Source organism: Spirillospora sp. NPDC052242 (assembly GCF_040679555.1).
Lineage (GTDB): Bacteria > Actinomycetota > Actinomycetes > Streptosporangiales > Streptosporangiaceae > Spirillospora.
The window spans coordinates 1-55,640 of the sequence record NZ_JBFAUZ010000047.1 but is presented as its reverse complement, the minus strand read 5'-3'; the positions used below and the strand labels follow the sequence as shown (position 1 = coordinate 55,640).

Here is a 55,640-nt window from a genome sequence, read left to right as displayed (position 1 = left end):
GCGGGCTGTACGCGGTGGACGCCGCCCACGCGCGCCGCACCGCCGTGACGTCACTGGACATGACCCGCCGCCTCGCCGACGTCGCCTTCGCCGGCGCCCCGGCCCGGCAGGTCGCCGAGGGGCCGGACGCGGTCCGCGCCGCGCTGCTGACCGGCGCCGCGCTGCTCGCCTCCGAGCAGCTCGGCATCGCCGAACGCTGCCTGGACGACACCGTCGCCTACGTCAAGACCCGCTACCAGTTCGGCCGGCAGATCGGCTCCTACCAGGCCCTCAAGCACCGCCTCGCGGACCTGTGGACGTCGATCACGCAGGCCCGCGCCGCCGCCCGCTACGCCGCGTCCTGCGCGGCCGCCGGGGACCCCGACCTGCCGGTCGCCGCCGCCGTCGCGCAGGCGCACTGCTCGGCCGTCGCGGTCAAGGCCGCCGAGGAGTGTGTGCAGATGCACGGCGGCATCGGGTTCACGTGGGAGCACTCGGCGCACCTGTACCTGAAGCGGGCCAAGGCCGACTCGATCGCGCTCGGGTCGCCCGACCGGCACCGCGCCGCGCTCGCCGTGCTGGCGGACCTGCCGTCCGCCTGACGCCCGGCCCGCCGTCCGCGCGACGGGCCACCGGTGGGACCGGCCGAGCCGGTCCTACCGGTCGAGCCCGAGGCGGCGGCCCAGCCGCCGGAACCGGGACTCGTCCGGGACGTGCTCCGGGCTCGCGTCCCCGGCCGCGAGCCGCTCGAGCAGCGAGTCGAACGCGGGCGGGCCGACGCACACCAGCGTCGCCCGGGAGCGGCGGGCGCAGTGCAGCCGCACCGAGGGGCGCACCAGCCGCGACAGCAGTCCCCGGCGGCCGTGCCCGACGACGAGGATGTCGTCCTCGCCCGCGAGCCGCACCAGGGTCGCGCCCGGCTCGCCGACCAGCGCCAGCGCCGTCATGTCCACGCCGTCCGGCGGGCCGTCGCACACGTCCGACAGCAGCCGGGCGATGAGATCCGCGCCGGAGCCGCGCAGCGCGTCGGTGACGCCGCAGCCGAGCTGCCCGGCCGCCGACACGTGCGGGGGGAGCGGGGCGGCGTGCGCCACCAGCAGGGGGAGCCGCCGCAGCCGCGCCTCGCCGATCGCCCAGGAGAGCGCACAGCGCGCGCCGGCGGAGTCGTCGACCCCCACCACGACACGGGGGCCGCCCTCCGGCCTCACGATCACGATCCCTCCTGAAGCCTGCGGGGTGAGGTGGTTCACCTTACATTGAAGGAATACCCGCCTCCGGGGAAGTGTTTCGCCTCGGTCCGCACCCGGTTCTCGGCGAATTCACCGTTCGCGGCGGCGGAGCGCGTCCGCTGGACCACCGGACGGCGGCCCGGCAGACTTCGGCCATGGGCACACCCACGCCGGCCGGTCCCGGCGCCTTCGGCGAGCGCACGACCGGCGAGCACGCGACCGGCGGATACGGCGGCGCGGACGACGGCACCGCGTGCGCCGTCGCGCACGGCGACGTCCGTCCCGAGACCGGCGACCGCACGCTCGTCGCCGTCTTCGCCACCCCGGTCGCCGAGCACCTGCTGAAGTACGGCGCCGACCTCGGGTACCGCACCTTCCTCGTGGACCCCGACGAGGGACGGGACGGCTCGGCCGCGCTCCCGCCGCTGGACGCCTCGGCCGACGTCGTCGTCACCGACCACCACCGCCCCGAGCTCGGGCGCGTGCTGGCCGCCGTGCTCACCCAGCCCGTCCGCTGGGTCGGCGTGATGGGCAACCCGCGCCACCCCGCCCCGCACATCCCGGCGCTCACCGAACTCGGCGTCCCGTCCGGCGACATCGCCCGGGTGCACCGGCCCATCGGCCTCAACATCGGGTCCCGGACGCCCGCCGAGATCGCCGTCGCGACCCTCGCCGGGCTGATCGCCGACCGCAACGGGCGCCCCGGCGGCTTCGAGTTCTGACCCGTCCACTGACCCGTCCACCGGCGACGCCGCAGGTCAACCGCGTAGGATGGGGCGGCGCACGGGTTCTGTCGGTGGGGCGGTCTACGGTCGGGACGAACGGGCGGCCGCCGGCCCGCGCCGCCGCGAGGTAAACCGCCGAGCGAAGGTGACGACGACCATGCCAGCCGACCGCACGCAACAGAAGAACGCCGCCGCGACCGTCGACGACCGCGATCCCGCGGGCGACCGTCCCGTCGCGGACGACCGCGCGTTCCTCGACCAGGCCGACCCGTACCGGCGCGAGCTGCTCGCGCACTGCTACCGGATGCTCGGGTCCATCCACGACGCCGAGGACCTCGTGCAGGAGACCTACCTGCGGGCCTGGAAGTCCTACGAGCGCTTCGAGGGCCGGTCCTCGCTGCGGACGTGGCTGTACCGCATCGCCACGAACGCCTGCCTCACCGCGATCGACCAGCGCGGCAACCGGCCCATGCCGTCCGGGCTGGGCGCCCCGAGCGACGAGCCCGAACGGCCCGTCGTCGCGTCCCCCGAGGTGCCGTGGCTCGAACCGGCCCCCGACGCCGTCGTCGCCGCGGACGCCGCCGACCCGGCCGCCATCGTCGCCGCCCGCGAGAGCACCCGGCTCGCGTTCGTCGCGGCGCTGCAGCACCTGCCCGCCAAGCAGCGGGTCGTGCTGATCCTGCGGGACGTGCTGAAGTGGCGGGCCGCCGAGGTCGCCGAGCTGCTCGGCACCAGCACCGCCGCCGTCAACAGCGCCCTGCAGCGGGCCCGGGAACGCCTGGAACAGGACGGTCCCGCCCGCGACGAGCTCGTCGAGCCCACCGACCCGTCCGTCCGGGACCTGCTCGACCGCTACGCCAAGGCGTTCGAGGACGCCGACATCACCGCCCTCCTCGAACTGTTCAAGCAGGACGCCGTCTGGGAGATGCCGCCGTTCCCCGAGTGGTTCGTCGGCGCCGAGACCATCGTGCGGCTCATCGTCGCCCAGTGCGCCCCCGAGCCCGGGGAGCTGCGCATGGTCCCCGCCGCCGCGAACGGCCAGCCCGCGTTCGGCCTCTACCGGCGGGACGAGGAGGGCGTGCACCGGCCGTACCAGCTGCAGGTCCTCGCGATCACCTCCGCGGGGGTCGCGCAGGTCTCCGCGTTCTTCGACACGTCCCTGTTCCCGCTGTTCGGCCTTCCGCAAAGCGCCTGACCGGAGGGTTGATTTTCCGTTCAGCGGAAAATGATGTTCACGGCCTCCGCCGCCGGCTGCCACTGTGGTGACCGGCGGCTCCGGCGGCATGACCGGGCGCCGCCGGAGCGGAATGGGAGGCACATGGACAAGGTCGTGCCCTCGGCGGCCGACGCGGTCGCCGGCATCGACGACGGGGCCTCGCTGGCCGTCGGCGGATTCGGGCTGTGCGGGGTGCCCGCGGTCCTGATCTCCGCGCTGCACGAGCGGGGCGCCGGGAACCTGACGGTCGTGTCGAACAACTGCGGGCTGGACGGCCGGGGCCTCGGGCAGCTCCTCGCGGCCGGGCGGATCGTGCGGGCGATGGGCTCCTACGTCGGGGAGAACAAGGAGTTCGCCCGCCAGTACCTCGCCGGCGAGATCGAGGTCGAGCTGATGCCGCAGGGCACGCTCGCCGAACGGCTCCGCGCGGGCGGCTCGGGCATCCCCGCGTTCTACACCCCCGCGGGGGTCGGCACGATGGTCGCCGAGGGCGGCATGCCGTGGCGGTACGCGCCGGACGGCACCGTCGCGATCGCGTCGCCGCCCAAGGAGGTCCGCGAGTTCGGCGGCCGCCGGTACGTGCTCGAGGAGAGCATCACCACCGACTTCGCGCTGGTGCGCGCCGCCGTCGGCGACCGGCACGGCAACCTGGTGTTCGACAAGGCCGCCCGGAACTTCAACCCGCTCGCCGCGATGGCCGGGCGGATCACGATCGCGGAGGTCGAGCGGCTCGTCGAACCCGGCGAGCTCGACCCCGACGCCGTCCACCTGCCCGGCGTGTTCGTCCAGCGGGTGCTGGAGCTGACGCCCGCGCAGGCGGCGGACAAGCCCATCGAGAAGCGGACGGTGCGCCCGGCCGCGGAGAACGGGGAGGGCGCCTGATGGCCTGGTCCAGGAACGAGATCGCCGCCCGCGCGGCGGCCGAACTGCCCGACGGCGCGTACGTCAACCTCGGCATCGGCCTGCCCACGCTGATCCCCGGGTACGTTCCCGCGGGCCGGCACGTGACGCTGCACGCCGAGAACGGCGTCCTCGGCGTCGGCCCGTACCCCGCCGAGGACGAGGTCGACCCCGACCTGATCAACGCCGGCAAGGAGACGGTCACGGCCCTGCCCGGCGCGGCCTGCTTCGACTCCGCCCTGTCGTTCGGCATGATCCGCGGCGGCCACATCGACATCGCCGTGCTGGGCGCCATGCAGGTCTCCGCCCGCGGCGACCTCGCCAACTGGTCCGTCCCCGGCAAAATGATCAAGGGCATGGGCGGGGCCATGGACCTCGTGCACGGCGCCCGCAAGGTGATCGTCGTGATGAGCCACACCACCCGCGACGGCGAACCCAAGATCGTCGAGGAGTGCGCGCTGCCGCTGACCGGCGCCGGCTGCGTCGACCGGATCATCACCGACCTCGGCGTCGTCGACGTCACCCCGGACGGCCTGACGCTCGTCGAGACGGCGCCCGGCGTCACCGCCGACGAGATCCGCGCCGCGACCGGACCGCGGCTCCTCGAGCCCGCCGCAGCAGAAGGGACCCCGGCATGAGCCACCCCCCGTACCTCCACCCCGGGTACAAGAGCACCGTCCTGCGCGCCCCCGGGCGCGAGCTCGTGATGCCCAAGCTCGGCCCCGACAGCGTCGAGCTGACCTCGCCCGTCTTCGGGCACCAGGAGCTCGGCCGCCTCGACTGGGACCTCACCAGGCAGCACCCGGGCGAGCCGCTCGGCGAGCGCATCATCGTCACCGGCCGGCTGCTGGACACCGCCGGACGCCCGATCCGCGGCGCCCTCGTCGAGGTCTGGCAGGCCAACGCGGCCGGACGGTACCTGCACGCCGGCGACCAGCACCCCGCGCCGCTCGACCCCAACTTCACCGGGGCGGGCCGCTGCCTCACCGACGACGACGGCCGCTACCGGTTCGTCACGATCAAGCCGGGCGCCTACCCGTGGCGCAACCACCACAACGCGTGGCGGCCCGCGCACATCCACTTCTCGGTGTTCGGCACGGCGTTCACCCAGCGCCTGGTCACCCAGATGTACTTCCCGGGCGACCCGCTGTTCCCCTTCGACCCGATCTTCCAGTCGATCCCCGACGAGCGGGACCGGGAGAACCTGATCGCCCGCTTCGACATGGACACCACCGAGCCGGAGTGGGCACTGGGCTACCAGTGGGACATCGTGCTCGGCGACACCCCGATGGAGGACTGATGACCGAGTCGACTCCGCTCCGCCCGTCCCCGGTCACCCCGTCGCAGACGGTCGGCCCGTTCTTCGGGTACGCGCTGCCCTACGAGGAGGGCCCCCGCGTCGTCCCCGACTGGCGGCCGGACGCCGTCCGGGTCCGCGGCACCGTGTACGACGGGGCCGGCGAGCCGATCCCGGACGCGCTCGTCGAGATCTGGCAGGCGGACGAGAACGGCGTGATCCCGACCCGGCCCGGCGGCCGGGTCCGCGACGGCCACGACTTCTCCGGCTTCGGCCGGTGCGCCACCGACCCCGCGGGCCGCTACTGGTTCAGCACCGTCAAGCCCGGCGCCGTCGGCGGCGACGCCCCCTACATCGCCGTGCTGGTGTTCGCGCGGGGCCTGCTCAAGCCGGTGTTCACCCGCCTGTACTTCCCCGAGGACGAGGCCGCGCACGCGTCCGACCCGCTGCTCTGCGACGTCCCGGACGAGCGCCGCGGCACGCTGATCGCCGAGCGGACGGCCGAACGCGAGTACCGGTTCGACGTCCGCATGCAGGGCGACGGGGAGACGGTCTTCCTTGCCTTCTGACCACCGGCCGGACCCGGGGACGGCGCCCGGCATCGTGTCGCCCGATGCGGGGCTGCTGTCCCCGGTCCGCGCCGCCACCCGGACCGAGGCCGCCACCGGCGACCACGCCTACCTGGCGGCCATGCTGGACGCCGAGGCCGCGCTCGCCCGCGCGCAGGCGGGCCTCGGGATCGTCCCGGCGGCCGCGGCCGCGGCGGGCGCCGCGGCCGCCGACCCGGCCCGGTTCGATCTCGCCGGCATCGCCCGCCGCGCGCGCGGCGCCGGCAACCCGGTCGTCCCGCTGGTCGCCGACCTGCGCGCCCTCGCCGGGGCCGCGGGCGCGCACGTCCACCGGGGCGCCACCAGCCAGGACATCGTCGACACCGGCGCGATGCTCGTCGCGTCCCGCGCCCGCCGCGTGATCCTCGCGGCGCTCGACGACGCCCTCGCCGCCCTGGCGGACCTCGCCGGGCGGCACCGCGACACCCCGATGGCCGCCCGCACCCTCGGCCGGCACGCGCTGCCGACCACGTTCGGCGCGAAGGCCGCGAACTGGCTGCTGGGCTGCCTGGAGGCCCGCGAGCGGCTCGCCGCGGCGGCGCTGCCCGTCCAGCTCGGCGGCGCCGCCGGGACGCTCGACGCGTTCGGCGACCGCGGCGACGAGCTCGTGGCCGCGTTCGCCGCCGAGACCGGCCTCGACCGGCCGGTCCTGCCCTGGCACACCCGCCGCACCCCGGTCGCGGACCTCGGCGCCGCGCTCGCGGTCACCGCCGGGGCCCTCGGCAAGATCGCCACCGACGTGTGGCTGCTCGCGCAGAGCGAGGTCGACGAGGCGGCCGAGGCCGCCGGACCCGGCCGCGGCGGCTCGTCGGCGATGCCGCACAAGCGCAACCCCGCCCTGTCCACGCTGATCCGGTCGGCGGCGCTGCAGGTCCCCGCGCACGTCCAGATCCTGCACGCGGCGCAGGCCGCGCCGCACGAGCGTCCGGCGGGGGAGTGGCACGCCGAGTGGCAGCCGCTGCGCGAGGCGCTGCGGCTCACCGGCGGCGCCGCCGAGACCGCCGCCGAGCTGCTCGGCGGCCTCGAGGTCGCGCCGGAGCGGATGCGCGCCGACCTCGACGCCCTCCTGGCGGTCCTCGGTCGTGACCCCGGGCCCGGCGCCGCCCCCGCCCTCGTCGACCGGGCCCTCGACGCGTACCGCAGGAGCCGCGCATGACGCCCACCGACCCCGCCCCGTACGTCCCGCACCACCGCGTGGAGGGGCCGCCCGGCGCGCCCGTCCTCGTCCTCGGGCCGTCGCTCGGCACCACCATGGACCTGTGGCAGCCGCAGCTGCCCGAACTGACCCGGTCCTGGCGGGTGCTGCGCTACGACCTGCCGGGCCACGGCGGCTCGCCCGTGCCCGCCGGGCCGTTCACCGTCGCCGACCTCGCCGACGGCGTCGCCGCCCTGCTCGACCGGATCGGCGCCGCCGAGGCCGCCTACGCCGGGGTGTCGCTCGGCGGCGCCGTCGGCACGACGCTCGCGCTGCGCGCCCCCGGACGGGTCGCCAGCCTCGTCCTCGTCTGCACCTCCCCGCGGTTCGGCGACCCGGGCCCCTGGCGGGACCGCGCCGCGCTCGTCCGCCGCGACGGGGTCGAGCCGATCGCGCGGACGGCGGCGGACCGCTGGTTCACCCCGTCGTTCACCGGCGCGGAGCCGTACGTGGCGATGCTGCGCGGCACCGACCCCGAGGGGTACGCGGGCTGCTGCGACGCCCTCGCGGAGTTCGACGTCACGGCGCGGCTGCCGGAGGTGTCCGCGCCCACCCTGGTGATCGCCGGGGCGCAGGACGGGCCGACGCCGCCCGCCGGGCACGCCGACCGGCTCGCCGAGGGCATCCCGGACGCCGGGCTGGTCGTCGTCGAGGGCGCCGCGCACCTCGCCGGGGCCGAACGGCCGGGTCCGGTCACCGAGGCGATCACCGCGCATCTGGACCGCACGTGGAAGGGACTGGGACGATGAGCGACTCCATGACCGGGGCGACGAACGACGCGGAACGGCGCGCGGACGGCATGCGGGTGCGCCGCGCGGTGCTCGGCGACGCCCACGTGGACCGCGCCGAGGCCCGCAAGGACGGCTTCACCGCCGACTTCCAGGACATGATCACCCGCTACGCGTGGGGCGAGATCTGGACCCGGCCGGGCCTGGACCGCAAGACCCGCAGCTGCATCACCCTCACCGCCCTGGTCGCGCACGGGCACCTGGACGAGCTGGCGATGCACGTGCGGGCCGCGCTGCGCAACGGGCTCACCCCGGACGAGATCAAGGAGGTGCTCCTGCAGACCGCGATCTACTGCGGGGTGCCCGCCGCGAACTCGGCGTTCGCGGTCGCCCAGCGGGTACTGGCCGAGCAGGAGTGACGGGAGTGACCGGATGACCGGGGCGACCGGCCGCGGCGGACCGATCCGGGCGGTCGGCGGGAAGGGCGGGGGCATGGCCGAGGGGGCGCGCCCGGTGAGCGTGGCCGGCAAGGTGATGGCCATCCTCAACGCGTTCGCCCAGGGCGAGGTCCGCCTCAACCTCACCGAGATCTGCCGCCGCGCCGGGCTGCCCCCGGCGACCGGCCACCGCCTCGTCGGCGAGCTGGTCGCGGGCGGGTTCCTGGAGCGGGTGCCGGACGGCACGTACCGCATCGGCACCCGGCTGTGGCGGATCGGCAGCCAGGCGCCCGCCGTGACCGGCCTGCGCGAGCTGGCGCTGCCGCACATGGAGGACCTGTACGAGGCCACCCACGACAACGTGCAGCTCGCCGTGCTGCGCGACGATCACGTGCTGGTCGTCGAACGGCTGCGCGGCACCCGGTCGGTGCCCGTCCTCACGCAGGTCGGCGCGTCCCTGCCGCTGCACACCACCGGGGTCGGGAAGGTGCTGCTGGCGTTCGCGCCGCCGGAGGTGCGGGAGGCGGTGCTGGCCGCGCCGCTGTCGCGCCGCACGGCCCGCTCCATCACCGACCCCGAGGAGCTGCGGCGCTGCATCGAGCAGGTCCGCCGCTCCGGCTACGCGCTGACCCGCGACGAGATGACGCTCGGCGCGTCCTCCGTCGGCGCGCCCGTGCGGGACGCGTCCGGGCAGGTCGTCGCGGCGCTGTCGCTGGTGTCGCGGACCCGCAGCGCGGACCTGCGGCGGCTGCTGCCGCCGCTCACCACGGCGGCGCGCGCCCTTTCGCGGGACGTCGCCGTCCACTGGCGCGGGCACCCCGAGTCGTTCTCCGCCGAGCGGAAGACCGGCGCCTGAGCCGCCCCCTCGCGCCCGCCGGCACGGCGGGGGCTCCATTGAACGCACGTACGAACAGGAGACATGATGCGCACCCAGGTCGCGATCATCGGCGGAGGGCCCGCCGGGCTGCTGCTGTCCCATCTGCTCCACCTGCAGGGGATCGACTCGGTGGTCCTGGAGAGCCGTGATCGCGGCTACGTGGAGCGGCGGCAGCGCGCCGGGATGCTGGAGCAGGGCACGACGGACGTGCTGCGCGAGACCGGAGCCGGGGAGCGGCTCGACCGCGAGGGGCTCGTCCACCACGGGCTGGAGCTGCGGTTCGACGGCGCCGGGCACCGGATCCCGCTCACCGACCTCACCGGCCGCACGGTCACCGTCTACGCGCAGACCGAGATCGTCAAGGACCTCATCGCCAAGCGGCTGGAGGACGGCGGCGACGTCCGGTTCGAGGCGGAGGTCGTGGAGCTGGACGCGTCCGCGCCCGGCGTCACGTTCCGCGGGGCGGACGGCGTCGTCCGCACGCTGGAGTGCGACTACATCGCGGGCTGCGACGGGTTCCACGGCGTCAGCCGCCCGGCCGTCCCGGGCCTGCGGACGTTCTCCCGCGAGTACCCGTTCGCGTGGCTCGGCGTCCTCGCCGACGTCCCGCCGTCCACCGACGAGCTGATCTACGCCAACCACGAGCGCGGGTTCGCGCTGCACAGCCTCCGCTCGCCCAAGGTCAGCCGCCTGTACCTGCAGGTCGCCCCGGACGAGGACATCGCCGCCTGGTCCGACGCCCGGATCTGGGACGAACTCGCGGCGCGGTTCGCCACCGACGACGGCTGGGAACTGCGCGAGGGCCCCATCACCGACAAGTCGATCACGCCGATGCGCAGCTTCGTGGCCGAGCCGATGCGCCACGACCGGCTGTTCCTCGCGGGCGACGCGGCACACATCGTCCCGCCGACCGGCGCGAAGGGCCTCAACCTGGCCGTCTCGGACGTCATCGTGCTGGCGCGCGCGCTCACCGAGCGGTACGCGAACGGCTCCGAGACGCTGCTGGACGGGTACTCCGACGCGTGCCTGCGGCGCGTCTGGCGCGCCGAGCACTTCTCGTACTGGATGACCACCCTGCTGCACGTCGACCCGGCGGCCGACCCGTTCGACCGCCGCCTCCAGCAGTCGCACCTCGCGTACGTGGCGTCCTCCGAGGCCGCGAAGACGTCGCTGGCCGAGAACTACGTCGGCCTGCCCCTCGCCTGACGCGCCCGCCCGGTCCGCGCCGGGGGAGGCCCGGCCCGCGCGGTCAGGCCTCCTCCGGCTCGGCCCCCAGCGTCTCCAGCAGTTCCAGGACCGGCTGCAGCTTCTCGTACAGCAGCAGGACGGGCTCGCCGGGCTCGGCCATGTCGAGCGCCGACGTCAGCGCCCCCTTCAGGTCGCCCGCCGGATGGTGCCGCACGTCCGGGCGGGCCTCCCGCAGCCCCCGGACGATCAGCCGGGTCATCTCGCCGGAGCGGCGGCCCCGCAGGTCCTCGTCCTCGTAGACGACGACGCGCCCGAACGAGCGCCCGAGGATCCGCGCGGTCTCGACGACCAGCTCGTCGGAGCGGTCGCCCGGCAGCGTCACCGCCGCGACGCCCGAACCGGCGCCCGCGGCGATGCCCGAACCGGCGCCCGCGGCGATGCCCGAACCGGCGCCCGCGGCGATGCCCGAACCGGCGCCCGCGGCGATGCCGGGACGGTCCGGCCCGCCCCAGCGCGCCGCCGTGAACGCGCCCATCGCCGCGACGGCCGCCGGGTTGTGCGCGTAGTCCACCAGCACCGGGTTCTCCCCGACCCGGTACACGCAGCCCCGCCCCGGATTGCGGGTGTGCGGCTCGAACGTGCGCAGCGCGCGCGCCACCACGTCCAGCGACACGCCCAGGCCCCGGGCCGCCGCGACGGCCGCCAGCGCGTTCGCCACCACGTGCGCCGCCCGCCCCCCGAACGCCCCGGCGATCTCCTCGACCGGCAGCACCCGGGTGCGGCGGTCGCCGCTCGCCTCCGTCACCCAGCCGTGCTCGACGCAGTACCCGACCCCGCCGGCCCGCAGGTGCGCGGCCAGCACCGGAGCGTCCGGAGCCAGCGCGAAGAACCGCACCGACGGGTCCCGGTCGCGGACCGCCGGCCGCTCCGCCAGCCCGGCCGACGCGGGGTCCTCGGCGTTCAGCACGACCCGGCCGCCGCGCCGCACCTCCTCGGCGACCAGCGCCTTGATGTCCACCAGGTCGTCCAGCGACTCGGTGTCGTCCACCCCGAGATGGTCGCGGGTGATGTTGGTGACGACCGCGACGTCGGCCCGCTCGTAGCCCAGGCCGCGCCGCACGATCCCGCCGCGCGCCGTCTCGAGCACCGCGGCCTCGACCGTCCGGTCGCCGAGGACCATCTCCGCCGACCGGGGGCCCGACGCGTCCGACATGTGCACCAGCCGCCGCCCGACGTACACGCCCTCGGTGCTCGTCATGCCGGTGCGGCGGCCGTCCAGTTCCAGCATGTGCGCGATCATCCGCACCGTCGTGGTCTTGCCGTTGGTGCCCGTCACCGACACGATCGGCACCCGCGACGGCGCGCCGTCCGGGTACAGCAGGTCGATGATGTCGCCCGCGACGTCCCGTCCCTCGCCCTCGCTCGGCGCCAGGTGCATGCGCAGGCCCGGGGCGGCGTTCACCTCCAGGATCCCGGCGGCGCCCGGCTCGGGCGGGAGCGGCGCCGCGATGTCGGGCAGCCGCAGGTCGATGCCGCACACGTCCATCCCGACCGTCCCGGCCGCCCGCACGCACAGCGCGGCCACCTCCGGATGCACGTCCCCGGTCACGTCCCGGCTGGTGCCGCCGGTGGACAGGTTCGCGTTCCGGCGCAGCCACACCGTCTCCCCGGCGGCCGGGATCGCGGCGGGGCCGTGCCCCTGCCGCGCCAGCAGCCCCAGCTCCGCCGGGCCGAGCACCAGCCGGGTCAGCGGCCGGTCGTGGCCCTCGCCGCGCGCCGGGTCGGCGTTGACCCGCTCCACCAGTTCCGCCACGGTCGCGGCGCCGTCGCCGACGACCCGCGCCGCGGTCAGCTCCGCGGCCGCCGCCACCCGGCCGCCCACCACGAGGACCCGGTAGTCGCGGCCCGGGACGTACGACTCGACGATCACCGCGGCCCCGTCGGCGTCGGCGGCCGTGCCCGCACCCGCACCCGTGCCCGCGCCTCCGGCGGCCGCCGCGAACGCCGCGACCACCTCCGGCGGCTCCGTCAGCTCGATGTGGACGCCCTCGCCCTGGTGCCCGGCGACCGGCTTGACGACCACGGGCCCGCCGATCTCCCGCAGCGCCGCGAGCGCCTCCGCGGGGGACGACGCCACCCGCCCGTCCGGCACCGGCAGGCCCGCGTCGGCGAGCAGCCGGTGCGCCAGCCGCTTGTCGCCCGCGACCTCCATACCGATCGCCGACGTCGCGTCCGTCATCGCCGCCCACACCGTCCGGCGGTGCCGCCCGTACCCGAGGCGCAGCAGGTTGAGGTCCCCGACCCGGCGGACCGGGACGCCCCGGCGCCGCGCCGCCGCGGCCAGCGCGGCGGTGCTCACCCCGAGCCGCTCCGCCTCGTGCTCGGCGGCGATCTCCGCGAGCTCGTCCGCCGTGTCCGGCACCCGCCCGGCCAGCGCGCCCTGCACCACCCGCAGCGCGACGCCGACCAGCCGCTCCACGACCCGGCTGTCCGCCGGCTCGTCCCGCGGGCACTCCAGCACCACGTCGTAGCGGCCCGGCGGGCCCGCCAGGACCGTCCGGCCGAAGAACGCGTCCCGGCCGATCAGCCCGGACAGCTCCAGCGCGACGTGCTCGGTGACGTGCCCGAAGTAGGTGCCGCGCGCCATCGCGTCCAGCAGCCCGCCGGGACGGCCCGCCGCGCAGTGGTGCGACGCCAGGCCGGGCAGCGCCTCCACCAGCCGCGCGGCGAACCCCGGATGGTCGGTGGTCTCGTGGCCGGTCAGCCCCTGCAGGTCCAGGTGCGCGATCGCGACCGGACGGGACAGGTAGACGTTCGGGCCGCTCAGGCGGCGCACGTGATCGAGCCGCACGGTCAGTCCCCCTTCGGGCCGCGCATCATGCCGATGGCCGGCAGCCTGTCGTTCATCTGGAAGGTGCACCCCGCCGGGAGGAGGTGCAGCGAGACGTCGAGCATCGCCATCGGCTCGTCGTCGGACGCGGCGTAGGCGACCGTGCACTGGCTCGCGTCCACGACCGTCACCACGCCCGTCCCCACCACCGTGAACTGGCCGTCGCCCACGCAGATCGCGGTGTCCTCGTCGATGCCGACGCCCAGCAGCCGCGTCTCCAGCGCTATCCCGCTCAGCAGCCGCGGCAGCCGGCCCCGCTCGTTGAAGTGCATGTCGATCAGGACGTTGTCCAGCAGCGACAGGCCCGGACCCACCTTGACGCTCGACGCCGCGACCTCGTGGCCGCCGCCGCCGAGGATCATCCAGTGCCCCATCGCGGTCGCGCCCGCGCTCGTCCCGGCGATGACCAGGCCCTCCTGCTCGAGCCGCCGCTTGAGCAGCTCGTTCGTCCGCGACCCCACCAGCGTCCGCAGCCGCGACTGGTCCCCGCCGCTGAACAGCACGCCGGTCGCGGTCTCGAGGGCCCGCAGCGTCGCCGGATCGTCCGCCGCCCGCCGGCCCAGCAGCCGCAGCTCCCGCACCGACGGCACCCCGAGCCGCCCGAACACCGCCGTGTACTCCTCGGCGACCTCGTCCGGGACCTCCGTCGCCGTCGTGATCACCACGATCCGCGCGTCCTCGCCGCCCGCCAGCTCCGCGAACGTCTCGAGCGGCCCGGCCCCGCACGTCCGGTTCTCGGCCCCACCGATGATCAGCAACCGGCCCTTGCGTCCGGCATCCGTCTCGTTCACACCAGCCAACTACCCCCCATCACACTGGGTAGTCCATCGGGCGCGTCATGTCATATCCACCCGTGCCGGGTACGTTCCGTCGCGCCCCGGGGAATCTTCGGGCCCGCGCGGACGCTGAACCTTTGCGGGCGGACGACCGTTCCATGGCGTCCGACGCCCGTGAGAAGCTGTCATTGGACGTAGCGTCGAACGAGGGACGACCGGCCGTGAGCGACATTCCCCGCCGCGCGGTGACGCGCACCGCCAAGCTCGCCACCCTGCCGCTCGGCTTCGCCGGGCGCACCGCCGTGGGGTTCGGCAAGCGCACCTTCGGCAGGCCCGCCGAGGCCGTGGCCCTCGAGGTGCAGCGCCGCACCGCCGAGCAGCTGTTCGCCGTCCTCGGCGAGCTCAAGGGCGGCGCGATGAAGGTCGGGCAGCTGCTGTCGATCTTCGAGGCCGGGCTCCCCGAGGAGGTCGCCGGACCGTTCCGCGCCAGCCTCACCCGGCTGCAGGAGGCGGCGCCGCCGATGCCCGCCGCGACCACGCACCGCGTCCTAGCCGAGGGGCTCGGGGACGGCTGGCGCGAGAAGTTCGCCGAGTTCGACGACCGTCCCGCCGCCGCCGCGTCCATCGGCCAGGTCCACAAGGCCGTGTGGCACGACGGCCGCACCGTCGCCGTCAAGGTGCAGTACCCGGGCGCCGCGCAGGCCGTGATGAGCGACTTCGCGCAGATTTCGCGGCTCAGCCGCCTGTTCACGCCGCTGTTCCCCGGCGTCGAGGTCAAGCCCCTGATCGCCGACCTGAAGCGGCTGCTGGAGAAGGAGCTCGACTACGTCGACGAGGCGCGCGCGCAGACCGCCTTCCACGACGCCTACGCCGGCGACCCCGACTTCCTGGTCCCCGCCGTCGTCGCCCAGTCGGGCAACGTGCTGGTCACCGAATGGCTGGACGGCACCCCGCTCGCGCGCGTCATCGCCGAGGGCGACCAGGACGACCGCGACCGCGCCGGGCTGCTGCTGTTCCGCTTCCTGCTGTCGGGCCCCGCCCGCTGCGAGATGATCCACATCGACCCGCACCCGGGCAACTTCCGGCTGCTCGACGACGGCCGCCTCGGCGTCATGGACTTCGGCGGCGCCGCGCGCGTCCCCGCCGAGCTGCAGTGGTCCATCGGACGGCTGCTGCGCATCGGCACCCTCGGCGACCCCGACGCTATCGTCGACGCCCTCTGGGAGGAGGGCTGGCTCGCCGAGGACGCCGAGGTCGACCCCGACGAGGTCGCCGACCTCGTCGCCCCGCACGCCGCCCCGTTCGCCGTGGAGCGCTTCCGCTACAACCGGGAGTGGATGCGCGAGCAGACGGCCCGCGGGCTCGGCCTGGCCTCCGACATGCGGCCCGGCGCGCTCGCCCGCCAGTTCCGGCTGCCGCCCCAGTACCTCGCCGTCAGCCGCGCCCTCGCCGGGGGCGGCGGCGTCCTGTGCCAGCTCGAGGCCGAGGGCGCCTACCGCGCCGAGGCCGAACGGTGGCTCCCCGGCTTCGCCGACGACGATCCCGGCACCGGCGCCCCCGAGGAGATCACGGCCTGACGGCCGCTCGCGAAAGAACACGACGGCCCGTCACACGCCTTTGCGCGCGTGACGGGCCGTCGTGCGCAGATCTCCGAACCGGGCCTCGCGGAACCGGGGCCGGGCGTCAGGAGAGCGCCTTGGCCTCTTCCTCCTCGACCTGCCGGTTCCACTCGCGCTTGGACGACTGCCAGCCGTCCTCGTCGCGGCCCAGCCGCCAGTAGCCCGAGATCGACAGCCGGTCCATCGGGAGCTGCCGGTCGACCCGCAGGTACCGCCGGAGCGTCTTGACGAAGTTCGCCTCGCCGTGGACGAACGCGTGCACCTCGCCGTCCGGCCAGTCGAGCTTCTGCACCGCGTCCACCAGCAGGTCGCCGACCTTCTCGCCGCCCCGGTACAGCCACGTCACCTCGACGTCGCCGGGGAGGTCCTGCCGCTCCTCCGGCCCGGCGACCTCGACGAACACGCGGGCGGGGACGCCGGCGGGCAGCCGCTCCAGCGAGGCCGCGATGGCCGGCAGCGCGCTCTCGTCGCCGGCCAGCAGGTGCCAGCCCGCGTCCGCGCTCGGCGCGTACGCCCCGCCCGGCCCGAGGAACGCCAGCTCGTCGCCCGGCTTCGCGTTCGCCGCCCACGGCCCCGCGACGCCCTGGTCGCCGTGGTAGACGAAGTCGATCGTCAGCTCGCCCGCCTCGGCGTCCCACTCCCGGACCGTGTAGGTGCGGGTCATCGGCCACTGCTCGCGGGGGAATTCGGCGCGGATCCGTTCCATGTCGAACGGCTCCGGATACGCGACCCCCGGGCGCGGGAACTGCAGCTTCACGTAATGGTCGGTGAACTCGCCCGCGGCGAAGTTCGCGAGCCCGCCGCCGCCGAGGACGACCCGGATCATGTGCGGGGTGAGCCGCTCGGTGCGCAGCACCGTGCCCCGGTGGAGCTTCGCCTTCCTGCGCTCGGGCCCCCGGTTGAGCTCCGGCTTTCCGCGCACCGGTTCCGTCGCCATGCATCCTCCGCTGTCATCGGCCAAACCCGTTAGGTAAGCCTAACTTGCAGAAGATCCTGATTGTTCCCGCGGTTCGGGATACCGTCGCCCGGACGGCGTTCCGGCGACCCGGCGGGTGGGGACCATGGCGGTCGGCAGGCACACGATGACGGACGAGCAGCGCAAGTCGGTGGCGCTCGAGTACCTCAAGGGGTTCGACAACGGCGGCGTGACCTCCGACGGCTCGCCGATCCTCGACCTGTTCGACGACGACGCGCAGGTGTACTTCCCGAAGTGGGGCCTCGCCACCGGCAAGGACGAGATCGCCCGGCTGTTCGGCGACGTCGGCGGGACCATCACGTCGATCCGGCACCACTACGCCATGTTCAACTGGATCTTCTCCGGCGGGGACACGCTCGTGTGCGAGGGCACCAGCCACGGCGAGCACCGCGACGGCCCCTGGCGCGCGGGCGTCCCCGAGTGGGGCGCCGGACGCTGGTGCGACGTCTTCGAGATCCGCGACTGGAAGATCCAGCGCGTCTTCATCTACCTCGATCCCGACTACGCGGGCGGCGACACCGCCCGCTACCCCTGGCTCGCGGGGGAGACCACGCCGGAGTGACGGCGCCGGCCCCGAGGACGCCGGTCAGCGTGCGGCGGCGCGGGCGGCGCGGGTGCGGACCACCTCGGCGGCGACGGCCTCGAACGCCGCCTCCGTCTCGTCCTCGCCCGCCAGGGTGTAGAGCGTCGACTTCACGATCACGACGCCGTGCTCGGGCGACACCCAGATGCGCTGCCCGCCGAGGCCGTTCGCGGAGAAGTCGCCGTCGTCGTCCAGCCACCACTGGAACCCGTACCCCTGGTTGAAGGACGCGGACGGGCTCGTCGACTGCTCCACCCAGGACGCGGGCACGACCTGCCGCCCGTTCGCCCGGCCGCCGTTCAGGTACAGCAGCCCGAACCGGGCGAAGTCGCGGTCGGTCGCGTAGACGCAGCAGTAGCCCATGCTGTTGCCGCTCGAGTCGTTGCCGAGGAACGCCTTGGCCCCCATCCCCGCCGGGCCCCAGATCTTCTCCTGCACGTAGGTGTGGAACGGGACGCCCGTCGCCTCGGCGACCGTCCAGGCCAGCACGAACGAGTTCATGCTCGTGTACTCGAAGCGCGTGCCGGGCTCCCAGCCGCGCTTCTGCTGCTTCGCCAGTTCGGGCAGCGGGTAGCCGAGGCTGGCGGCGACGTGCACGAACGGGACGTCCTGCGCCTCCTCCCAGTCGATGCCCGACGACATCCGCAGCAGGTCGCGCAGGGAGACGCCGGCGAAGCCGGAGCCCGCGAGCTCCGGCAGGTACTTCGTGACCGGATCGTCGATCGAGTCGATGGCGCCCTCGCCGAGCGCGATGCCGACCGCCGCGGAGGTGAACGACTTGGCGACCGACCACGACTGGAACAGCGAGCCCCGGTCCGCCGCCGTGTACCGCTCGAAGACGACGTCCCGCCCGTCCAGGACGACGAAGCCCTGCGTGCCCGTGCGGGCCAGGTAGTCGTCGAGCGTGCGCTCCTCGCCGTCGTGGGCGTAGGTCACCGAGAGCGGCCGGTGCGCCTCGCGCAGTTCCACCGGGTCGGACGACGGCAGCAGCGGGTCGAAGCCGCGCGCCGGTGCGGCGGCCGCCGAGGACGGCACCGGGCCGGACGGGTGGAGCGCGGACGGCGCGGGACCGGGCGGGGCCGGGTCGGCGGCGGCCGGCGCGGCGGTCAGCGTGAGGGCGACCGTCACGGCGGCGGGGGCGAGCGCGAACGTCCAAGGCGTGCGGCGCATCGGGGCTCCCTGGGGGTGCGGGATCGGCGGGCTGTTCTGATCATGATGGACATTGGACGATGCGTCGATATATCCGGCGACGAATTTCCGTTTCCGGACGTGCGCGCCGCCGCATGCCCGGTGTAGCGGCGGCGCGCCGGGGAATGCCCGTCTCGCGGACGATCTTCGTTCGCGGCGCGGGCGGCCGGTGCGGCGGATCGGTGCGGGGAACCGGTTCGGCGAACCGGTGCGACGAAATCGTTCGTCCGCGACGGTTGACCATGTCCGTGAGGATTATTTACGTTCGCGTCAGCTGTGTTCTACGTCACACTCCGAGGAGGCGCGGATGACGAAACGGCCGAAGGTCCCCGAACTGGCCCGGGAACTGGCCGCGGAATTCGCCGGAACACTGATCCTCATCCTGTTCGGCCTCGCGGTCGTCGCGCAGGTCGTGGCGGCCGGGATCGGCGACCACGACAGCATCTCGTGGGCCTGGGGGATCGCCGTCACCCTGGGCGTCTACGTCTCGGCCCGGATCAGCGGCGGCCACATCAACCCGGCCGTGACGGTCGCGCTCGCGGTCTTCAAGGGCTTCCCCTGGCGGAAGGTCCTGCCGTTCATCGCCGCGCAGACGCTCGGCGCGTTCGTCGCCGCGCTGCTCGTCCGCTGGAACTACACCGAGGTCCTGCACGCGTTCGACCCCGGCCTGACGCAGAAGTCGCAGGCCGTCTTCTCCACGATGCCCGGCAACGGCGAGCTGCCCGTCGGGATGTGGGGCGGGTTCCGCGACCAGGTCATCGGCACCGCGATCCTGCTCTTCCTGGTGCTGGCCCTCACCGACCTGCGCAACTCGCCGCCGCTGGCGAACATGACGCCGTTCATCATCGGGCTCGTGGTCGTGGCGATCGGGATGGCGTGGGGCACCAACGCCGGGTACGCGATCAACCCGGCGCGCGACTTCGGCCCGCGCCTCGCCCAGTTCCTCACCGGCTACGGCGAGGCGTGGCGAGATCAGTACGGTGATCTCTACTTCTGGGTGCCGATCGCCGGTCCGCTCATCGGCGGGATCATCGGCGCCGGGCTCTACATCCTGCTCATCGGGCGCAACCTCCCCGCCGAGGAGCCCGGCGGCGACGAGCCCCGCCCCGAGTACGACGTGGAGTGAGCGAGACGCGACCCGGGCAAGATGCGACCCGTGCAAGACGCGACCTGACACGGCACCGCGAGGTGGACGGACGCGAGGTGGCGAGGGCCTCCGCCCTCCAGCAGAAAGGCAGGCACCGATGGCCGACTTCGTCGGAGCGCTCGACCAGGGGACGACCAGCACCCGCTTCATGATCTTCGACCACGGCGGGAACGAGGTCGCCCGCCACCAGCTCGAGCACGAGCAGATCCTGCCCCGGGCCGGCTGGGTCGAGCACAACCCCACCGAGATCTGGGAGCGCACCCGCGCGGTCGTCCAGACGACGCTGAACAAGGCCCACCTCGACTACGGCGACCTGGCCGCGTTCGGGATCACCAACCAGCGGGAGACCACCCTGGTGTGGAACCGCCGCACCGGACGGCCCTACCACAACGCGATCGTGTGGCAGGACACCCGCACCGACCGGATCGCCTCCGCCCTGGAGCGGGACGGGCGCGGCGACGTCATCCGGCACCGTGCGGGGCTGCCGCCCGCGACGTACTTCTCCGGCGGCAAGATCCAGTGGATCCTGGAGAACGTCGACGGGGTCCGCGAGGCCGCCGAGAAGGGCGAGGCCGTCTTCGGGAACATGGACACCTGGGTGCTGTGGAACCTGACGGGCGGGCGGGACGGCGGCGTGCACGTCACCGACGTCACCAACGCCAGCCGCACCATGCTCATGGACCTGGAGACCCTCGACTGGGACGAGGAGCTCCTGTCCTTCTTCGGCGTGCCCAGGGCGATGCTGCCCGAGATCCGCCCCTCGTCCTCGCCGGAGCCCTACGGCGTCACGCGGGCGGCCTCGCTGGGCGGCGAGGTGCCGCTCACCGGCATCCTCGGCGACCAGCAGGCGGCCACCGTCGGGCAGGTGTGCTTCGCGCCCGGCGAGGCCAAGAACACCTACGGCACCGGCAACTTCCTGCTCCTCAACACCGGCGAGGACCTGGTCAGGTCGGAGGCGGGGATGCTGACGACGGTCTGTTACCAGTTCGGGGACGCCAAGCCGGTGTTCGCGCTGGAGGGGTCGATCGCGGTGACGGGGTCGGCGGTGCAGTGGCTGCGCGACCAGCTCGGCATCATCTCGGGCGCCGCGCAGTCCGAGGCCCTCGCCCGCCAGGTCGACGACAACGGCGGTGTCTACTTCGTGCCCGCCTTCTCCGGCCTGTTCGCCCCCTACTGGCGTTCCGACGCCCGCGGCGCCATCGTCGGCCTCTCCCGGTTCAACACCAACGCGCACCTCGCCCGCGCCACCCTGGAGTCCATCTGCTACCAGAGCCGCGACGTCGTCGAGGCCATGCACGCCGACTCCGGCGTCTCCCTGGACGTCCTCAAGGTCGACGGCGGCGTCACCGCAAACGAGCTGTGCATGCAGATGCAGGCCGACATCCTCGGCGTCCCCGTCTCCCGTCCCGTCGTCGCCGAGACGACCGCGCTCGGCGCCGCCTACGCGGCGGGCCTCGCCACCGGCTTCTGGTCCACCACCGACGAGCTGCGCCGGAACTGGAACGAGGACAAGCGCTGGGAGCCGACCTGGAGCGAGGAGCGCCGCGCCGAGGGCTACGCCGGCTGGAAGAAGGCCGTGGAGCGCACCTACGGCTGGGTCGACGTGGACTGAGCGCCGCCCGCCGGCCGGTCCGCGAACCGCTCGGTGAACCGCGCGGCGATCTCGTCGAGGGTCCGCAGGATCGCGACGGTCTCGTCCAGCGGCATCAGCGGCGACTCGGTGAGGCCCGCGCGCAGGCAGCGCGCGACCTCCTCGGCCTCGTAGGTGAACCCGTGCCCGGGGACGTCCGCGGTGATCTCCTCGGGCGCGGTGCCGGCCCGCATCAGGGTCATGGCGGACGGCCGGTAGAACGGGGCCGCGACGTCGACGCGGCCGCGCGTGCCCACGACGGTGGCGGTGTGCGGGGAGAAGCCGGTGAGCCCGCAGTGCAGCAGCGCGATCGCGCCGGACTCGTAGCCGAACATGATCCCGGTGTTTGCGTCCACGCCGGTGGGCGCGGGGCTCGCGGCGACCTGGACGGTCGCGGGCGGGCCGAGCAGCGGCCAGGTGAACGACACGGGGTAGCAGCCGAGGTCGAGCAGCGCGCCGCCGCCGAGCTCGGGCGACCACTGCCGGTGCGAGGCGTCGAACTCGGCCGCGACGGAGAAGTCCGCGTACACGGACGTCACCTCGCCGATCGCGCCGTCCGCGACGAGCTCGCGGAGGCGGCGGACCAGCGGGTTGAACCGCGTCCACATGCCCTCCATGGCGAACACGCCGTGCTCGCGGGCGATCGCCGCGAGCTTCTCGGCGTCGTCGGCGCCCGTGGTGAGGGGCTTCTCCACCAGCACGGCCCGCCCGGCCTCCATGCACAGCCGCGCGGGCTCGAAGTGCATGGGATGCGGGGTGGCGACGTACACGACGTCGACGCCGTCGTCGGCGGCGAGATCGGCGTAGGACGCGTGCGCGCGCGGGATCCCGTACCGCTCGGCGAACGCCGAGGCGGACGCGGCCGACCGCGAGCCGACGGCGACGACCTCGTGGTCGGGGAGGAGCCCCAAGTCCTCGGTGAACGTCGCGGCGATCCCGCCCGTACCCAATATGCCCCAGCGCACCGATGATCCCGCCATGGGGCGATCGTAACGGCGATCAAGCCTTTTCGAGACGCCGCGGCCGATTTAACATCAAGTCACGGACTGTAGTGAAACGACTGCGGAGGGAAATTACATGCTCGGACGTCTCGGCACGATCGGCCTCGTCTGCACGGCCCTGCTCGCCGTCCCGCCCGCCGCGGCGGCCGGGACGGCGCCGGAGACGGGGGGACCGGCCGGGAACGCCCGGCACGCGGCGGTCGACTTCACGGGCATCGTGGCCCTGAACAACTGCTCGGGCTCGCTGGTGCGCGGCCCGCGGTCCCGCGACGACGACCCCGCCCTGGTGATGACGAACGGGCACTGCCTGCGCACCGGGACGCCCGCGGCCGGCGAGGTGATCGTCGACCGGCCGTCCACGCGGACGTTCACGCTGCTCGACCGGACGGGCCGCGGGAACCTCGGCACGCTGCGCGCCGACAACCTCGAGTACGCGACGATGACCGGCACCGACGTCGCCGTGTACCGGCTGGACGCCACCTACGCCGAGATCGAGCGGCGGTACGGCGTCCCGGCCCTGCGGCTGTCGACGGACCGGCCGCCGGACGGCACCGGGATCCGGGTCGTGTCGGGGTACTGGCGCGAGATCTACGCGTGCTCGATCGACGGGACCGTCCATCGGCTCCGCGAGGCCGAGTGGACCTGGGAGGACTCGATCCGCTACACCTCCGCCTGCCGGACGATCGGCGGCACGTCCGGCTCCCCGGTGATCGACGCGTCGACGGGCGCGGTCGTCGCCGTCAACAACACCGGGAACGAGGACGGCGAGCGCTGCACCCTGAACAACCCGTGCGAGGTGGACCGGAACGGCGAGGTCACCGTGCGGCCGGGCGCGTCGTACGGGCAGCAGACCTACCCGCTCGCCCGCTGCCTGGCCCCGGGCGGCGACGTCGCGGTCGGCGGGAGCTGCGCGCTGCCCGAGCCCGCGGGCACCTGAGCGGGCGCCGCGCCGGACCGCCCGCCGGGCCGTTCACTGCTCGGCGAGCAGTCCGGCGCGGAGCTTGTCCAGGGTGCTGCGCAGCAGCCGCGAGACGTGCATCTGCGACAGGCCGATGTGCTCGGCGATCTGCGTCTGGGTCTTGTTGCCGAAGAACCGCAGCAGCAGGATCGTCCGCTCCCGCTCGGGCAGCTGGTCGATGAGCGGGCGCAGCGCGTGCCCGTCGATGAAGGCGTCCAGCTCAGGGTCCTCCGAGCCGAGGTACTCGCCGACCGTGCCGCCGCCGTCGCCGCTCTGCCCGCCGTCCGCCGGGGCCTCCAGGGACAGCGGGCGGTAGGCGTCGCAGGCCACCAGGACCTCGACGGTCTCCTCCTCGCTGATCTCCATGAGCCCGGCGATCTCCCGGGTCGTGGGGGAGCGGCCGTGCTCGCGGGTGAAGTCCTGGACGGTGCGCTGCAGCACGGGGCGCAGCTCCTGGAGGCGGCGCGACACCCGCAGCCCCCAGGTCTTGTCCCGGAAGTGCCGCTTCACCTCGCCGGTGACCACCGGGTAGGCGTAGGTGACGAACCGGTCGCCGACCTCGGGGTCGAACCGGTTGATGGCCTTGACGAGGCCGAGGTAGGCGACCTGCACCAGGTCGTCCATCGGCTCGCCGCGGTTGGCGTACCGCCGCGCCACCCCGCGGACGAGCGCGGCGTGCAGGTCGACGAGGCGGGCGCGCAGCCGCTCGCGGCGCGGGTCGTCATCGGCGAGCCGGTTCATCTCGGCGAGCAGGGCCTCGGCCTGCCCGTCGTCCGCGCGGCGGGACGCGTCGGGCCGTCCGGGCGGTTCGGGATCCGCGGCCGGGCGGGCGGGGCCGGGGGCGGTCGCGGCGGTCTTTCCGGCCGCCGGGACGGGAGGCGGTGCGGCGCGCCGCGGGCGCGGGGCCGCGGGGCGTTCGGGGGCGGGGGACCGGTTCGGGAGCTCGGTGTCCGTGGAGTGCTCCTCCGAGGTGCCGGAACGGTGGCGTCGGGTGCGGCGGTCGAGGGGCGCCGACGTGATCAAAATTTCTCCTTCGCGCACGAGTGCGGCCAGCGGGGGGATGCGGTGCTCCGCCACCTCTACCCGGCAGAGTCGGCCTCACACTGGATGCCGCCTTCCGCGGGGCGGGGCGCGAATCGACGCGGAACGGCGGGGAAGAGGGGGTGCATGGCGCTTGAGGTGGTCACGGAACTGGAGCGGCTGGCGGAACTGCTGGAGGCGCGGCCGGAGCTGTACGTGCGCTGGTCGCCCGACCCGGAGGCCGATCGTGACCGGCCGCACAGCGTGGACGGGCTGTCCGGCGCGCGGCTGCCGGGCCTGTCGGCGAACCCGCTCGCCGTGGAGCCGTGGTGGGGCGGCCGGTCGACCGTGCTGTGGGTGGCCCGGCGCCTGCACGACTACTCGCACCTGCGGAACGCGCGGGCGCACGGCGCCCGGCCGTGGGTGCTGGAGGGCGAGGAGGTGGGCCGGGGCCCCGACAACGAGCCGCTCGTCGCGCACCCGGAGCCGGTCGCGCTGATCGACCGGCGCGTCCTCGACCAGGCGGCGGACGTGCTGGAGCGGGACCGGCGCGGCTCGTGGGGGCCGCTGGACCGGGGCGGCGGGGGAGGGGGGCGGTGAGCCGTGGGCACGATCACCGAGTCGGTCAACGTCACCGTCCCCGTGGCCGTCGCGTACGGGCAGTGGACGCGGTCGGAGACGTTCCCGCGGTTCATGGCGGGGGTGCGGGAGGTCCGCCGGATCGACGACGTCACGACGCGCTGGGCGGCGCGCGGCGGCGGCGTCGTCCGGGAGTTCGACGTGACGGTGGTGGAGCGGCTCCCGGAGGAGCGCATCGCGTGGACGTCGCCGGACGGCCCGCTGCACTCCGGCGTCGTGACGTTCCGCCGCCTGGACGAGACCACCACGCGGGTCACGGTGCGGCTGGAGTTCGACCCGGAGCGGATCGCGGCGCGCACGGGTGACCGGGCGGGCGCGCTCACGCGCCGGCTGAAGGGGGACCTGCAGCGCTTCAAGCGGCTCGTCGAGGGCCGTGCCCGGGACGTGGACGGCGCCACCGTCTGAGCGTCCGCATAGTCGGCCGGAGCGCGGGAACCGGAGGGAGGAGTGGTGCGGCCCAGGCTCACGGCTCCGAGCACGTGGCTCCGAGGTCGCGACTGGGCCGCTCACTGACTCTGCCCGCGCGGCGTACTCGGTAAACCGGCAGGTTTTTCAACCGTCACCGCGGCGTCACCCGCACTGGAGAGCCCCATGACGCGCACCCGTCCGCCCGCCCGCGCGCCCGTGCCGCCGCGGGTCCTGGTGACCGGGTGGCCGAGCTTCCTGCACGGCGAGGCCACCGCGGGCGACGTCCTGGCGATGGAGGCGGTCCGGCGGGCGCTGACCGGCGCGGGGCTGGAGTGCGACCTCGCCTGGAGTCCCGTCTTCCGCCCGGGCGGGCTCGACCTCGACGGGGCCGACCCGGGCGACTACACCGATGTCGTGTTCGTGTGCGGGCCCGCGCACGGCGAGCAGGTCCGCGACCTGCACCGCCGGTACGCGCGGTGCCGCCGCGTCGCCGTCGGCGTGTCGGTGATCGACCCGGACGACCCGGCGGTCACCGGGTTCGACGCCGTCCTCGCCCGGGACGCCCCCGCGGCGGGCCCGCGGCAGGACCTGGCCGCGCTGCCGCCGACCGGGTCCGTGCCCGTGGTCGGCGTGGTGCTGGCGCCGGGGCAGCGCGAGTACGGCGACCGGCGGCGGCACGGCGCCGTCGAGGACGAGCTGACCGGGTGGCTCGGGGAGCGGTCCTGCGCCCGGCTGGTCCTGGACACCCGGCTCGACCCGCGCGACTGGCGGCTGTTCACCACGGCGGCGGAGCTGGAGTCGGCGTTCCGGCGGCTCGACCTCGTCGTGACGACCCGGCTGCACGGCCTCGTCCTCGCGCTGAAGAACGGCGTGCCCGCGCTGGCCGTGGACCCCGTGGCGGGCGGCGCGAAGGTCGCCGCGCAGGCGCGGGCGTGGGGGTGGCCGGCGGTCGTGACCGTCCCGCACGGCGCCGCCCCGCCGGAGGACGGCGCGCCGCTGCTGGACCGGGCGGAGCTGGACCGGTGGTGGGACTGGGCGCTGTCGGCCGAGGGGGCCGGGCGGGCGTCCGCGGAACCGCCGTCCGGGACCATGATCGGCGAGCTGCTGGACGTCCTCGGCGCACGTTAACGGCCCGACATAACGGGAAGTTTCTGCATTTCAGGCACATCACTGCAGGCAGGACAGGAAGGAGTCCGCCATGCGGCACGAGGAGTTCATAGGCCAGGTGCAGGACCGCGCCCGCCTCCCCGGCTGGAGCCAGGCGGAGCGTGCGACGCGCGCCGTCCTGGAGACGCTCGGCGAACGGGTCCCGGAGGGCCTCGCCGACAACCTCGCCGCGCAGCTGCCACACGAGATCGGCGAGCACCTGCGCCGGACCGAGGTCTACGGCGGCGGAGGCAGCGGGGAGCGGTTCGACCGGCACGACTTCGTCGAACGGATCGCCGCCCGCGCCGGCACCGACGATCCGCGCGCCGCGTACCTGGCGCGGGTGGTGCTCGAGGTCACCGACGAGGCCACCGAGGGCGCCACCATGCGGAAGGTCGGGGACGCGCTCCCCGCCGACATCAGGGACCTGATGACCGCCGGCCACTCCGGCTGAGAGGGAAGGACGGACCGGCCGGCCGGGGACGGGCGGACGGTCCGGCAGACGGAACGGCCGCGACGGGGAGGAACCCGCCGCGGCCGTCCGCTTGTGTCCTGTTCCCCGCCCGGGGGCGCCGTCCCGGACGGGCGCGGCCGATCAGGCCGGGCGCGCCACCGGCAGCTCGCGGGCGAACCACTCGATCGTGGTGCGCAGCCCTTCCTCGACGCCGATGCGCGGCCGCCAGCCGAGGACCTCCTCGGCCAGCGTCGTGTCGGGCCGCCGCACGCGCGGGTCGTCCTCCGGCCGGTCCACGAACCGCAGCGTCGACGACGACCCGGTCAGCTCGATGATCAGCCGGGCCAGCTCCGCCATCGACACCTCGTACGGGCTCCCGATGTTCACCGGCCCCGGGTGGTCCGACAGCGCCAGCGCGACGATGCCGCGGACGGTGTCGTCGACGTGGCAGATCGAGCGGGTCTGCGAGCCGTCCCCGGTGACGGTCAGCGGCTCGCCGGTCAGCGCCTGTCGCAGGAACGTCGGGATGGCGCGGCCGTCGTCGGGCCGCATCCGCGGGCCGTAGGTGTTGAAGATCCGCACGATCGCGGCGTCCAGGCCCCGGGCGTGCCGGAACGCCGACGTCAGCGCCTCCCCGAACCGCTTCGCCTCGTCGTACACGCTGCGCGGCCCCACCGGGTTGACGTTCCCCCAGTACGACTCGGGCTGCGGGTGGACGAGCGGGTCCCCGTAGACCTCGGAGGTGGACGCCAGCACGAACCGGGCGCCCTTGCTCTCGGCGAGGTCCAGCGCGTGGCGGGTGCCCTGGCTGCCGACCTCCATCGTCTGGACCGGCAGCCGCAGGTAGTCCGCGGGGGACGCCGCCGACGCCAGGTGGAACACGTAGCCGACGTCGCCGGGCACGTGCACCGGCTCGGTGAGGTCGCGCTTGACGAACCTGAAGTCGCCGCGCTCGGTCAGGTGCGCGATGTTGCGGGACGTCCCGGTCAGCAGGTTGTCCATGCACACCACGGAGATCCCGCGGGCCAGCAGCGCCTCGCACAGGTGCGAGCCGAGGAAGCCCGAGCCCCCGGTCACGACGGCGCGTGGATGTCTCATCATGTCCCCCTCAGCAGTGTTGCGGTGCTCGTGCCCGGCGGTCGTGCGCCGCCAGGGCCCGGACGGACGCGCGGGCGGCGTCGTCCGCGGTGATCTCCAGCAGGCCGGGGTCCGGCGCCGCGCCGTGCGGGTCGCCGCGCCGCCCGGCCCACAGCACCGTGTGCTCGGGCCGGTCCGGAGGCGGGCCCCACAGGTCCGGCGGCGTCGGGCCGAACAGGACGACCGACGGCGTGCGGTACGCCGTCGCCAGGTGCGCCACGCCCGTGTCGCCGCACACCACCAGGCGCGCGCCGGCGACCAGCGCGGCGAGCGCCGGGAGCGGGGTGCGGCCGGAGAGATCGGCCGCGGCGCCGAGCCCGGCCAGGTCCGCGACGCGCCCGGCGAGGGCCGTCTCGCCGGGGCCGCCGGTGACGACGACCCGCTCGCCGGCGTCCCGCAGCGCCGCCGCGACGGCCGCGAACCGCTCCGCGGGCCAGCGGCGGGCCGGGTACGCGGCGCCGGGGTGGACGACGACGGCGCCGGGCGCCGGGGACGCCGTCCGCGGGCGCGGCAGGTCCAGGTCGCCGGGATCGGGGTCGAACCCGTACGCCGCGACGAGCCTGCACCAGCGCGCCGTCTCGTGCTCGCCGGCGTCCCATTCCGGCCCGCCGATCTCCGGAAGGGCGGGGTGGGCGAACGCGAGCAGCCGCCGCGGCCGGGCGGCGGCGAGCAGCCGGTGGCTCTCCGGTCCGCTGCCGTGCAGGTTGACGGCCGTGTCCACCGGCCGGGCCCGCAGCGGCGGACCGGCCAGACCGGACGTGTCCAGGACGGCGTCGACCGCGCCCGTCGCGCGGGCGAGCGGCGCCAGCGCGCCCGGCGCCGCGAGGGTGATCCGGGCGCCGCGCCCGCCGCCGGACCGGGCGCCGCGCCGCAGCGCCCGCAGCGCCGGGACGGCGGTCAGCAGGTCGCCGAGCCCGAGGGCCCGCAGCACCAGCATCCGCCGCGCGGGCGCCCCGCCCGCCGGATCGCCGCGAGCCGGATCGCCGCGTGCCGGATCGCCGTCCGCCGGGTCGGCGCCCGCCGGGTCCGGGATCACGGCCACGAGGGCTCCTCGGACCGCGCGACGACCAGTTCCCGCACCTCGCAGCCCGCCGGCTGGGCGAGCGCGAACGCCACGGTCGCCGCGACGTCCTCGGGCCGGTTCAGTTTGGCGTCCGGACCCGGCTGGTACTGCGGGTCCCGGCCGTCGAAGAACGCGGTGTCCATGCCGCCGGGCACCACCATCGTCACGCCGACCCGCCCGGCCAGCTCCGCCGCCAGCGCGCGGGTGAACCCGACGACCCCGAACTTCGACGCGCAGTACGCGGTGGCGTCCGGGAACGCGCGGAACCCGAGCGTGGACGCGACCGTCACGATCCGCCCCTTCGGCTTATTCTCCAGGTAGGGGATCGCGGCGCGGATCACCGCGGCCGTGCCCAGCAGGTTCACCTGCACGACCCGCTCCCAGTCCTCGGCGGGCACGTCGTTCAGCGGGCCGCACGCGTCGATCCCGGCGGCCGTGACGACGGCGTGCAGCCCGCCGTTGGCGCGGGCCAGCCCGTGCACGGCCCGTTCGGCGCAGTGCCGGTCGGCCAGGTCCGCCTGCATGCAGGGGAAGTCGTCCTTCGGCGGATGCAGGTCCAGGATCAGCGGCTTCCCGCCGTCGGCGGCGACGCGCCGCGCCACGGCCGCGCCGAGTCCGGACGCGCCGCCGGTGATGAGCACGTTCATGAGGCATGTCCCTTCGTGGTCGACAGCAGGCGCGTCGTGGAGCGCCCTTCGAGCATCGGCAGCAGGACGACCTCGCCGCCGTGCGCCCGGACGGTCCCCGCCTCGGGCAGCGTCGTCCCGGCGTAGTCGGAGCCCTTCACCCACACGTCGGGCCGCAGGCGCTCCAGCAGCGGCGCCGGGGTGTCGTCGTCGAACACGACGGCGGCGTCCACGTCGCTCAGCGCCTCCAGCACCCGGACGCGGTCGGCGGCCGGCGTCACCGGCCGGGACGGCCCCTTGCGGCGCCGCACCGACGCGTCCGAGTTCACGCACACGATCAGGCAGTCGCCGAGCCGCCGCGCCTGCTGCAGCATGCTGACGTGGCCCGCGTGCAGGAGGTCGAAGCAGCCGCCGGTCGCCACCACCGTCCCGCCCGCGCGCCGCGTCCGCTCGACGACGTCCCAGGCGTCCTCGCCGCGCTCGGGCACCAGCCGCGCCGTGCCGGTCTCGGCGAGCTGCGCGGCGACGCCCGCCGCCGCGCCCGCCCGGACGAACTCCGAGGCCCGCCGGACCCCCTCGGTGACGGCCGCGGTGAGCGGGCCGCCGTCCGCCAGCGCCTGGACGGCCCCGGCGGCGAAGCTGTCGCCCGCCCCGCAGGAGTCGCCGCGGGCGGGTTCGGCGGGCGCCAGGAACGGCGCCTCCGACCCGTCGCACAGCAGCGCCCCCTCCGCGCCGAGCGTCACCGCGACGCCCTCGATGCCCCACGACCGGCCGAGATGCCGGCCGCGGCGGCCCGCCGCCGACAGCCCGAAGCCGGAGATGTCGGCGCCGTCGGCGGCGGCGAGCCGCGCCGCCTCCTCCTCGTTCGGGGTGAGCAGCCGCACCACCCCCGGCACCGGCGGCTCCCCGCGCGGATGCGGGTCCCACACCACCGGGACGCCCGGCGGCAGGTCCGCGAGCAGCGAGCGGACGGCGCGGTGCCGGGTGACGCCCCGGCCGTAGTCGGACACCAGCACCGCCCCGGCGCCGGAGATCGCCTCGGCGACGCGCGGGCCCACCGGCCCGTCCATCGCCTCGCCCTCCCCGGCGTCCAGCCGCGCCACCGACTGCCCGCCGGACCGGATCCGCAGCTTGCACGGGGTGCCGCCGTGCAGGTGGAACGCCGCGACGTCCACGTGCCGCTCCAGCATCGCGCGCAGCCGGCGGCCCGGATCGTCGTCGGCGAGCGCCGTTACCAGGACCACGTCCCGGCCCTCCGCCGCCGCGAGCAGCGCCGCCATCCCGGCGCCGCCCGGACGCGGCCGCTCCTCCGCCTGCTCGACCACCGGCACGGGCGCGTCCGGGCACAGCCGGCTGCTGCTGCCGACGATGTCGACGTCCAGCAGGACGTCCCCGATCACCACCAGCGGTCCCGTCATGAACGCACCCCCAGGGTCTCGTCGACCACCCCGCACAGCAGGTGGATCGCCGCGAGGTGGATCTCCTGGACGGTCGAGGTCGCCCCGGCGTCGACCGCGATCGCGTCGTCGCACGCGGCGGCGAGCGGGTTCGGGCAGGGGCCGGTCACGGCCCAGGCCGACATCCCGGTTCGCCGCGCCGCCCGTGCCGCCTCGATCACGTTCGCGCTGTTCCCGCTCGTGGACAGGCAGATCAGCACGTCCCCGCGGCGGCCGTGCGCCCGGACCTGCCGGGCGAACACGTCCAGCGGCCCGTAGTCGTTGCCGATGGCGGTCACCGCGGACGTGTCGCCGTGCAGCGGGATCGCCGACAGCGGCCGCCGCTCGTCCTCGAACCGTCCGGTCAGCTCGGCCGTCAGGTGCTGCGCCTCCGCCGCGCTGCCGCCGTTCCCGCAGGCCAGCAGCCGTCCGCCGGAGTCCAGCACGCGGGCGAGGCGGCGGCCCCACGCGGTGATCGTCGGGACGTGCTCGCGGAACGCGAGCGCCGCCTCGGCCAGCGCCTCCAGCCGCGCGTCCTGCGCGGCGGCGAGCGTGCTCGCGCGCGCCGCCCGGGTCGTCATGCCCGCTTCCTGCGGGGGACGGCCCGCCACGCCCCCCGGCAGAAGCCGCCGCATGACGTCGCTCCGCGTGCTCCGTTCCGTCATGCGGCCACCTCGCAGAGTTCGGCCGCCCGCCGGTACACGCCGGCGGTGTCGGCGGCGACCCGCGCCCACGAGTAGCGGGTGCGGGCCCGGTCGGCGCTCGCAATGCCCATCGCGGCGCGGCGCACCGGATCGTCCAGCAGCTCCCGGATCGCCCGCGCGGCGGCCTCCGGGTCGCGCGGCGGGACCAGCAGCCCGGTGCCGCCGTCCACGACGGTGTCCAGGTGCCCGCCGACGGCGGTCGCGACGATCGGGACGCCGCACGCCATCGCCTCCAGCGGCACCATGCCGAACGGCTCGTACCAGGGGAGGGTCACCACGAGGCTCGCCGACCGCAGCAGCGGCGCGACGTCCGCACGGGCGACCCGCCCGATGAAGTCGACCCGGTCGGCCACGCCCGCCTCCGCGGCGACCCCGCGCAGCCGGCGGATCTCCGGGTCGGCGTCCAGGTCGCCGTGCGGCGGGCCCCCGGCGACGGCCAGCTCGGCGTCCGGCAGGTGCGCCAGCGCCCGGATCGCGGTGTCGACGCCCTTGCGCTCGACGAGCCGGGACAGGACCACGAGCCGGTGCCGGCCGTCCGGTCCGGCGCCCCCGGGCGGGCCGGCCGCCGGGTCGCCGGGGCCGAACAGGTCCAGGTCCACCCCGCACGGCACGACCGAGACCCGCTCGCCCGGGACGCCCATCGCGGTGAGCTCGTCCACCTCGTCCGAGCACGTCGCGATGATCGCGTCGGCGCCGCGGCCGATGGCCCGCTCGAGCCGGATCCGCCCCGCCGGGCTCGTGTCCTTGGCGCCCTGGTGGCGGCGCTTCACGGTGCCGAGCGCGTGGTAGGTCTGCACGACCGGGACGTGCCGCTCCTCCGCCGCGTCCGCCGCCTGGATCGCCGCGAGGCCGCTCATCCAGAAGTGCGCGTGCGCGACGTCCGGCGGCTCCGTGGACCACCGGTCCCGCAGGTGGCGGCCGAAGTCGCTCATCCACGGCAGCAGGTCGTCCTTGGGGACGTGCTCGGGCGGCCCCGCGGGGACGTGCTCGACCGTGACGCCCGGCGCCAGCCGCACCCGGCGCGGCAGGGCGGGCGCGTCCCGCCGGGTGTAGACCGTGACGTAGTGCCCCTGCCGGCCCAGTTCGGCGGCCAGTTCCGCGACGAACACGTTCTGCCCGCCGCCGTCGGCCCCGCCGAGGCCGCCCTTGGCGGCCAGCGGGCTGGCGTGCTCGGAGATCATGGCTATCCTCATCGCGTTACCTCCGTGAGTGTTCGCTGCCAGTCGCGCAGGAACCGCGGGAGCCCGTACCGTTCCACGGCGAAGGCCCGCGCCTCCTTGCCCAGCTGGCGGGCGCGCGGCGGGTCGGCGGCGAGGGCCGCGGCCGCGTCGGCGAGCGTGCCGACGCGGGTCGACAGCACCCCCGCCTCCGGCGGCACCGCCTCGACCGCCTCCGTCGTGGCGAGCGCCACCACGGGGAGGCCGAGCATCATCGCCTCGATCAGCGCGAGGCCGAGCGAGGTCCACCGGTAGGGGTGGACGTAGACGCGGCGGCGCGCGAGTTCCGCGTGCATCCGCGCCTGCGGCAGGTCCTCGAAGGTCCACAGCGACTCCGGGGGGACGCCGAGCCGTGCGGGCGCGTCCACCACGTTCATCCCGAACAGGTCCAGCGGGACGGCGGCGGCCAGCTCGGGGAGGAGGTCGGCGCCGGTGACGCGCCCCCGGCGCAGCGGATCGTTGATCACCACGGCCGCGCGGGGCATCTCGCCGGTGTACCGGTAGCCGGGGTCCACCACGCCGTGCTCGATGACCGTGACGGGGGCGCGGCCGCAGTTCCAGAACAGGCGGTTGAAGTTCGTGACGTGCACGACCGGGATGTCGGCGCGGTCGTGCAGGAAGTGCCGGCTGTCCGGGACGACCTCCTCGGGGAGGCTCGCGTCGGCGGGGGTGCGGCGGGGGGTGTCGTGCTCGACGTAGACGGCGGGGACGTCGATCCCGGGCCGGCGGCCGAGCCACTCCTCGGTGAGCCGCAGCTCGTGGGGGCGCTGCAGGACGACGACGTCCACGTGCTCGTCGCGCAGCCGGTCGTGCGGGACCTCCACGGCGCGGTCCGGCCAGACGAAGGTGTCGGGGCGGCCGCGCCCGTCCGGGCCCCGGTCCGGGACGGCGGGGACGAGCGTGGTCTGCGGACCGTGCACGAACGAGGTCGCCCACGAACCGTGCACGTGCCACATCAGGACTCTCATCGGGCGGGGACCTCCTCCGGTACGGCGGCCACGACCTCCACGGCCGCGGCGACCTCGTCGGCGGTGACGGACGCCAGGCACGGGTGCCCGTCGACCGGGCACTCGCGGGCGCGGGTGTCCTTGCAGGGGGCCTGCTGGTCGCCCAGCAGCGCCATCGGCACCCCGAACGGCGCCCACCGCGCCGCCGGGACCGTCGGGGCGAACAGCGACACCACCGGCGTGCCGACGGCCGCCGCCAGGTGCGCGGGCCCGGTGTTGCCCGCGACCACCGCCCGCGCGCCCGCCAGGACCGACGCGAGCTCCGGCAGCGACGTCCGTCCGCCCAGGTCCAGGCCGCTCTCCCCGGCGACCCGCGCGGTCAACTCCTTCTCGTCGCCGTGCCCGGTGACGACGACCCGGTGCCCCGCCGCGGCCAGCAGCCGCACGGCCTCGGCGCAGCGCTCCGGCGGCCACGCCCGCGCCGGCACCGACGTCCCGGGGTGGACGATCACGTAGCCGGGGCCGCCCGTCAGGTGGGCGGTGTCGGGCAGCGGCCCGCGCACCCGCAGCCGGGTGTCGGCCGGGGCCGGGAACCCGGCGTCCTCGGCCAGCGCGAGCATCCGCAGCGGCTCGGGGATGTCGGCGTCGGGCCGGTGCCGCAGGTCCAGCAGCGACCCGGGGTAGTCCTCGCTGATCCCCCCGATCCACGGGGTGCCCGCGAGCCGCAGCAGCAGCGCCAGCGGCAGCGGCGACTGGTGGAACGACGTGAGGATCAGCGCCCGGTCGAAGCCCCGCACCAGCTCGACGAGCCGGTCGACGTCGTCCTGCCGGACGGGGCCCGGCTCGGGGTCGATCCAGGGCGCGCACCACTCGATCACCCGGTCCACGCCGGGCAGCAGGTCGGCGGCGGCGCGGCCGCGCGGCCCGCACAGGAACGCCACCTCGTCGGCGCGCCCCGCCACGGCCCGCACCGCGGGCCCGGCGAGCAGCACGTCGCCGATGTTGTCCTGGCGTGCGACGAGGACCCTCATCGGCGCCGCCCCCCGCCCAGCACGAGCTCGACGGCCGCGCGCAGCGTCGGCGCCGTCTCCTTCGCCGCCGCGATCTCCGCCGGGAGCGTCCGCGCGGTCGGCACCAGGATGCCCCGCGCCCCCGCCGCCGCCGCGGCCTCGACGTCCCGCCCGATGTCGCCGATCACCGCGATCTCCGACGGCAGCGCCCCGAGCCGCCGTGCGGCCCGCTCGATCATGCCGGGCGCGGGCTTGCGGCAGCCGCACCCGTCGTCCCCGTCGTGCGGGCAGAACTCCCACACGTCGATGCGTCCGAGCAGCTCCTCCACCCGCGCGTTCACCCGGCGCACGTCGCCCGCCGTGATGCGGCCCTTGGCCACGCCCGACTGGTTCGACACGACCCCGATCCGCACGCCGTGCCGCCGCAGCCGGTCCAGCGCCCGCCGCGCCCCCGGCATCGGCTCCACCCGCGCCGGGTCCCCGTTGTACGGGACGTCCCGGATCAGCGTGTCGTCGCGGTCGAACAGCACCACCCGGGGCCCGGCCCACGGCCGCGCCCGCCCGTGCAGGAGCAACCCCCGCACCCGGTGCCGCACCGCCACGGGCGGGATCACGACGCTGGTCACGGCCATCTTGACGATCTCACCGGCCGTCCGGGGCCCCGGACGGATCCGCTCCGCCGCGAACCGCACGGTCAGCGCGCCCCAACCCGCCCCCGCCACCACGGCGACCACTCCACCGGCCCCCAACCCCCGCGCGGCCTCCCGACCGCGCCTGATGGCAGAGGCCGCGAACAGTGCCGGTCCGCGCTGCGTGGCCGTCCGGCGCCAGAGGTCCGAGCCGTGGGTTGGGCTTTGGTGGCGTGCGGTGGTCTGGGCTCGGCGGAGGGCCGTCGGGGTTGCGATGAGGGCCAGGGTGGCCGTGGTGGTGGTGAGGACGTGCTCGCGGAGGCGGCCGCGGCCCTCGCCGGCGCGGGAGCGCCAGGAAGGGCCGTGCAGGCGCCGCATGAGCACGTCGTCGGCGTTGCCGGCCTGCGCCCGGACGGACGCCCAGAAGCCGGCGGGACGGACCGGGTGCGTGACCTCGCGGTCGCCCCGGACGAGGACGCGGCCGGTGTCGAGGACGCGGAGCGCGAGGTCGGCGTCCTCCCGGTACGCGCGGCGGAACCGTTCGTCGAAGCCGCCGACCTCGGCCAGCGCGCCGCGCCGGTACGCCATGTCGGCGGTGATCCACTCGGCGGTCTCGAGCCCGATGGTGTTGCGCTCCCAGTCGGTGGGGCGGCGGCCCTCCGGGCGCGGCACGACGACGCGGCCCTGCGAGCCGGCGACCTCGGGCGGCAGGTCCGCGAGGTCGGCGGCGAGGCGCTCCGGCCAGCGGGGGCCGGGGACGACGTCGTCGTCGAGGAACGCGATCCACTCGGTCGCGGCGGCCCGCCAGCCGGTGTTGCGGGCGGCGGCCGGGCCGCGCCCGCCCGAGCGCAGCACGCGCAGGGCCTGCCCGCCGGTGTCGGGGAGCGGCAGCGGCGCGCCGGGGGCCGGACGGTCGTCGACGACGATGATCTCGTGCGGCGCGGGCGCGGCGCCGCCGAGGGCGGCGAGCAGCGCGCTCAGCGTGCCGCGCAGGCTCTCCCGCCCGACGGTCGGCACGACCACGGTGTAGTCCATCAGGCGTGCACCTCCCGGCGGCGGACGACGAACGGGCCGATGGCGAGGAGGTCCACCGGGGCGGACCCGAAGCATTCGAGCGCGTCGCGGGGGTCGTCGACCATCGGGCGTCCCGCGGTGTTCAGGCTCGTGTTGATCACGACGGGGATCCCGGTGCGGCGGTCGAACTCGCGCAGCAGCCGGGCGACGAGGGGCTCGTCGTCGTCCGCGACCGTCTGGATGCGGGCGGTCCCGTCGACGTGCACGACCGCGGGGATCCGCTCCCGCCACTCCGGCCGCACGTCGTGGACGAACAGCATGTACGGGCTGGGCAGCGGGCCCTCGAAGATCTCCGCCGCCCGGTCGAGGGACACCATCGGCGCGATCGGCCGGAACTGCTCGCGGCCCTTCACGTCGTTGAGCCGCTCGACGTTCGCGGCGTGCCCCGGGTGGGCCAGGAGGGAGCGGTGCCCGAGCGCGCGCGGGCCGAACTCCGAGCGGCCCTGGAACCATGCGACGACCTGGTCGTGCGCGAGGGCCTCGGCCACGGTCGCGGCCAGGTCGGCGGGACGCTCGTAGGGGATCTTCGCGACGTCGAGGCGGGCGGCGATCTCGTCGTCGTCCCAGCCGCGCCCGAGGTCGGCGCCCGGCATCGCCTCGATCTCGTCGCCGGACGAGCGCGCCACGTGCAGGGCCGCGCCGAGGGCGGTGCCGGCGTCGCCCGCGGCGGGCTGCACCCACAGCTCGTCGTAGGGTCCGGCCTCGGCGAGGCGGGAGTTGGCGACGCAGTTGAGCGCGACGCCGCCGGCCAGCATGAGGCGGGACGATCCGGTGCGGCCGTGCAGCCAGCCCGCGAGGTCGAGCAGCACCTCCTCGAGGCGGGTCTGGACGCTCGCGGCGAGGTCGGCGTGGTCGCGGGTCCACTCGGCGTCCGCCGTGCGGGCCTTCGCCAGCGCGCCCCAGTCGATCGGCGCGACCGCGAAACCGCCGTCGCCGGTCGCGGCGACGTGCTCGCGCAGCTCGTCGAGGAACCGCGGCTCCCCGTAGGAGGCCAGGGCCATCACCTTGTACTCGTCGCTGGAGCGCAGGAAGCCGAGGTGCTCGGTCAGGTCCTCGTACATCAGCCCGAGCGAGTGCGGCAGCCGCTGCGCGTGCAGCGGCGTGAGGTCGCCGTTCGCGTACGTCCCGGCCAGGTGAGAGTGGGACTCGCCGCGGCCGTCCAGGACGAGGACGTCGCCCTCGCCGGGCCCGGGCGCGGCGAGGGCCGCGGACGCCGCGTGCGCCACATGGTGCGGGACGAACCGGACGATCCCGGGGTCGAGCCCGGGGAGCGCGGTGGCCAGGAAGTTCGGCGCCCGCCGCGCGTACAGCGTGCGAAGCCGCTCCCAGTTCACGTCGTGCCCGTCGAGGTCCGGTTCGACGAGGCTCGGATCGTACGAGTAGGCCACCGCGTCGAGGTCGCCGGGCTCCAGCCCGGCCCGGTCCAGGCACCAGCGGGCCGCCTTCTCCGGCAGTTCCCAGCCGGAGAAGGGGACCGGCCGCTTCCCGTGCTTGCGGCGGCTGAGCCGCTCTTCCTCGGTGGCGGCCACGACACGGCCGTCCACCACCAGCGCGGCGGCCGGATCGTGAAAGATCGCATTGATTCCGAGCACACGCATGACAAAGCCCCGTTCGGCGCACGGTCGATGTGGAATGGCGATGTCTGCGTCATAGACATCGGGTGGGGAGCGGAAATCCCCTATAGGTAATTCCGGGCATTGCCGAGAACTGGGGCGCTAAACGCAGCAGAGGTGAAAAGGCACTGGTGAGAGAAGTGGCACGTCAGCGCCGATCCCGGCCCCGGGGGGCGCATGAGGGGCCGCGCCCGGGGTAGCGCCGACCCATGCGCTACACCGTCGTCGTCATCACCCGGGACCGGCGGGAGTCCCTGCTGGCGGTCCTCGCCCGGCTGCGGGCCCTGCCGGACGGCCCGCCGGTCATCGTGGTCGACAACGCCTCCGGGGACGGCACCGCGGACGCGGTCGCCGCGCAGTTCCCCGAGGTACGGCTGGTCAGGTCGCCGGAGAACCTCGGGGCCGTCGCGCGGAACCTCGCGGTCGACCACGTGCGCACGCCGTACGCAGCGTTCTGCGACGACGACACCTGGTGGGAGCCGGACGCCCCGGCCCGCGCGGCGGCGATGCTGGACGCGCACCCGCGGCTCGCCGTCGTCACCGGCCGGATCCTGGTGGAACCCGGCGGGCGCGAGGACCCGATCGTCCCCGAACTGCGGGACTCGCCCGTCCCCGGCCCGCGCGGGCTCCCGGGGCCCGTGCTCGGGTCGTTCCTGGCGGGCGCGTCCATGATCCGCGTCGCGGCGTTCCGGGAGGCGGGCGGCTTCTCGCCGCGGCTGTGGCTGGGCGGCGAGGAGGAACTGCTCAGCGCCGACCTGATGACCCGCGGCTGGCACCTGTGCTACGCCGAGGACGTCGTCGTGCACCACGCGCCGTCCCCGGTGCGGGACGCGCACCTGCGGCGCCGCCACGGCATCCGCAACACGCTGTGGTTCACCTGGCTGCGCCGCCCGCTGCCCGCCGCCGCGCGCCGCACCGCCGGGCTGCTGCGCACGCTGCCCCGCGACCGGGTCACCGCCGCGGCGCTCGCGGAGGCCGCGGCAGGGCTCGGCTGGGTCGCGCGGGAGCGCCGCCCGCTGCCCCGCGACGTCGAGGACCGCCTGCGCACCCTGGAGGAGTCCCAGCGGACGTCCAGGGCCCGCCGTTACGTGAGCTGACCGGCCACCGGGAGGGACCCGCACATGACCGACATCCGCGCCGAAGCCGCCGCCGTCCGCGTGCGTCCGCCCGAGACGTCCGGGGTCACGATCGTCGTCGCGACCCGCGACCGCGCCCCGGAGCTGCGCCGCAGCCTCGCCCGGCACGCCGCCCCGGTGATCGTCGCCGACAACGCGTCCGCCGACGGCACCGCCGACGTCGCCGCGGCGGCGGGCGCCCGGGTGCTGCGGCTGCCGGGCAACCGCGGCGCCGCCGCCCGCAACGCCGGCGCGGTCGAGGCCGGCACCCGCTACGTCGCGTTCGCCGACGACGACTCCTGGTGGGCGCCCGGTTCGCTGGCCCGCGCCGTCGAGATCCTCGACGCGCACCCGCGGGTCGCGCTGCTCGCGGCCCGCGTGCTCGTCGGGCCGGAGGAACGGCTCGAGCCGGTGTCGGACGAGATGGCCGCCGCGCCCCTCGGCCGCCCGGACGGGCTGCCGGGCCCCGCGATCCTCGGCTTCCTCGCCTGCTCGGTCGTCGTGCGGCGCGACGCGTTCCTCGACGCCGGAGGCTTCTCGGACGTCCTGCACTTCGCGGGCGAGGAGGAGCTGCTGGCCCTCGACCTGGCCGCCGCGGGCTGGGGGCTGGCGTACGTGCCCGAGCTGGTCGTCCACCACCATCCGTCGCGGGCGGGCCGCGACCCGGCCGGGCGCCGCCGCCGGGAGGTCCGCAACCGGCTCCTCACGGCGTGGCTGCGGCGCCCGCCGCGGGTGGTGGCCCGCGCCGCCGCGTCCGCGCTGCGCACCCCGGACGGCCGCGCCGGGCTCGCCGCCGCCGTCCGGATGCTGCCCCGCGTGCTGCGGGACCGCCGGCCCCTCCCGCCCGGCGTCGAGGCCGACCGCGCCCGGCTCGAGGGCTACTGAGCCCCGGCGGGACGGCGGCGGGCCAGCAGCAGGCCCGCGACGACGCCCGCCGCGGCGACCGCCGCGAGCGCCCAGCCGGTGCCGTACTCGGCGTGCCGGGTGGAGCCGGAGTCGCCCGCCAGCGAGAGGAACAGGGTCCCGATGGTCGCGATGCCGACGACGTTCGCGAGCGGCATGATCGTCAGCAGCAGGCCGCTGGCGTCCGCCGCGTCCCCGGCCGGGACGTGCTCCAGCGCGGCCGTCATGATGATCGACATCACGCCGAGACCGAACCCGATCACCGCGGTCAGCGCCTCGTAGCCCGCGCCGCCGCCCGCGAGCGGCCCCACCCACAGGTAGCCCGCGGCGGCGAGCGCGAACCCGGCCGGGATCAGCGGCCGGTGCCACCGGGCCGGGAGCCGCTGCCAGGTCAGCCCGACGAACCCGAACGCGACCACGCACGGCACGAACGCCAGCCCCGACTCCATCGGCGACATCTCCAGGTCGCCCTGCAGGTGCAGGGTCGTGGTGAACAGGAACGAGCCCCAGCTCCCCGGCCCGGCCAGGATCGCGACGCACGCGGGGATCATCCGGGGCGCGCGCAGCGCCCCCGGGGAGAGCAGCGGCCGCCCGCCCCGCGCCGTCAGGCGCCGCTCCACGGCGACGAAGGCGGCCAGGAAACCGGCGCCCGCGGCCAGCGAGATCCAGCCCCACACCGGCCAGCCGAGTTCGTGGCCGAGGATCAGCGGCACGACGAACAGCAGCACCGCGGGGGTCAGCGTCAGCAGGCCCGGCACGTCCAGCGACGCCCGTCCGGGGCGGCCGTCGGGCGCCAGCAGGCGCGGGCCCGCCAGCAGCAGGACGATCCCGATCGGGACGTTCACCAGGAACACCGACCGCCAGCCCGCGCCGAACAGGTCCGCGCTCACCAGCAGGCCGCCCGCCACCTGCCCGACGACGACGCCGCCCGCGATGATCGCCGTGTAGAAGCCCAGCGCCCGGGCCCGCGCCGCGCCCGTGAAGTCGCGCTGGATCATCGACATGACCTGCGGTGTCATCAGCGCGGCGGCGGCGCCCTGCAGGAACCGGAACAGCACGAGCGTCCACACCGACGGCGCCAGCCCGCAGGCCAGCGAGGCGGCCGTGAACGCCGCCAGCCCCAGGTGGTACATCCGCCGGTGGCCCGCGACGGCGCCGAGCCGGGCCCCCGTGATCAGCAGGACGGCGTAGGAGATCGTGTATCCGGCCACGACGAGCTGCAGGCCCGCGCCGGAGGCGTCCAGGTCGTCCCGCAGCGACGGCAGCGCCACGTTGACGACGTTGACGTCGAGGACGGCCATGAACTGGCCGAGGAGTATCAGGGCGAGGGCCCGCCCGCCGGATCCCGTCCGCGGCCCCTGGTCGGGAATGCTCCCGCGCAGATCGGTTGTCTGTGTCATGGGGATCAGCCTCGCGAGGCTTCGGTACCGGTAACGAGAGCCCTCCGATACTGGTACTGACGGCACCTGGATGCGGGGCGCGGGCCGAGGCACTCTGGAGCGGTGACGGTGACGGGAATCCAGCCGGGTACGCGGCCGGGAGCGACGACCGGGACGGACGGGCGCGGGGACGCGCGGGGCGGCCCGCGGCGCCGGACCGAGCTGGCCGCGTTCCTGCGCACCCGGCGGGAGCGGATCACGCCCGCGGACGTCGGGATGCCGCCGGGCCCCCGGCGCCGCACGCCGGGGCTGCGCCGCGAGGAGGTCGCGCAGCTCGCCGGGGTCGGCGTCACCTGGTACACGTGGCTGGAGCAGGGGCGACCGATCAACGCGAGCCCGCAGGTCCTCGACGCGGTCGCCCGCACCCTGCGGCTGGACGGCGCCGAGCGGGAGCACCTGTACCGGCTCGCCGAGGTGCCCGACACCGCCGTCCCCGACGACGCGGGGACGCTGCCCCGCACCGTCCAGCCGATCCTGGACGCCCTGGACCCGATGCCCGCCGCGGTCGTGAACGGGCGCTCCGACATCCTCGCCTGGAACCGCGGCTACGCGGCGATCTTCCCGCAGATCCCGGCGGCCCGCCCGTGCGAGCGGAACTCGCTGTGGATGACGTTCACGCTGCCGCCGTGCTGCAACCCGGTGGTGAACTTCGCCGAGGAGGCGCCGCTGTACGTCGCGATGTTCCGGTACCGCTACAGCGGCCACCTGGACGAGCCCGCCTGGAAGGACCTCGTCCGGCGGCTGCGGGCCGCCAGCCCCGAGTTCGCGCGGCTGTGGGCGTCGCACGACGTCGCGCTGCCGGAGGCGCGGGTGAAGGTCTTCCGGCACCCCGCCGTCGGCGAGATCCGCACCCAGACCACCAACCTGGACGTCACCGCGGCCCCCGGCACCCGGATGATCGTGTACACCCCGATCGGCGCCGCCGGCCGCGGGCTGGTGGAGCGGCTGATCGACGACCCGGACGCGGCCGCCCGGGCGCTCCACCCCCACTGACCGCGCCGCACGTGCGCCGTCGGCCGGCGGCGCCGGTCGTCCGGGCGGGTCAGGGGCGGGCGCGGCGCGCGATGGCGACCAGGTCGATCGCGGCGATGACGGCGACGGCCGCGCACAGTCCCGCCGCCGCCCACTCCCCGTCGCCGCCGTCCGCGGCGGCGCTCACCGCGAAGACGATCGCGGCGGCGGCCGCCGCGACCAGCGCGACCGACGACAGCACCGCCCGCAGCCGCAGCGGGCTGCGGGCGGTGAGCGGCTCGGTGCCGGACCGCCGTCCGCGGCGGTCCGGACGGTGCCCCCGCTCGTCTCCCCGGCCGTTCCCACGGCCGTTCTCCGGTCGCCGCGGGCCGGGCCCGCCGAGGCCGGCCACGGCTACCGCGCGAACGTGCCGACGAGCGTCCCCGACGCCACGATCTTGTCCTGCATCGCGTCGCGCAGGTCCTCCGCCGTGAACCCGGGGTCCAGCCCGGACGGCTCCGACAGCCCGTACAGCCGGAAGAAGTAGCGGTGCGGGTCGTCGCCGACCGGCGGTTTCGGGCCGCCGTACCCCTCGGCGCCGAAGTCGTTGCGGCCGAGGACCGCCCCGGTCGGCCGCTCGCCCGGGTCCAGCCCGGTCGTCACCGGGTCGATCCCGGCCACCAGCCAGTGCGCGAAGGTGCCGCTGGGCGCGTCCGGGTCCTCGCAGGCCAGCGCGAGCTCCACCACCTCCTCGGGGGCGTCCGACCACTCCAGCGGCGGGGACACGTCGCCGCTGTCGTGCGAGTACTCCGCCGGGATGATCGTGTGATCGTTGAACGCTTCGCTGCGCAGGGTCATCTCCTCCATGCCGACCCCGTGCCCGGATGGAACGGGACAAACCGTGCACGGCTCCGGCCGTCCCGTCCCGCGCTCGCCGGTCAGCCGGTCAGCCCGCGCTGGACGCCGCCCAGATGTTGATGCCCGCCTCCACCGCGTCCCGGTCGATCGCGGCCAGCTCGTCGGCGGTGAAGTCCGGCCGGTCCAGGGCGGCGAGGTTCTCCTCGAGCTGGGCGACGCTGCTCGCGCCGATCAGCGCCGAGGTGACCCGCCCGTCCCGAAGCGACCAGGAGAGGGCCATCTGCGCGAGGGACTGGCCCCGCCCCGCGGCGATCTCGTTCAGCGTCCGGACGTGCCGCAGGTTCTCCTCCGTCAGCAGGTCCGCCGAGAAGGACGTGCCCCTGCTCGCCCGCGACCCCGCCGGAACCCCGTCGAGGTACTTGCCGGTCAGCATCCCCTGCGCCAGCGGCGAGAACGCGATGCAGCCGGCGCCCTCCGCCTCCAGCGTGTCGAGCAGCCCGCCCTCGATCCACCGGTTCAGCATCGAGTACGACGGCTGGTGGATCAGCAGCGGCGTGCCCATCTCCCGCAGGATCGCCGCGGCCTCCGCCGTCCGCTCCGGCGAGTACGACGAGATGCCCGCGTACAGCGCCTTCCCGGACCGGACGGCGTGGTCGAGCGCGCCCATCGTCTCCTCGAGCGGCGTCTCCGGGTCGAACCGGTGGCTGTAGAAGATGTCGACGTAGTCCACGCCCATCCGCCGCAGCGACTGGTCCAGGCTGGCGAGCAGGTACTTGCGCGAGCCCCACTCGCCGTACGGGCCGGGCCACATGTCGTACCCCGCCTTCGTCGAGATGATCATCTCGTCGCGGTAGGGGGCGAGGTCCGCGCGCAGGATCCGGCCGAAGTTGCTCTCCGCGGAGCCGTACGGCGGGCCGTAGTTGTTCGCCAGGTCGAAGTGCGTCACCCCGAGGTCGAACGCACGGCGCAGGATCGCCCGCTGCACGTCCAGCGGACGGTCGTCGCCGAAGTTGTGCCACAGCCCGAGCGAGATCGCCGGGAGCCGCAGCCCGCTGCGCCCGCACCGCCGGTAGGGCATCTGGTCGTATCGATCGTCAGCGGCCACATAGGTCATGGTCACGATTGTGTCAGCGGCCGGGACTTGCCGAACCGGCGCCGGAGCGTCCATGATCGCACCCATGACGATCAGGAAGGGCGGTCTCCGCCCGGGCCGTTGAGCCCCACCGCGCCGGTCCAGGAACCGGCCGAAGAACGCGCGGGCGAACTCCTCGCGCGCGTCGAACCCCTCCCGTACCCGGAGCGCATGCGCGCCCTGGCCCTGCACGCCCGGCGCCTCGCCGGGACCCCCGCGCTGAGCGCGCTCCTCGACGAGCTGTCCGCGGGCGGCCGGTACGAGCGCCGCACCGCACTGCACATAGCGATGGCCGCCCGCGATCTCCCGTTCATCGAGCTGGCCCTCGCGGGCCCCGATCCGGCAATGCGGCGGGCCGCGCTGCGCGCCGTCCGGACGCTCCCCGTCGCCGACGACGCGGCGGCGGCCGTCCTCGACGACGCCCCCGCCGATCTGCGGCAGGCGTTCTACCGGACGCTGCGGCACGGCGACCGCGCCGCGCTCGCAGACCGGCTCCTGCCGGACGTCCGGGCCCGCCGGGGCGACCGGGAGGCGGCCGCGCTGCTGCCCGCCTGCTCCGGCGAGGCGGTCGCCCGGTGGCTGCCGGACCTGGACCACGCCGTCACCGCGTGGCGGGCCCTCGCCGAGCGGCATCCCGGCCCGTTCCTGGCGCTCGCCCGCGAGCGGGCGGCGGGCTGGGGCTGGCTGCGGCGCCGCGCGGCCGCCGTCCCGCCCTTGGCCCGGCACGACCCGGCGGGGCTGCTGGAGCTGCTCGAACGGGAGGACGTCCGGAACGTCGCGCGGCGACGGCTCCCGAAGGCGGTCGCGCGGCGGTTGTTCGCGGTCGACGCCGTCCGCGCCGCCCGGCTGGCGATCGCCCCGGGCGGCCCGAGCGGCGGGCTGTTCTCGCGCGACGAGCATCTGCGATCCCTGCCCGACCGGGAACTGCTGGACACCCTGCCGGCCGACGGCCACGGACTCGCCCGGAAGTTCGCGCTCCTCCCGCCGGGGCGCCGCGGCCCGCTGTTCGACGCGATCGCGGAGCGGCGCGGGGGCCCGTTCCAGGCCCTGCACACGTACCCGCTGCTCCCGCTGCTGCCACCGGACCGCGCCGCGGCCGAGGCGCGGCGGATGCTCGACTGGCACGCCTCGGTGTGGCACTCGGCCCGCCTCCAGCTGGACGACCCCGACATCCCGCTGAAACTCACCGCCCACCTCCCGTACGAGGAGGCGGGCGGGCCGCTGCGGGAGGCGGCGCTCACCGGCGACCCGAGGCGGCGCGGGCTCGCCCGCGGGCTCCTGGTCGGGGCCGCGGCCCGCACCGGCGACGGCACGGTGCTGCTCGGCGTGGTCCGCGAGCTGGCGGACCGCGCCCGCAACGAGCGCGACCCGCTGCGGCGCGCGCTGATCGAGGCGCTCGCGTCCGTCCCGGTGGCCCTGCTGGGCGGCGCGCTCGCCGGACCGCTGGACGGGCTCGCCGCGGCGGCCGTCGAGTCCCGCGACTCCTCGCGGCAGACGCGGCGGGCACTGCGGAACCTGGCCGACCGCGCGCTCGCCCACGCCCCGGACCTGCGGCCGTGGGCGTACGGGGTCTACGACCGGCTGGTGGCGCGGTGCGGCACCGAGCAGCTCCAGGACGACGACCACTACCTCGACACGGTCCTGCCGCGCGGCGCCGAGCACGACCTGCTGGACGTCCTGCGCCCCCGGCTGCGGGCCGCCCGCGAACGGCGCGATCCCGCGCTCGCGATCGAGCTGGCGTGGTCCCTCGACCGCCGGGCCTTCCGGCTGGAGGAGATCCAGGACGACCTGCGCGCCGGGGCGCTCGACCGTGCGGGCGCCCTCGCCGCGCAGGCCGCCGAGATCTGGCTCGCGGACCCGGCCCACCGCGCCGCGCGCGCCGCGGAGCTCGTGGCGGCCGACCCGGCCGCGGTCGAGGTGCCCGCGGTCTGGCGCGTGGTCGCGAGCCGCCGCACCGACCTGCTCGGGCGCGTCGCCCTGGGGGAGGGGACGTCCCGGGTGCGGCGGCAGGACCCGGGACGCTGGACGCCCGCCCAGGTCGAGCGGGTCCGGGAGGCGCTGAACGGCGTGGCGGACGACGACGCCCCGGCCGCGGGCACGCGGATCGCGGCCGTCGCGTCCCTCGGCCGCCTCCCCGGGACCCTCGACGATCTCGCCGCGCGGGCCGGCGGGTCCGACGCCGTCGTCGCGGAGGCCGCGATGGAGGCGATGGCGGGGACGGACCGCCCGGCGGAGGCGCTCGGCCTGCTGCTCGGGTTCGCGCGCGGCACGGGCTCGCCGTACGCGGTCGCGGCGGCCGCCGGGTGCTGCGCCGCGGTGGCGCCGTCCACGCTCGGTCCCGTCCTGGCCGGGACGCTGACCGGGCCGGACGCGAAGGTGACGACGCGCAAGCAGGCCGCCCGGCTGCTGGAACGGCTGCGGCCGCCCGGCGCCGTGGACGCCCTGCTCGGCGCATGGCGCGACCCCGGCCTGCACCGGGACGTGCGCGCCGCCGTCGCGGCGGCGCTGCGCCGGTTCCCCGACGACCCCCGGGCGTTCGCCGCCCTGGACGACGCGGCCGGGCCGTACGCGTCCGAACCGCTGCTGCGCACGCTCTTCCAGGCGAAGCCGGACGAGTACCCGCCCGCCGCCCGCCCACGGTACGCCGCGCTGGTCAGGCGGCTGCTGGCCGCCGCGGACGGTCCCGGCGTGCGGTTCCGCGGTACGGGGGCGTTCGGGCTATGGGCCTACCACTACGAGGGCGGGGCCGAGGATCTCCTCGCCGCCGTGGGGGAGCCCGCGGACCCCGCGGGGGACGCCGAGCTGCCCGTCCTGCTGGCGCTGATGGGCGCCGGGGCGGTGCGCACGGAGGTCCTCGGCGTCCTGGAGCGGCTGCTGCCCGCGGCCGGTTCGCGCGGGACCGCCCGGCGCCGGCTGCTCGCCCTCGTCCGGCAGATCGGGGCGCGGCGCGGCCGGGGGCACGCCGACCCCGGGGAGGCCGACCTGGCCCGCCGGACGGCCGCGCTGCTGGCGCCCCATCCGCTCCACCTCCGGCAGGTCGTGGACCTGACGTTCGCGTTCCCGCCGCTGTCCGACCCCGACCGGGCCTCGGCGGACGAGCTCGCCGAGGCCCTCGGGTCCCTCGCGGAGCTGCTGCGCGACCGGCCGGCACTGGCTTCCGAGGCGGACTGGCTGTTCAGGAGCGTCTTCGGCCACCGGAGCGGGCGGCGGACGCCGATGCCGCCGTCCCTGCTCCTGCCCGCCGTGCGGGGCCTCGTCGCGCAGGGGCACCTGGTGGCGCACCTGCTGGCGATGCGGGCCGCCGGCACGGCGGGCGAGGCGGCGGGGTGGCCGGACGAGTGGCGGTCGGTGCTGGACGACCTGCGCCGTTCGCCGCACGTGGACGTCCGGGTGCAGGCGATCGACGTCGACCCGGACCGGTGACCTCGCCGCTGGACGGGGTCAGCCGCGGCGGCGCAGCGCGGTGTACTGCACCGCCGCGAAGCCCGCCACGGCGATCGCCTGAAGCACCGCCCACGCGGCGCCCGCGGTGGTGAGCGAGAACCAGCCCAGCGCGACCGTCACGACGCTGAGGACCGTCCACAGCAGGTTGACCTCGACGACGGCGGTGACGGCGAGCCGGTTCGGGCGGGCGGGCACCGACACCGCCCAGACGAGCGCCGCGTAGCCGAGCAGGAAGGCGCCGATCGCGCGTCCGGGCCCGGGGTCGAGGCCGATGAGGTCCTCCACCGGGCCCGCGAGCGCCAGGTAGGCGAGGCCGTTGGCGGCGGTCACGCCGGCGTCGAGGCGGAGCGCGAGGCGGAGCAGGCGGGCGCCGTCGGCGAGCAGGCCCCGGGCGGGACGGTTCTCGGTGCTGTAAGCGGTCGTGGTCATCGGGATTCCTTTCCTCGTGCCGATGCCACGACGCTATGAGCGCGGAGGTCACCGCGGCGATTACCCGGGACGTAACCGTGCGCGTATTCCGGCCCGGGTTTCGTCACGGATTTCCGCTTGGGGTTTGCCGGCTAGGCGGCCCAAATCGTCTTGGCGTTGCAGAATTCGCGCATTCCCTCGGCGGACAGCTCCCGCCCGTACCCGGAGCGCTTGACGCCGCCGAACGGCAGCTGCGGGTACGAGGTCGTCATCCCGTTGACGAAGACCTGCCCGGCGTCCAGCTCCCGGACGAACCGGTCCCGCTCGGCGTCGTCGCGCGTCCACGCGTTGGAGCCGAGCCCGAAGCCGGTCGCGTTCGCCAGCTCGATCGCCGTGTCGATGCCGCGCACCCGGAACAGCGACGCGACGGGCCCGAACACCTCCTCGTGGAACATCCGCATCTCGGTGGTCACGTCCGCGATCACCGTCGGCGGGTAGTACCAGCCGGGACGGTCCGGGCGCTCGCCCCCGCACAGCACGCGGGCGCCCTTGCCGACGGCGTCCGCGACCAGCTCCTCGACGTCGGCGCGGCCGTCCTCGCTGACCAGCGGCCCGACGTCGGTGCCCGGGTCCATGGGGTCGCCGACCCGCTTGCCGCGCATGGCCTCGACGAACAGGGCCTGGAACTCGTCGGCGCAGTCCTCGTGGACGATGAACCGCTTCGCCGAGATGCAGCTCTGCCCGTTGTTGAGGCACCGCGAGTCGGCGGCGGTCCGCGCGGCCGCCGCGACGTCGGCCGACGGCATGACCACGAACGGGTCGCTGCCGCCGAGTTCCAGCACCGTCGGCTTGATCTCGTCCCCGGCGATCGAGGCCACCGACCGTCCGGCGGGCTCGCTGCCGGTGAGCGTGGCGGCCTTCACCCGGGGATCGCGCAGCACCCGCTCGACCTTGGACGACCCGATCAGCAGCGTCTGGAACGCGCCCTCGGGGAACCCGGCGCGGCGGAACAGGTCCGCCACGAACAGCGCGGTCTGCGGGACGTTCGAGGAGTGCTTGAGCAGCCCGACGTTGCCCGCCATCAGCGCGGGCGCCGCGAACCGGATCACCTGAAAGAGCGGGAAGTTCCACGGCATCACCGCCAGCACCGGCCCCATCGGCTCGTACCGGACGTACGCGTCCCGCGCCCCCACGTCGGCGGGGTCGGCCGGACGGTGGTCGGCGAGGAACCCGGCCGCGTTCTCGGCGTAGAAGCGGCACGCCTTCGCGCACTTGCGCACCTCGGCCTCGGCGGCGGCGAGCGGCTTGCCCATCTCCGCGGTGATCATGGCGCCGATCTCCCCGGCCTCCCGGTCGAGGACGTCGGCCGCCGCGTTCATCCATTCGGCGCGCTGCTCGACGCCGGTGTTCCGGTAGGTCGCGAAGGTCTCCGCCGCCAGCGCCACGCGCCGGTCGATCTCCTCGTCCGCGGCCTCGTCGAAGGTCTTCTCGACCTTTCCCGTGGCGGGATTGGTCGTGGCGATCGTCGTCATATGCGGACACTCCCTGAATGTTGCGATTCATCCGGGGGGGTGCCCGGGCGGCGCACCGGAAAACCGGGTCCCGGGCGGGCGGTCGCGGGCCGGTGCGCCCGCCCACCGCGGACCGCTACAGGACGGGCGCGAGGCACACCGGCGCGGGCACCGCCAGCGGCTCCCCGGCCGGGACGGGCACGCCGTCGCCGCCGATCCGGAAGGTGGCGATCGCGTCGCTCCGCTCGTTCGCGACGTGCAGCCACGGGCCGTCCACGTGCAGGTCGCGCGGCCACGCACCGCCGGACGGGACGTCCGCGACGGGCTCGAGCCGCGCGCCGCCGTCCACGATCCGGTGGGCCGTCACCACGTCGGCGCCCCGCGTGGACGTGTAGAGGAACCGGCCGTCGTCCCCGAGCTTGATCGCGGCGCACTGGGCGAGGCCGCCGCCGGGCGAGGCCAGCGCGGGCGTCTCGCCGAGGACCTCCAGCGCCGCGTACCCGTGCTCGGGCCCCGCGACCGGCCGCAGGACCAGCACCGTCCCGGCGAGCTCGGTGATCACGTAGACGTGCCCGCTCGGGTGGAGGGCGAGGTGGCGCGGGCCGCACCCGGCCGGCAGGGGCGTCTCGCCGGCGAGGCGCAGGCCGCCGCCCTCGAGCCGGAACGCGCGGACCAGGTCGGCGCCGAGGTCGGTGGTCAGCACGAGGCCGTCGGGCGCGGACACGGCCATGTGGGCGTGGGGGCCCTCCTGCCGGTCGGCCACGGGGCCCGTGCCGTGGCCCTCCGCCACGGCGGGCTCGCCCGCGAACCCGCCGCCGGGCGCGAGCGGCACGGCCCGGACCGTCCCCGACCCGTAGTCGGCGACCAGCAGGTGCCCGGCGCCGGGCGTCACCGACACGTGGCACGGCAGGGCGCCCGCGTCGCGCCGCCCGATCTCGCGCAGCCCGTCGCCGGCGACCTCGAAGGCCGTGACGCCGCCCGCGTCCTCCTCGCGCACCGCGTAGACGATCCGGCCGTCCGGGTGGGCGGCGAGGTAGGAGGGGGAGGCGGCCTCGGCGGCGAGCCGCGGGTCGGCGAGGGTCCCGTCGGCGCGGCGCCGGACCCGGTAGACGCCCGCGCCGCCGCCCGCCTCGCCGGTGTACGTGCCCACCCAGAACGCCCGCTCGTCCACCCGGACCCCCGTTTCCCGCCGTTCCGCGAACCGGCCGTCCGGGCGGACGGCCGGAGGCGAGCCTAACGCGGGCGGCCCGGCTTCCGGGCGACGCCGCAGCTCACATCCCGAAGCCGGAGATAAACGTGACAAACCCCATACACTCGCCCGATTTAGCAAGGTCTGCGAAGTTCTTCGCGTTTAATGCCCTTTGCTGTTTCTTGGGGGAGAGGAGCGTGACGTTCCCGGTGATGCTGCGCTCGCTGCGCCATCACAACTACCGGCTCTGGGCCATTGCCGACTTCGTCTCCATCACGGGGACGTGGATGCAGGTCCTCGCCCTCAACTGGCTCATCCTGTCCATCACGGGATCGGCGACCAGCGTCGGACTCGGCCTGGTCATGCAGGCGCTGCCGACGATGCTGATCGGGCCCTGGGGCGGCGTGATCGCCGACCGGCTGCCCGTCCGCGGGATCGTCGGCGCGGGCCAGCTCGTCCAGGCGGCGCTGTCCACGGTGCTGGCCTGCATCGCGCTCGGCGAGCCGTCCTCGGTCGGCGCCCTCTACGCGATCTCGCTGGCGTCCGGGCTGGCGACCGCGCTGACCTCGCCCGCCCTCGGCCGGTTCGGCGCCGAGGTCGTCGGCCCCGACGACCTGTCCAACGGCCTCGCGCTCGGCTCGGTGCTCAGCTCCGGCGGCCGGATCCTCGGCATGAGCCTCGCCGGAGTCGTGATCCCCCTCTTCGGCGTGCCCGGCGCGTTCTTCGCCAACGCCGCCAGCTTCCTCGGCGTCCTGGTCGCGCTCGCGCTCATGCGCCGCCGGGAGTTCCACCGCCTCCCGCCGTCCGAACCGGGGGAGCGCGGCATCGCCGCCGGGTTCCGGTACGTGCTGCGCGACCCCCGCATGCTGATCATGTTCGGGCTCGCGTTCGTCCTCGGCAGCCTCGGACGCAACTACCAGGTCACCATGGCCGCCATGGCGGAGGGCCCGCTGGCCGCCGGCGCCTCCGGCTACGGCGCGCTGTCGGTCGCCTTCGCCGTCGGCACCGTGCTCGGCGGCGTCTACGCCGCGTCCCGCCTCCGCCTCCCGCTGCGGCTGCTGCTGATCGCCGCGACCGTCTGCGCCGCCGGGCAGATGCTCAGCGGCGGCGCGCCCACGCTCCTGCTGTTCGGCGCCGCGATGCTCCCGATCGCCGCGGCGGCGGTCGTCCTGGACACCACCGTCAGCACGCGCGTCCAGCTCGACAGCCCCGGCCACCTGCGCGGCCGGGTGATCTCCGCGCAGGGCATGGTGGGCGCCGCGTCCGGCACCGTCGGCGGCCCCGCCCTCGGCGTCCTGTGCGACACGCTCGGCCCGCGCGCGGCGCTCGTCCTCGCCGGCGCCGGCAGCCTCGCCGCCGCGCTGGCCGCCGCCTACGGCTTCGCCCGCCTGCGCCGCACCCGCCCCGCGACCCCGGCGGCCACCGGACCGGCGCCGACCGCGATCACGCCGCCGCTCACCGCCGCGCCCCCCGTGCCCGCGCGGCCCGCACCGTCCACCGCGCAACCGCCCGCACCGGCGCCCGCCGGCAGGTGACCGCGCGCCCTGCCCAGCCACAGGCCGGCCGTGCGGGACGCGACACCGACGTGAGGGCCGCTCGTGGGCATCGAGACCAGGTACTCGACAGGTTCTCGCTCACGCTCCGGTCGCGGGGCGTAGAAGGGCCTCTTGGGCGATGGACGCCAGCAGGGTGCCGTCCGCCGTGTGCAGGGTGCCGCGGGCCAGGCCGCGGGCGCCGTGGTTCGTCACCGGGTCCACCGAGTACAGCAGCCACCGGTCGACGCGCGGCGGGCGGTGGAACCACACGGCGTGGTCGAGGGTGACGGCCGTGGCGAGCCGGCGGGGGGAGCCCGGGGCGCGGGCGCTGCTCACCACGCCCATGTCCGTCAGGTAGGCGATGAGGCACGCGTGCAGGGCCGGATCGTCCCCGACGGTTCCGGACGCGCGGATCCAGAACGGGTGCGGGAGCCGGAACTCGTCCTCCGCGGGCGGGTTCACCACGCGGATGTCGAACCCGACGGGATGCTTGAAGAACGCGGGCAGCTCCGCGCGCGGCAGCGTCTCCGGCGCGGGCGTCCCGGACGGCGCCGCGGGCTGCCAGTCGAACCCGTCCTCGGGCTCGTGGAAGGACGCGATCAGCTCCAGGATCGGCTTGCCGCCCTGGCTCGCCGTCACGTGCCGGGTCGAGAACGAGCGCCCGTCCCGGGTCCGGGCGACGTCGAGCGTCAGCGGCTCGTCCGGCATGCCGGGGCGGATGAAGTAGGCGTGCAGGGAGTGCGGCGGGCGCCCGCCCGCGGTCAGGCACGCGGCCCGCAGGCTCTGCCCGGCGACCTGGCCGCCGAACAGCCGCGGCCGTCCCACCGACGGCGCGGTGGCCAGGAAGGAGTCCTCGCCGAGCGCCGTCAGGTCGAACAGCCGCGTGATGTCGTGCGGAACCTCGTCGCTCATGAACGCACCCCTCCTGCCGGACCGGATGGCGCGACCCTATCCGCGCCGGGATCGAAACGGGCATCCGGGGCGGAACCCCTACCGCGCGGGGACGGCCTTCGTGCGGTGACGGGGCGCCGCCCTATGATCGCGTCGGGTACGGGGAGCGCCCGGGGGTACGGCGCCCGTCCCGGCGAGGAGATGAGAGAGGCAATGGCTGATATCACCGAGGCGCCCGAATGGTCCGCGCTGGCCGAGCACCAGGCCGCGCTGGCCGGGCGGCACCTGCGCGAGCTGTTCGCGGACGACCCGGGGCGCGCCGACCGCATGACGGTGACCGCGGGCGACCTGCACCTGGACTACTCCAAGCACCGGGTCACCGGCGAGACGATCGGGCTGCTGACCGCCCTCGCCGAACGCGCGGGGCTGCGCGAGCGGATCGACGCGATGTTCGCGGGGGAGCACATCAACGTCAGCGAGGACCGGGCCGTCCTGCACACCGCGCTGCGGCTGCCGCCCGGCGCGGAGCTGATGGTGGACGGGCAGAACGTCGCGGGCGACGTGCACGCCGTCCTCGACCGGATGGCCGACTTCGCGGGGCGGGTCCGCGCGGGGGAGTGGACCGGGTTCACCGGCGAGCGGATCCGGACGGTCGTCAACATCGGCATCGGCGGGTCCGACCTCGGCCCCGCCATGGCCTACGAGGCCCTCCGCGACTACGTGGACGCCGGCATCGCGTGCAGGTTCGTGTCGAACGTCGACCCGGCGGACGTCAGCGCCGCCCTCGCGGACCTCGATCCCGCGACGACGCTGTTCGTGATCAGCTCCAAGACGTTCGGGACGCTGGAGACCCTCACCAACGCCCGGGTCGCGCGGACCTGGCTCGTGGAGCGGCTCGGCGACGAGGCGGCCGTGTCGCGGCACTTCGTCGCGGTGTCCACCAACGCCGACCGGGTCGCCGAGTTCGGCATCGACACCGCCACCATGTTCGGCTTCTGGGACTGGGTGGGCGGCCGCTACTCGCTCGACTCCGCGATCGGCCTGTCGCTGATGATCGCCATCGGCAGCGAGGCGTTCCGCGAGATGCTCGCGGGCTTCCGGGAGATCGACGAGCACTTCCGCACGGCGCCGCTCGACGCCAACATGCCCGTCCTGATGGGCCTGCTCGGCGTGTGGTACACCGATTTCTTCGGCGCCCAGACCCGGGCCGTGCTGCCCTACAGCCAGCGGCTGGCGCGGTTCCCCGCCTACCTGCAGCAGCTCACGATGGAGTCGAACGGCAAGTCGGTGCGGGCCGACGGCGCCCCGGTCGTCGCGCAGACCGGCGCGATCTTCTGGGGCGAGCCCGGGACGAACGGGCAGCACGCCTTCTACCAGCTGCTCCACCAGGGGACCCGGCTCGTCCCCGCCGACTTCATCGGCTTCGCCGAGCCGTTCGAGGACCACGCCGTCGACGGGTCGGCGGGCATGCACGACCTCCTGACCGCGAACATGCTCGCCCAGTCGTCCGCGCTCGCGTTCGGCAAGACGGCCGAGGAGATCGCCGCCGAGGGGACGCCCGCCGCGATCGTCCCGCACAAGGTCATGCCGGGGAACCGGCCCACCAGCACGATCCTGGTGCCGAAGCTGACCCCGAAGACCCTCGGCGAGCTGATCGCCCTGTACGAGCACGTCGTGTTCGTCGAGGGCACGATCTGGGGCATCGACTCCTTCGACCAGTGGGGCGTCGAGCTCGGCAAGGTCATGGCGCAGGACCTCACGCCCGCGCTGACGTCCGCCGAGCCGCCCGCCGCCGCGCCGGACCCGTCGACGGCCGCGCTCGTCCGCCGCTACCGGGAGCTGCGCGGCCGGGCGGTCTGACCCCGGGCGCGCGCGTGACACGGAAAAGGGAAGCGGGAGGTGACAGCGCCACCACCGCGACCTTGGTGGCGCAGTAGACCGCGATCCCCGGAGTGGTCACCTTGCCCGCCATGGACGCCACGTTCACGATGTGG

Annotated in this window: 53 protein-coding genes (1 of these 53 running past the window's edge); 27 read left to right on the top strand and 26 right to left on the bottom strand. The window is 75.5% G+C overall.

All coding sequences use genetic code 11. The features are described 5' to 3' along the window. A protein-coding gene (locus tag AB0L25_RS31625) for an acyl-CoA dehydrogenase family protein (RefSeq protein ID WP_500176401.1) crosses the window boundary here: on the top strand, positions 1-581 show its 3' portion. The gene continues 505 nt to the left of window position 1, outside the view; only the last 581 of its 1,086 coding nucleotides appear in the window; the start codon falls outside the window, past its left edge; the stop codon is at positions 579-581. A 54-nt stretch (positions 582-635) separates the two neighbouring features. Here the strand turns inward: AB0L25_RS31625 and AB0L25_RS31620 are convergent, their stop codons facing one another. Then, positions 636-1,193: a universal stress protein gene (locus AB0L25_RS31620; protein WP_500176400.1), complete on the bottom strand. Its 558-nt coding sequence runs from the start codon at positions 1,191-1,193 to the stop codon at positions 636-638. 170 nt (positions 1,194-1,363) lie between these two features. On the opposite strand from AB0L25_RS31620, the gene AB0L25_RS31615 reads away from it, so the two are divergent. The 11 genes from AB0L25_RS31615 to AB0L25_RS31565 all read left to right on the top strand — a co-directional run bounded on the left by AB0L25_RS31615 (position 1,364) and on the right by AB0L25_RS31565 (position 10,397). Further along, positions 1,364-1,930: an XdhC family protein gene (locus tag AB0L25_RS31615; RefSeq protein WP_500176399.1), complete on the top strand. Its 567-nt coding sequence runs from the start codon at positions 1,364-1,366 to the stop codon at positions 1,928-1,930. A 160-nt stretch (positions 1,931-2,090) separates the two neighbouring features. Further along, positions 2,091-3,128 carry a sigma-70 family RNA polymerase sigma factor gene (locus tag AB0L25_RS31610; protein ID WP_500176398.1) on the top strand — a complete coding sequence of 346 codons (1,038 nt, stop codon included), beginning with the start codon at positions 2,091-2,093 and terminating at the stop codon, positions 3,126-3,128. 123 nt (positions 3,129-3,251) lie between these two features. Next, complete coding sequence (locus tag AB0L25_RS31605) at positions 3,252-4,031, top strand: CoA transferase subunit A (RefSeq protein WP_500176397.1); 780 nt, start codon at positions 3,252-3,254, stop codon at positions 4,029-4,031. Further along, entirely contained in the window at positions 4,031-4,687 is a 657-nt protein-coding gene (locus tag AB0L25_RS31600) for a CoA transferase subunit B (protein ID WP_500176396.1), read from the top strand. The genes AB0L25_RS31605 and AB0L25_RS31600 overlap by 1 nt, the downstream gene beginning before the upstream one ends. After that, positions 4,684-5,349 (top strand): protocatechuate 3,4-dioxygenase subunit beta, encoded by a 666-nt coding sequence (pcaH, locus tag AB0L25_RS31595; protein WP_500176394.1) that lies wholly within the window; start codon positions 4,684-4,686, stop codon positions 5,347-5,349. The genes AB0L25_RS31600 and pcaH overlap by 4 nt, the downstream gene beginning before the upstream one ends. Next, on the top strand, positions 5,349-5,915 hold the full coding sequence (gene pcaG, locus AB0L25_RS31590) for a protocatechuate 3,4-dioxygenase subunit alpha (RefSeq protein WP_500176393.1): 567 nt from the start codon (positions 5,349-5,351) through the stop codon (positions 5,913-5,915). Before pcaH ends, pcaG begins: the two co-directional genes overlap by 1 nt. After that, a complete protein-coding gene (gene pcaB / locus AB0L25_RS31585) occupies positions 5,905-7,110 on the top strand; it encodes a 3-carboxy-cis,cis-muconate cycloisomerase (protein WP_500176392.1) in 1,206 nt (401 codons plus the stop codon). Before pcaG ends, pcaB begins: the two co-directional genes overlap by 11 nt. Then, positions 7,107-7,898, top strand: coding sequence for a 3-oxoadipate enol-lactonase (pcaD, locus tag AB0L25_RS31580; protein WP_500176391.1), 792 nt, complete (start codon positions 7,107-7,109; stop codon positions 7,896-7,898). The genes pcaB and pcaD overlap by 4 nt, the downstream gene beginning before the upstream one ends. Continuing rightward, positions 7,895-8,296 (top strand): 4-carboxymuconolactone decarboxylase, encoded by a 402-nt coding sequence (gene pcaC / locus AB0L25_RS31575; RefSeq protein ID WP_500176390.1) that lies wholly within the window; start codon positions 7,895-7,897, stop codon positions 8,294-8,296. The genes pcaD and pcaC overlap by 4 nt, the downstream gene beginning before the upstream one ends. A 13-nt stretch (positions 8,297-8,309) precedes the next feature. Continuing rightward, entirely contained in the window at positions 8,310-9,170 is an 861-nt protein-coding gene (locus tag AB0L25_RS31570; protein WP_500176389.1) for an IclR family transcriptional regulator, read from the top strand. A gap of 66 nt (positions 9,171-9,236) precedes the next feature. Then, entirely contained in the window at positions 9,237-10,397 is a 1,161-nt protein-coding gene (locus AB0L25_RS31565) for a 4-hydroxybenzoate 3-monooxygenase (protein WP_500176419.1), read from the top strand. Positions 10,398-10,440: 43 nt separating this feature from the next. Here AB0L25_RS31565 and cphA read toward each other — a convergent pair whose 3' ends face one another. Continuing rightward, positions 10,441-13,230 carry a cyanophycin synthetase gene (gene cphA, locus AB0L25_RS31560; RefSeq protein WP_500176388.1) on the bottom strand — a complete coding sequence of 930 codons (2,790 nt, stop codon included), beginning with the start codon at positions 13,228-13,230 and terminating at the stop codon, positions 10,441-10,443. A 2-nt stretch (positions 13,231-13,232) separates the two neighbouring features. Further along, positions 13,233-14,060, bottom strand: coding sequence for a cyanophycinase (locus AB0L25_RS31555; protein WP_500176387.1), 828 nt, complete (start codon positions 14,058-14,060; stop codon positions 13,233-13,235). Between the two features lie 206 nt (positions 14,061-14,266). Here AB0L25_RS31555 and AB0L25_RS31550 point away from each other — a divergent pair, with 206 nt between their 5' ends. Further along, positions 14,267-15,622 (top strand): ABC1 kinase family protein, encoded by a 1,356-nt coding sequence (locus tag AB0L25_RS31550; protein ID WP_500176386.1) that lies wholly within the window; start codon positions 14,267-14,269, stop codon positions 15,620-15,622. A 106-nt stretch (positions 15,623-15,728) separates the two neighbouring features. Here AB0L25_RS31550 and AB0L25_RS31545 read toward each other — a convergent pair whose 3' ends face one another. After that, complete coding sequence (locus AB0L25_RS31545; protein ID WP_500176385.1) at positions 15,729-16,601, bottom strand: siderophore-interacting protein; 873 nt, start codon at positions 16,599-16,601, stop codon at positions 15,729-15,731. Positions 16,602-16,725: 124 nt separating this feature from the next. On the opposite strand from AB0L25_RS31545, the gene AB0L25_RS31540 reads away from it, so the two are divergent. Then, positions 16,726-17,202 carry a nuclear transport factor 2 family protein gene (locus AB0L25_RS31540; RefSeq protein WP_500176384.1) on the top strand — a complete coding sequence of 159 codons (477 nt, stop codon included), beginning with the start codon at positions 16,726-16,728 and terminating at the stop codon, positions 17,200-17,202. Positions 17,203-17,226: 24 nt separating this feature from the next. On the opposite strand, the gene AB0L25_RS31535 is transcribed toward AB0L25_RS31540, so the two are convergent. Continuing rightward, positions 17,227-18,393, bottom strand: coding sequence for a serine hydrolase domain-containing protein (locus AB0L25_RS31535; protein ID WP_500176383.1), 1,167 nt, complete (start codon positions 18,391-18,393; stop codon positions 17,227-17,229). Positions 18,394-18,718: 325 nt separating this feature from the next. Between AB0L25_RS31535 and AB0L25_RS31530 the strand changes: the two genes are divergently transcribed. Further along, entirely contained in the window at positions 18,719-19,537 is an 819-nt protein-coding gene (locus tag AB0L25_RS31530; protein WP_500176382.1) for an MIP/aquaporin family protein, read from the top strand. 118 nt (positions 19,538-19,655) lie between these two features. Further along, on the top strand, positions 19,656-21,170 hold the full coding sequence (gene glpK, locus AB0L25_RS31525; protein ID WP_500176381.1) for a glycerol kinase GlpK: 1,515 nt from the start codon (positions 19,656-19,658) through the stop codon (positions 21,168-21,170). On the opposite strand, the gene AB0L25_RS31520 is transcribed toward glpK, so the two are convergent. Continuing rightward, a complete protein-coding gene (locus tag AB0L25_RS31520; protein ID WP_500176380.1) occupies positions 21,146-22,168 on the bottom strand; it encodes a Gfo/Idh/MocA family oxidoreductase in 1,023 nt (340 codons plus the stop codon). The genes glpK and AB0L25_RS31520 overlap by 25 nt on opposite strands. 97 nt (positions 22,169-22,265) lie before the next feature. Between AB0L25_RS31520 and AB0L25_RS31515 the strand changes: the two genes are divergently transcribed. Then, entirely contained in the window at positions 22,266-23,126 is an 861-nt protein-coding gene (locus AB0L25_RS31515) for a S1 family peptidase (protein ID WP_500176379.1), read from the top strand. Positions 23,127-23,159: 33 nt separating this feature from the next. Here AB0L25_RS31515 and AB0L25_RS31510 read toward each other — a convergent pair whose 3' ends face one another. After that, positions 23,160-24,170 carry a SigB/SigF/SigG family RNA polymerase sigma factor gene (locus AB0L25_RS31510; protein ID WP_500176378.1) on the bottom strand — a complete coding sequence of 337 codons (1,011 nt, stop codon included), beginning with the start codon at positions 24,168-24,170 and terminating at the stop codon, positions 23,160-23,162. 144 nt (positions 24,171-24,314) lie between these two features. Between AB0L25_RS31510 and AB0L25_RS31505 the strand changes: the two genes are divergently transcribed. The 4 genes from AB0L25_RS31505 to AB0L25_RS31490 all read left to right on the top strand — a co-directional run bounded on the left by AB0L25_RS31505 (position 24,315) and on the right by AB0L25_RS31490 (position 26,814). Then, positions 24,315-24,767: a DUF6098 family protein gene (locus AB0L25_RS31505; protein ID WP_500176377.1), complete on the top strand. Its 453-nt coding sequence runs from the start codon at positions 24,315-24,317 to the stop codon at positions 24,765-24,767. 3 nt (positions 24,768-24,770) lie between these two features. Then, positions 24,771-25,211, top strand: a complete 441-nt coding sequence (locus AB0L25_RS31500) for an SRPBCC family protein (RefSeq protein WP_500176376.1) — start codon at positions 24,771-24,773, stop codon at positions 25,209-25,211. Between the two features lie 186 nt (positions 25,212-25,397). Beyond that, positions 25,398-26,342 (top strand): polysaccharide pyruvyl transferase family protein, encoded by a 945-nt coding sequence (locus AB0L25_RS31495; protein WP_500176375.1) that lies wholly within the window; start codon positions 25,398-25,400, stop codon positions 26,340-26,342. Positions 26,343-26,412: 70 nt separating this feature from the next. Beyond that, positions 26,413-26,814, top strand: a complete 402-nt coding sequence (locus AB0L25_RS31490; protein WP_500176373.1) for a DUF2267 domain-containing protein — start codon at positions 26,413-26,415, stop codon at positions 26,812-26,814. 141 nt (positions 26,815-26,955) lie between these two features. Here the strand turns inward: AB0L25_RS31490 and AB0L25_RS31485 are convergent, their stop codons facing one another. The 10 genes from AB0L25_RS31485 to AB0L25_RS31440 are packed head-to-tail and all read right to left on the bottom strand — an operon-like array spanning position 26,956 to position 38,255. Continuing rightward, positions 26,956-27,912, bottom strand: a complete 957-nt coding sequence (locus AB0L25_RS31485) for an NAD-dependent epimerase/dehydratase family protein (RefSeq protein WP_500176372.1) — start codon at positions 27,910-27,912, stop codon at positions 26,956-26,958. A 10-nt stretch (positions 27,913-27,922) separates the two neighbouring features. Next, positions 27,923-28,993 carry a glycosyltransferase family 9 protein gene (locus tag AB0L25_RS31480; RefSeq protein ID WP_500176371.1) on the bottom strand — a complete coding sequence of 357 codons (1,071 nt, stop codon included), beginning with the start codon at positions 28,991-28,993 and terminating at the stop codon, positions 27,923-27,925. After that, entirely contained in the window at positions 28,984-29,661 is a 678-nt protein-coding gene (locus AB0L25_RS31475; RefSeq protein WP_500176370.1) for an SDR family oxidoreductase, read from the bottom strand. The genes AB0L25_RS31480 and AB0L25_RS31475 overlap by 10 nt, the downstream gene beginning before the upstream one ends. Continuing rightward, the gene (gene rfaE2, locus AB0L25_RS31470; protein WP_500176369.1) at positions 29,658-31,058 is read right to left on the bottom strand and encodes a D-glycero-beta-D-manno-heptose 1-phosphate adenylyltransferase; all 1,401 of its coding nucleotides are present in this window, start codon (positions 31,056-31,058) and stop codon (positions 29,658-29,660) included. Before rfaE2 ends, AB0L25_RS31475 begins: the two co-directional genes overlap by 4 nt. Continuing rightward, the gene (locus AB0L25_RS31465; protein ID WP_500176368.1) at positions 31,055-31,741 is read right to left on the bottom strand and encodes a D-sedoheptulose-7-phosphate isomerase; all 687 of its coding nucleotides are present in this window, start codon (positions 31,739-31,741) and stop codon (positions 31,055-31,057) included. Before AB0L25_RS31465 ends, rfaE2 begins: the two co-directional genes overlap by 4 nt. Beyond that, positions 31,738-32,973, bottom strand: a complete 1,236-nt coding sequence (locus AB0L25_RS31460; protein WP_500176367.1) for a glycosyltransferase — start codon at positions 32,971-32,973, stop codon at positions 31,738-31,740. Before AB0L25_RS31460 ends, AB0L25_RS31465 begins: the two co-directional genes overlap by 4 nt. Next, on the bottom strand, positions 32,970-33,965 hold the full coding sequence (locus tag AB0L25_RS31455; RefSeq protein WP_500176366.1) for a glycosyltransferase: 996 nt from the start codon (positions 33,963-33,965) through the stop codon (positions 32,970-32,972). Before AB0L25_RS31455 ends, AB0L25_RS31460 begins: the two co-directional genes overlap by 4 nt. Next, entirely contained in the window at positions 33,962-34,975 is a 1,014-nt protein-coding gene (locus AB0L25_RS31450) for a glycosyltransferase family 9 protein (RefSeq protein WP_500176365.1), read from the bottom strand. The genes AB0L25_RS31455 and AB0L25_RS31450 overlap by 4 nt, the downstream gene beginning before the upstream one ends. Further along, complete coding sequence (locus AB0L25_RS31445; RefSeq protein ID WP_500176364.1) at positions 34,972-36,618, bottom strand: HAD-IIIA family hydrolase; 1,647 nt, start codon at positions 36,616-36,618, stop codon at positions 34,972-34,974. Before AB0L25_RS31445 ends, AB0L25_RS31450 begins: the two co-directional genes overlap by 4 nt. Beyond that, entirely contained in the window at positions 36,618-38,255 is a 1,638-nt protein-coding gene (locus tag AB0L25_RS31440; protein WP_500176362.1) for a carbamoyltransferase family protein, read from the bottom strand. The genes AB0L25_RS31445 and AB0L25_RS31440 overlap by 1 nt, the downstream gene beginning before the upstream one ends. Positions 38,256-38,479: 224 nt before the next feature. Between AB0L25_RS31440 and AB0L25_RS31435 the strand changes: the two genes are divergently transcribed. Continuing rightward, complete coding sequence (locus AB0L25_RS31435) at positions 38,480-39,367, top strand: glycosyltransferase family 2 protein (protein WP_500176361.1); 888 nt, start codon at positions 38,480-38,482, stop codon at positions 39,365-39,367. Between the two features lie 24 nt (positions 39,368-39,391). Beyond that, positions 39,392-40,270: a glycosyltransferase family 2 protein gene (locus AB0L25_RS31430; protein ID WP_500176360.1), complete on the top strand. Its 879-nt coding sequence runs from the start codon at positions 39,392-39,394 to the stop codon at positions 40,268-40,270. Here AB0L25_RS31430 and AB0L25_RS31425 read toward each other — a convergent pair. Continuing rightward, positions 40,264-41,688 (bottom strand): MFS transporter, encoded by a 1,425-nt coding sequence (locus tag AB0L25_RS31425; RefSeq protein ID WP_500176359.1) that lies wholly within the window; start codon positions 41,686-41,688, stop codon positions 40,264-40,266. The genes AB0L25_RS31430 and AB0L25_RS31425 overlap by 7 nt on opposite strands. Positions 41,689-41,790: 102 nt before the next feature. On the opposite strand from AB0L25_RS31425, the gene AB0L25_RS31420 reads away from it, so the two are divergent. Continuing rightward, complete coding sequence (locus AB0L25_RS31420) at positions 41,791-42,720, top strand: helix-turn-helix transcriptional regulator (protein ID WP_500176358.1); 930 nt, start codon at positions 41,791-41,793, stop codon at positions 42,718-42,720. A gap of 49 nt (positions 42,721-42,769) precedes the next feature. Here AB0L25_RS31420 and AB0L25_RS31415 read toward each other — a convergent pair whose 3' ends face one another. The 3 genes from AB0L25_RS31415 to mgrA all read right to left on the bottom strand — a co-directional run bounded on the left by AB0L25_RS31415 (position 42,770) and on the right by mgrA (position 44,650). After that, positions 42,770-43,090, bottom strand: a complete 321-nt coding sequence (locus AB0L25_RS31415; RefSeq protein ID WP_500176357.1) for a DUF6343 family protein — start codon at positions 43,088-43,090, stop codon at positions 42,770-42,772. A 2-nt stretch (positions 43,091-43,092) separates the two neighbouring features. Continuing rightward, positions 43,093-43,545 carry a YbhB/YbcL family Raf kinase inhibitor-like protein gene (locus AB0L25_RS31410; protein WP_500176356.1) on the bottom strand — a complete coding sequence of 151 codons (453 nt, stop codon included), beginning with the start codon at positions 43,543-43,545 and terminating at the stop codon, positions 43,093-43,095. A 79-nt stretch (positions 43,546-43,624) separates the two neighbouring features. Next, a complete protein-coding gene (gene mgrA, locus AB0L25_RS31405; protein WP_500176355.1) occupies positions 43,625-44,650 on the bottom strand; it encodes an L-glyceraldehyde 3-phosphate reductase in 1,026 nt (341 codons plus the stop codon). A 99-nt stretch (positions 44,651-44,749) separates the two neighbouring features. Here mgrA and AB0L25_RS31400 point away from each other — a divergent pair, with 99 nt between their 5' ends. Further along, a complete protein-coding gene (locus AB0L25_RS31400; protein ID WP_500176354.1) occupies positions 44,750-48,091 on the top strand; it encodes a hypothetical protein in 3,342 nt (1,113 codons plus the stop codon). 18 nt (positions 48,092-48,109) lie between these two features. Here the strand turns inward: AB0L25_RS31400 and AB0L25_RS31395 are convergent, their stop codons facing one another. From AB0L25_RS31395 to AB0L25_RS31385, 3 genes are all read right to left on the bottom strand, one after another. Beyond that, positions 48,110-48,541 carry a hypothetical protein gene (locus AB0L25_RS31395; protein ID WP_500176353.1) on the bottom strand — a complete coding sequence of 144 codons (432 nt, stop codon included), beginning with the start codon at positions 48,539-48,541 and terminating at the stop codon, positions 48,110-48,112. A 131-nt stretch (positions 48,542-48,672) separates the two neighbouring features. Further along, positions 48,673-50,052 carry an NADP-dependent succinic semialdehyde dehydrogenase gene (locus AB0L25_RS31390; RefSeq protein WP_500176352.1) on the bottom strand — a complete coding sequence of 460 codons (1,380 nt, stop codon included), beginning with the start codon at positions 50,050-50,052 and terminating at the stop codon, positions 48,673-48,675. A gap of 115 nt (positions 50,053-50,167) precedes the next feature. Next, a complete protein-coding gene (locus AB0L25_RS31385; protein ID WP_500176350.1) occupies positions 50,168-51,202 on the bottom strand; it encodes a lactonase family protein in 1,035 nt (344 codons plus the stop codon). A 215-nt stretch (positions 51,203-51,417) separates the two neighbouring features. Between AB0L25_RS31385 and AB0L25_RS31380 the strand changes: the two genes are divergently transcribed. After that, a complete protein-coding gene (locus tag AB0L25_RS31380) occupies positions 51,418-52,755 on the top strand; it encodes an MFS transporter (protein ID WP_500176349.1) in 1,338 nt (445 codons plus the stop codon). 99 nt (positions 52,756-52,854) lie between these two features. On the opposite strand, the gene AB0L25_RS31375 is transcribed toward AB0L25_RS31380, so the two are convergent. Further along, positions 52,855-53,667 (bottom strand): acyl-CoA thioesterase, encoded by an 813-nt coding sequence (locus AB0L25_RS31375; RefSeq protein ID WP_500176348.1) that lies wholly within the window; start codon positions 53,665-53,667, stop codon positions 52,855-52,857. A 192-nt stretch (positions 53,668-53,859) separates the two neighbouring features. Between AB0L25_RS31375 and pgi the strand changes: the two genes are divergently transcribed. After that, positions 53,860-55,506, top strand: coding sequence for a glucose-6-phosphate isomerase (gene pgi, locus AB0L25_RS31370; RefSeq protein WP_500176347.1), 1,647 nt, complete (start codon positions 53,860-53,862; stop codon positions 55,504-55,506). Here pgi and AB0L25_RS31365 read toward each other — a convergent pair. Further along, positions 55,403-55,627 carry a hypothetical protein gene (locus AB0L25_RS31365; RefSeq protein ID WP_500176418.1) on the bottom strand — a complete coding sequence of 75 codons (225 nt, stop codon included), beginning with the start codon at positions 55,625-55,627 and terminating at the stop codon, positions 55,403-55,405. The two genes, pgi and AB0L25_RS31365, sit on opposite strands and share 104 nt — an antisense overlap. Positions 55,628-55,640: the final 13 nt, after the last annotated feature.

What these genes read in the sequence shown, in the direction of transcription:
- AB0L25_RS31615 (WP_500176399.1), top strand. Translation starts at nt 1,364, where the DNA reads ATGGGCACACCCACGCCGGCCGGTCCCGGCGCCTTCGGCGAGCGCACG.
- AB0L25_RS31610 (WP_500176398.1), top strand. Translation starts at nt 2,091, where the DNA reads ATGCCAGCCGACCGCACGCAACAGAAGAACGCCGCCGCGACCGTCGAC.
- AB0L25_RS31605 (WP_500176397.1), top strand. Translation starts at nt 3,252, where the DNA reads ATGGACAAGGTCGTGCCCTCGGCGGCCGACGCGGTCGCCGGCATCGAC.
- AB0L25_RS31600 (WP_500176396.1), top strand. Translation starts at nt 4,031, where the DNA reads ATGGCCTGGTCCAGGAACGAGATCGCCGCCCGCGCGGCGGCCGAACTG.
- pcaH (WP_500176394.1), top strand. Translation starts at nt 4,684, where the DNA reads ATGAGCCACCCCCCGTACCTCCACCCCGGGTACAAGAGCACCGTCCTG.
- pcaG (WP_500176393.1), top strand. Translation starts at nt 5,349, where the DNA reads ATGACCGAGTCGACTCCGCTCCGCCCGTCCCCGGTCACCCCGTCGCAG.
- pcaD (WP_500176391.1), top strand. Translation starts at nt 7,107, where the DNA reads ATGACGCCCACCGACCCCGCCCCGTACGTCCCGCACCACCGCGTGGAG.
- pcaC (WP_500176390.1), top strand. Translation starts at nt 7,895, where the DNA reads ATGAGCGACTCCATGACCGGGGCGACGAACGACGCGGAACGGCGCGCG.
- AB0L25_RS31570 (WP_500176389.1), top strand. Translation starts at nt 8,310, where the DNA reads ATGACCGGGGCGACCGGCCGCGGCGGACCGATCCGGGCGGTCGGCGGG.
- AB0L25_RS31565 (WP_500176419.1), top strand. Translation starts at nt 9,237, where the DNA reads ATGCGCACCCAGGTCGCGATCATCGGCGGAGGGCCCGCCGGGCTGCTG.
- AB0L25_RS31545 (WP_500176385.1), bottom strand. Translation starts at nt 16,601, where the DNA reads ATGGCGACGGAACCGGTGCGCGGAAAGCCGGAGCTCAACCGGGGGCCC.
- AB0L25_RS31540 (WP_500176384.1), top strand. Translation starts at nt 16,726, where the DNA reads ATGGCGGTCGGCAGGCACACGATGACGGACGAGCAGCGCAAGTCGGTG.
- AB0L25_RS31535 (WP_500176383.1), bottom strand. Translation starts at nt 18,393, where the DNA reads ATGCGCCGCACGCCTTGGACGTTCGCGCTCGCCCCCGCCGCCGTGACG.
- AB0L25_RS31530 (WP_500176382.1), top strand. Translation starts at nt 18,719, where the DNA reads ATGACGAAACGGCCGAAGGTCCCCGAACTGGCCCGGGAACTGGCCGCG.
- glpK (WP_500176381.1), top strand. Translation starts at nt 19,656, where the DNA reads ATGGCCGACTTCGTCGGAGCGCTCGACCAGGGGACGACCAGCACCCGC.
- AB0L25_RS31520 (WP_500176380.1), bottom strand. Translation starts at nt 22,168, where the DNA reads ATGGCGGGATCATCGGTGCGCTGGGGCATATTGGGTACGGGCGGGATC.
- AB0L25_RS31515 (WP_500176379.1), top strand. Translation starts at nt 22,266, where the DNA reads ATGCTCGGACGTCTCGGCACGATCGGCCTCGTCTGCACGGCCCTGCTC.
- AB0L25_RS31505 (WP_500176377.1), top strand. Translation starts at nt 24,315, where the DNA reads ATGGCGCTTGAGGTGGTCACGGAACTGGAGCGGCTGGCGGAACTGCTG.
- AB0L25_RS31495 (WP_500176375.1), top strand. Translation starts at nt 25,398, where the DNA reads ATGACGCGCACCCGTCCGCCCGCCCGCGCGCCCGTGCCGCCGCGGGTC.
- AB0L25_RS31490 (WP_500176373.1), top strand. Translation starts at nt 26,413, where the DNA reads ATGCGGCACGAGGAGTTCATAGGCCAGGTGCAGGACCGCGCCCGCCTC.
- AB0L25_RS31485 (WP_500176372.1), bottom strand. Translation starts at nt 27,912, where the DNA reads ATGAGACATCCACGCGCCGTCGTGACCGGGGGCTCGGGCTTCCTCGGC.
- AB0L25_RS31475 (WP_500176370.1), bottom strand. Translation starts at nt 29,661, where the DNA reads ATGAACGTGCTCATCACCGGCGGCGCGTCCGGACTCGGCGCGGCCGTG.
- rfaE2 (WP_500176369.1), bottom strand. Translation starts at nt 31,058, where the DNA reads ATGACGGGACCGCTGGTGGTGATCGGGGACGTCCTGCTGGACGTCGAC.
- AB0L25_RS31465 (WP_500176368.1), bottom strand. Translation starts at nt 31,741, where the DNA reads ATGACGGAACGGAGCACGCGGAGCGACGTCATGCGGCGGCTTCTGCCG.
- AB0L25_RS31460 (WP_500176367.1), bottom strand. Translation starts at nt 32,973, where the DNA reads ATGAGGATAGCCATGATCTCCGAGCACGCCAGCCCGCTGGCCGCCAAG.
- AB0L25_RS31455 (WP_500176366.1), bottom strand. Translation starts at nt 33,965, where the DNA reads ATGAGAGTCCTGATGTGGCACGTGCACGGTTCGTGGGCGACCTCGTTC.
- AB0L25_RS31450 (WP_500176365.1), bottom strand. Translation starts at nt 34,975, where the DNA reads ATGAGGGTCCTCGTCGCACGCCAGGACAACATCGGCGACGTGCTGCTC.
- AB0L25_RS31445 (WP_500176364.1), bottom strand. Translation starts at nt 36,618, where the DNA reads ATGGACTACACCGTGGTCGTGCCGACCGTCGGGCGGGAGAGCCTGCGC.
- AB0L25_RS31440 (WP_500176362.1), bottom strand. Translation starts at nt 38,255, where the DNA reads ATGCGTGTGCTCGGAATCAATGCGATCTTTCACGATCCGGCCGCCGCG.
- AB0L25_RS31435 (WP_500176361.1), top strand. Translation starts at nt 38,480, where the DNA reads ATGCGCTACACCGTCGTCGTCATCACCCGGGACCGGCGGGAGTCCCTG.
- AB0L25_RS31430 (WP_500176360.1), top strand. Translation starts at nt 39,392, where the DNA reads ATGACCGACATCCGCGCCGAAGCCGCCGCCGTCCGCGTGCGTCCGCCC.
- AB0L25_RS31425 (WP_500176359.1), bottom strand. Translation starts at nt 41,688, where the DNA reads ATGACACAGACAACCGATCTGCGCGGGAGCATTCCCGACCAGGGGCCG.
- AB0L25_RS31410 (WP_500176356.1), bottom strand. Translation starts at nt 43,545, where the DNA reads ATGGAGGAGATGACCCTGCGCAGCGAAGCGTTCAACGATCACACGATC.
- mgrA (WP_500176355.1), bottom strand. Translation starts at nt 44,650, where the DNA reads ATGACCTATGTGGCCGCTGACGATCGATACGACCAGATGCCCTACCGG.
- AB0L25_RS31395 (WP_500176353.1), bottom strand. Translation starts at nt 48,541, where the DNA reads ATGACCACGACCGCTTACAGCACCGAGAACCGTCCCGCCCGGGGCCTG.
- AB0L25_RS31390 (WP_500176352.1), bottom strand. Translation starts at nt 50,052, where the DNA reads ATGACGACGATCGCCACGACCAATCCCGCCACGGGAAAGGTCGAGAAG.
- AB0L25_RS31375 (WP_500176348.1), bottom strand. Translation starts at nt 53,667, where the DNA reads ATGAGCGACGAGGTTCCGCACGACATCACGCGGCTGTTCGACCTGACG.
- pgi (WP_500176347.1), top strand. Translation starts at nt 53,860, where the DNA reads ATGGCTGATATCACCGAGGCGCCCGAATGGTCCGCGCTGGCCGAGCAC.